The following is a 57671-nucleotide window of genomic DNA, read 5'->3' as shown; positions in this document are numbered from 1 at the left end:
TTTGTTTCTTTATGTTTGCCATCTTTTCGTTCGGGTAGAAGGTAGTTGTAACTTATAAAGGAGGATTCTAAATGAAAAAAGATGTCAATCAAAAACAACAACAGCTAGAAGCATTCCGAGTAAGTGATAAAGATCAACCTCTTACAACCAATCAAGGATTAAAAATATCGGAAGATGAACATTCACTAAAAGCAGGTGAGCGAGGACCCACTTTACTAGAGGATTTTCATTTCCGTGAAAAAATGACTCACTTTGACCATGAACGAATTCCTGAACGAGTAGTACACGCACGTGGCTCAGCCGCTCATGGAATTTTTGAAACATATGAATGCGCAAGTGATATTACAAAGGCTCAATTTTTAAATGGAAAAGGCACTAAAACCCCTGTTTTTGTCCGCTTCTCTACCGTTGCCGGGTCTAAAGGCTCTGCAGATACTGTTCGTGATGCACGCGGCTTTGCTACTAAGTTTTATACACAAGAGGGCAATTATGATTTAGTTGGAAATAACATACCAGTATTTTTTATTCAAGATGCTATTAAATTCCCCGATTTTGTACACGCTGTAAAGCCCGAACCAAATAACGAAATACCACAAGCACAAAGTGCCCATGATACTTTTTGGGATTTCATTGCAAATAATCAGGAGTCTGCTCATATGGTTATGTGGCATATGTCAGATAGATCGATTCCCCGAAGCTATCGAATGATGGAGGGCTTTGGTGTTAATACTTATCGCTTTATCAATGCCGAAGGAAAAGCCCACTTTGTTAAATTTCATTGGAAACCTGTACTTGGGGTAAAATCATTAGTATGGGATGAAGCACAAATCATTGCTGGAAAAGATCCCGATTTTCACCGCAGAGATTTATGGGAATCCATTGAACGTGGATATTTCCCAGAGTGGGAGCTTGGTGTGCAACTTATTCCCGTTGAAGATGAATTCAAATTTAGCTTCGATATTCTTGATGCCACGAAAATATGGCCTGAAGAAGAAATTCCAGTACGCATTCTTGGGAAAATGACCTTGAATAAAAATGTGGATAATTTTTTTGCAGAAACGGAACAAGCCGCATTCCATGTCGGGCATGTTGTGCCTGGCATTGATTTTTCAAATGATCCTTTATTACAAGGTCGTTTATTCTCCTACACCGATACACAGTTAATACGACTGGGAGGACCTAATTTCCATGAGCTTCCTATTAATAAACCAATTTGTCCATTTCATAATAACCAACGAGATGGCTATGGCCGACAAACCATTAACGTGGGACAAGTTAGCTACCATAAAAATTCCTTAGCCAATAATACACCACATCCTGTTTCTGAAGCAGATGGTGGATATAAGCATTATGAAGAAAAAGTTGAAGGGCATAAAGTACGTGCACGTAGTGAGAGCTTTAAAGACCATTTTTCTCAAGCAAGATTATTCTGGCTTAGTATGACAGATATTGAGAAAAAGCATATTATCGATGCCTTTAGCTTTGAACTTGGTAAAGTAAAAAATAAAGCGATTCGAAAACAAGTTGTAGACATGTATGCTCATGTCAGTTACTCACTTGCTTCCGCTATCGCTGAGCGTATTGGTATAGTTCCACCTGTAGAAGTGGAAGTACCACATATTCAACAAACTTCTCCTGCTGTTAGCCAAGTAATCAATGCAAAGGAAAGTGTCAAATCTAATAAAGTAGCTATAATTGTTACAGAAAATAGTGGTGAAAAATTAAATGAACTTATTGCTACATTTTTAAGTGAAGATATCGTAGTTGAACTAGTAAGTAATAAGCAAGGCATAGTAAGCGGCTATGAAATTCACGAAACATTTGCTACTACCTCCTCAGTTCTTTATGATGGGGTTTATGTTACAGGAGCCTTTCAGAATTCCTATGAACAAGCAAAAGCAGAACAGTTTATTGAACAAGCCTATCAGCACTGTAAAACAATAGGTTATACGGAAAATGTTTTATTTTTACAGCATATAGCCAATAAACATGGGGTTGCAACCGATCCAAAATCTTTTGTTCATGCCCTTGCTAAACATCGACATTGGGTACGAGAATGTAAATGAATGAAAAGCCAGCTAACTGATTAAATCAGCTAGCTGGCTTGTTTTTCTTATTTAATTCGTTTAAATTCCTTTTCATTGCCGTCTACAAATTCGACATCCACTTCAATGGATTGATAGTTATCATCAATATTGAATACTTTGATTACTTGATCAATCACTTCATCATTAGATGTTGTAGAATCAAAATTCAACTGCTTAAATAACGGCTCTAATTTAGTATAAGCTTCATCGCCCTGCAGTTTTTCTTTTTTTCGATCATCTTCTAATTTTGCTTCTATTCCGGTTTTTTTATCCTCATATTCTACCTCATAAGACTCCGTTGCAGAGTAATCAACATCTAATGAAAACTCTATAAAATTAAATGTCACTTGGTCAGTTGGCGTCTCACCAGTCTGTTGAGTAGCATTCTGATCTGCTGGAGCGTTTGCAGGCACATCTTTTACCTCATCCTTATTACAGCCGTAAAGAATAACAGTCATTAAAGAAATCACTAAAATAAATTTCAATTTCAATTTATTCACTCCTTTCTTTACTTATTATTTCCCCATTCTTCTACAAACTAACCTAAAAAGGGCATCTCCTACAATTAAGGAGATACCCTTTTCATGGAATGCGACTTAATAATAGAAGTTACGATCCACTTTATTTTCTTGAATAGCTTTTGCTAAACGAACTGTTGACACAGCCAAATCGGCATATGACACACTCTTGGTAGCATTAAAGTTATTTTGCTGTGTATCTATCAGACCCATCCCATTTGCTATTGCTATATAGCCTGTATACGCTGGATCAATGGATGCTGCATCCGCAAAGTTTAATTTGTAAATATCCTTATACTTTGCAACATTCTCCAATTGCATTGCTTTAACAGCCCATACCGCTAGCTCTTGACGAGTCAATGATTCATCTAAAGCGAATTGGTTTGCTGGCTGTAAAATTCCCATTCTTACAGCTTGTTCAACCACTCCATATAATGGATGGTTTTTATCGATATTGCTGAAGGTTTGCTTTTCACCATCGCCACTACCAAAATGGCCATATGTTAAAGATTTTAGTAGAATCTTTAATGCTTCTCCCTTTGTCACAGCAGCATCAGCATTAAAGTTTGCTATATTTTTTACCTCTAATACATTTTGATTTAAAAGATAATTTAATTCATTGGCTGCTGTTGGATGTGAAATAGATTGTTTTTCTTTTGAGCCATCTACCTCATACAACCATTCACCAGAAATTGCATCAATCTGATTAACTAAACTACCGTTGTAAGTTGGAGCATAGACTAGATCATAATGTTGTTTACCTTCAGTATCTTGTTTTATATATTGTAGTTGTAATGTAAGGGCCTTACTATATGCTTCTTTTGCTTTATCAGCAGAGATTACCTGATTAAGAGAAGGCCAGTTATTAATCTTTTGTTTATTAACATTCAGTGAACGTAATGACCCATCAGAGCCAATACCTACGTTTATTTCATCTCCAACAACCGCAATCCCGTTTACGATGCGTGGGAAGGAGAAGTAATAATCTTTACTATAATCATCATGGACAGGATCATCAATTGGCATCGAATACTCATGTAAATAGGATGGAGCCCATTGTTTTAAGTATTCAATCGCCTTTGCTAATGCCGCATCCTTAGAGAGGGTAGTTGTTTTGTCAGTGTTGATAAAATCTCTCATAATATCGTGATACTGCACGATATCGCCTGTTGCCTTATTCATTTCGAAAGAGGTACCAGACCCGCCATTATTGTACATATACATATAATTTACTGTATAAACTGTTTCACCATTGTCATTTTCTCTTTCATCAACCATATCAATCGTGAGCTTCGCCTTATCTTCATCAACCTTTAAGAAGTTTTTAGCAAATTCCTCCACTTCTGCTACTGTCATACCACTTTTTCTTGGTGGTAATTGCTGTGAGGATATTTTTTCAGCGCTTTTCGTCTTTGGAACTTGTGTAGAGAAGCCATTCGTTGTTTGCCATTGACTCGTTAATGCATGTACACCATTAAATCCTGTTGCTGGCATATAGACAAGCTTCACATTACGTTGATCGCTAAAATAGTCAACGTAATAACGAAGTTCAACTGCTAAGTTATCACGTACTTGTGCAACAATTTCTTCCTCATTTTTTTTCTGACTTGAGCTATCAAAGGTTGCTTTACCAATTAATTCTGTATTTTTATACATTCCTGTTATTTGACCATTAGCAAGAACATCTATAGTGATACTTTGATCGCCAATAAGCACTCCATTATAGGTTGGTGAATAAACAAATGAGTAGGTAATTGGTTGTGATAATGGACGATTGATGTCATTGTAATAACCGAAGCCATCTTCACGGAGTTTATAGTTTTCTATTTTCGCAAATTTTTTCAGGAAGTCTTCTGCAATTTTTTTGGCTTCATTCTCTGAATATTTTGCAGGATATACTGCTTCAGCGATATTAGCTGGCTGATAATAGAAATATTCTAACTCTAAATCTTCACCTTTAAATGTAAAACCACCATAGACATCTTTACCATTTATCGTTTTATGGAAGTTTAAATCATAGCGGACCGTTGTATCTTCTCTAAAGAAATGACCGCCACCAGAACTAAACTCATTATCAGCTACAAATTTGAACTCTTCAGGGAATAGTGCACGTAATTTGTTAATTAGCATACCTTTTGTCACTTTTGTCTCTGAGGCAGCCAACTGTATTGCAATACGCTCTGAAGGTTCTTTCACATTTGCAGAAGCTTGTGAAACGGGTGCTAGAATACCAACAGAAAATGCAGTAGTTGTTAAAATAATACCTAACTTTTTAAATTTACCCAAAATATACCTCCTAAAATACTATTTACCATAATTATAATATATTTACCCATAATTAGAAATGAATTTTACAGATAATTTCCTCTTCGAAGAAAATACATTGGGCAATCCGTCCTTTTTTCTTCATTTTCTCATTTCTTTACCACATTAAAATTGGCATCAATTAACACCCAGTTCTGAGGGAATGGTAGTCCTAATTTCCAATAACCAATACCACGAAGGTTATATTGTTTAATGAGATTGAATTTAGCTTGAATAGATCTAGCATCTTCAAACCACACCATATGCGCCCTACCTTGCTCATCATAGTATTCAAAAAATGGTGCTTGGGCTCTCCAATCATACTGAATTGCTGCATTATAACGTTTAGCAATTTCAATGGCTCGCTGTGGACTAAGCGCTTCTGCATACGGTCCCCCTTGAACAAAAGGTAACGTCCAATCGTAGCCATATAAATTTTGCCCTAACATAATTTTGCTTGCAGGTATTTCACTCACCGCATATTTTACAACTGCTTCTACCTCTGGGAGAGGTGAAACAGCCATTGGTGGGCCAGCTGAATATCCCCATTCATAAGTCATGAGTAAGACAAAGTCCACGATTTCCCCATGTGCTCTATAATCATGTGCCGCTGTCCATGGTCCTCGTTCACTATCACTTGTTTTAGGAGCTAATGCTGTAGACACTGTATATCCTTGAGCGTGAAATTTTTCTACAGCTCTTCTTAAAAAATTGTTATAGGCTTGTCGTTGATCTGCTGGCAAATTTTCGAAGTCAAAGTGGATATCTTTAACATCTCCAAGTCGCTTTGCTTCTACAAGAATATTATCAAATAGTAAATCTTGAACAGCTGTACTTTGAAAAATATCTCTCGCTAATTCACCACTAAAACTAAAATTCTCCAAATTAGAAATAACCATTGCCATTGATGCTCCCGTATCATTTGCAATTTGTGTCACACCTTGGCTTGGTGGCCTCTGTAAAGTACCATCACGCCTAGCCTCATAGCTAAATAAAGCTAAATATGTTAAATTAGGACCCGCTTCCCTCGCTTGATTCAAGAGTGCTTCACTAACTGATGTTCCTCTCGGCTCTAAATAGGCTAATGTTTCTGCCCTTGTTTTTGGTGGCTGTGGGATATATAACCTCGTTCCAACTGCTAATGGTTGATTTGGATTAATGCCATTTACTTGTGCAAGTGTTACATAATTAATACCGAAACGTTGGCCAATTGACCATAGGCTATCACCTGGCTGTACATAATAAAAGCTTCCGACAATCGGGATTACAAGAGCTTGCCCCACAACTAAACGATTTGGCTCTGGAATTTGATTGGCATCTATAATGCTCTGAACCGTAGCCCCATACGCCTGTGCAATTACCCATAAAGACTCGCCAGCCCGTACAACGTGTATTTGAATGATTTTGCCTCCTTCTAGCTTTATAAAATCATACCTATAAAGCTTATGAAATCAGAGATGAAAAGATGTCTTTCAACAACTACACAAAAATAGACTACTATTTATAGCGGATGAATATTGGACTGTATTATGTCACCTATTTAATACAAAGAAAATATTCTTCAATCATAGAAACCCAATCTAATTCAAAGCGAGTCTCTTTCATGAAAGAATTTACTTTTACGTATGTATGTCTATAAAGTTACCTGAGTAATATATTCTGCTTCTTCACCGTTATTAGAATAAAAAAGCGCAAAATGATACTTATCTTGATAACAATAATCGTACAAATGTTCTATTTCCCGCATAATCTTCAGTAAATTTTTACCCACTTTCTACCCTACAAATCAGTTGTAGCAGGCTACTTTTGATAACACTTTTCCCAAATTTTTTTACGTAACTAGCGTCATATGCCTTATTCTTTTCACTGTTCTCACTCTTGTATAATGAAATTATTGTAAGGAGGTGTTAGATTGCGTTTATTTTACCAGCAAAAAGTAATCGGTAATAAGTCTCGTAAACTTGAAAAAATTTCATTTTCAATTGAAGAGCCTGTCATAACGTTACAAGATTTACTTGTTCAACTTGTTACACAGCAGGTTCAACAATTTAATAAGAAAATGGTAGATACACCACTTCATCTTTATTTAACGGATCAGCAATTAGAAGAAGCTGCTCAATATGGCAAAGTACATTTTGGAGAAAAGAAAAAGGATACTGTACAGTCAGTGGATCAAGCCATTTCCACAATGCTTCAAGCCTTTCAGGACGAGCTGTTTTTAGTCCTTCATAATGAAGAATCTTTAGATTCTCTTTCTACACCATTAAACATACAGGAAGACGATGTCTTTACATTTATTAAACTCACTATGCTTGCAGGACGAATTTGGTAAGGAGGGATTTATATGACACTTTCACATGAACAAAAAATACATTTTCAAAGTATAGTAGATTCTGCACCTATAGCAATACAGCCTTTAGCAGCTGCATTGTTAAAATACATGGACAATAGAGATTATGACATTGAAACGCTTATAGCTGCTCAGCAATATTCATCACTGGAGGAGCTATTTAGTGGACCATTATTTGAAGTGCTTACCCTGTTTTCTTCACAAGAACGTGCACTTAAGATCAAGAAACTAGCATTGCGCTTTGATGCTACAATGTTCCAAAGAGGTGTTTTACGTCGATCTTTTCGTTCTTCTCAACAAGTGCAAGACCATCTGTTTCAAAGTTTACAGTTAATAGAAGAAATGCTGACATTTGAGGAAATTACTTTGCAGGAGTTGTTAACGAATCATCGTCAATATGAGCATGGAACCTATCCAAACTATAGCTCCTATGTCTTAAAGAATGAAAATATAAAAGTAATGGGTTTTAACGTCTTTGAGCAGTTGCTCGCTGAAGAACTATCATTAGAAAACCCGTCAATTGAAGAAGCAGTAGAGGGTATTTTATTTGAAGAACATCAAAGTAGCTTTTTCGGTCATCCATTCATTCGAGGTATTTTTAAATCAAATAATCATCGGATGCATGATGCACTTGGCAAACTCTTATTAGCAGCTGCTCGACAAGAAGGTTTACGACAGGCAATAGTAGAAAATATTGACCATGGCAATCTTGATGCACAATTCTACATGATGAAGCTGATTCAGGAACATCGCCTAACACGCTTCTCCTCTGTAATTCGAGCAGTCGATACTTGGATGGGACTTGGCTATAATAGCTTCGAAGATCAAAAAATAACAGAGGAAGTTCTTGCCTTAGCCATCCAAGCAATCGAAGAAGACAGCTTTGTTGAGCAACTGTTAACGAGTGAACGTACAATTGATATCTATGTGGCATTATGGGCAACTGCTACAAAGGACTATACGAAAATAAATGACCTTGTAACAATACTCTTAAAACGTGACAAACATATCCAACTTACAACGCTTGCCTTTTTGAAAAACTTATCGAAAATTTCCTTTACAGCGCCATTTGTAAAGGATTTAATCTTATCAACAAAAGATATCGAATTGTTCGCCTTTGCATGGGGCAATTTTCTTTATACTAATCACCATATTAATAGCGAGTATGCAAGGGACAATGAATGGGCGCAAATCCTTCAAACCTTCATGCAAGAAAACACACAGTTACAAGGGATTGAATACCTTTTATTTGAGCAGCTTGAGTGGGCAAAAAATGAAATTACGAAAGATGGACTTAACATTACAGGTAAACCGCTATCCTTCGTCCATGTCCATTTGTCATTAGAAGATTTAATTTCAACACAAATTATTTTAGCCCATCATGTACAAGACGAGGCATTATTCCAACGAATTATTGAGCATGCAGATTCTTACTCACCATCTAGCAGAATTGGCCTACTGAATATTTATTGTCTAGAACCTGTCACACAAGGTCAACGAGAATTTTTATTTAATTCATTACGAGATCGTAGTTCCATTAATCGTTCTCTTGCGTTAAAAAAAATACGTGCTTTAACACCAACAGAAGAAGAAATAGCAAAGATTGAAGATCTTTTAGCAAATAAATCAGGTGCACTTCGTAAAGAGGCTATTTTACTCTTAAAATTTCAGGCACAGAATAATCTGTTACAAAGTGCTGAAAGGCTGTTAAAAGATAGTAAGCAGTTAAAGAGACTTGGAGGGATTGAATTACTATTAGAAGCCTCTAAGCAACACAACTTAGCAAGCGAACAAATTACAGCTTTATGCTCCTTATTACCAAAAGTAACTAAAAACGAGCAAGTTTTGTTAGAGCAATTAATTACAAAGGATGTCCCTGAGTATAACGAGAGTAATGGCTTTGGCTTGTATACGCCACATCCCCTTATTCAATACGGCTGTATTTCGGATGGAGCCATTCAAATGAATGGTGTAGAGCCTTGGCAACAGCTTGCTCCACTTTATGTACAGGCACCTACACCTTTTGAAAAATTCTTTCAATATGATATTGATAAGTTATTATCTAAGCTTGAGCAGCTTATTCAGGTTTTAGATCAACATGCTGAACTAGAGTATGAAACATATCATTGGAATGACACACCCATTACCACTACATTAGGGCAAGAATATAGTGTAATGGCAACTAAATCAGATAATCAACGACATGCTAGTCTTGATGCTTATCCTATCCCTGAAGAAATTATTCAATGGATGAAGTCAACATTATTTAGTAATGAGGACTTAGCCTATTTTAATTTTTATCATAGTCTATCAGAATACCCTTCTGCTCATGATCTTTCCGAAGCAGCTCATACACTAATTAAACCGTTCTTCCAATACAAAGAATTAAAAGAACGTGTTACTCAATTGAATTCCTTGAAATATGACGATACAATTCAACAGATATTCACAGTATTAACCCAAGATATCGACAAAATCTCAGGTCACAAAATACTACATCAGGAAGCTCTTTCATTACTACAAAAGCATGCACCCGAATTTAATCGCTTTGAACAGGCAATAGGCATTATGCTACAGCTACTCGAACAAATTCCTGTGGATCAGTGGCAACTTGACGTTCGAGAGAAGAGCTATTATTACTATCGTTCCACTTCTACTATTATCGATTTAGATGTCGTTGAGTCATTTGTTGATCGATGCTGGTCTGATTACTCAACCTATGGTGAATATGTCAAAATGCTAGCTATCAATGAAGAGCTAACAAAGCGTATGAAAAATGCTAGCTATAGCCCAAACGTCTACAATTTGTCTTTATTCCAATATTTAGACGCCATGAAAGTTGGTTTATTTACGCAAGATCACTTATTTGAAGCCATATTTACCAACACGCTCGCTTCAGAAATATTTAATGAGCCAACTAAGTTACTAGAACGCTATCAACAGTCGTTTGAAGATTTAACAGATTTCTTTACTATTCGTGAACAAGCGATTGATCGTATTTTAGCCATAGAACTAAAACGTGGTGATACGCCTACTGCTGTAACAAAGCTTGCTAGTAGCATTTCTTATTTTGAGGGTATTGATTATTTCTTACAGATTCTACAGGCACTTGACGGAGAAAAGCTTGCGCGAGGCTATATTTGGCAGGCAGAAACGAAAAAGGATGTATTCTCCCGATTGCTAACTAACTGTTACCCCAAAAAAGAAGAAACAGCGCAGCAATTAAAAGAAGCATGGCAGAAAACAGACATTTCTAAAGAGCGTTTAATTGAAGCAATGATGTATAACCAACATTGGATAGACCTTGTCAGTGAAGTAATTGGTTGGGATGGACTAAAAGAATCAGCTTGGTATTTTATTGCTCACACAACAGATTCCTTGTCCGACTATGCCAAGGATCAAATTGCCCTTTTCTCTAGCATCAATGCTGAGGATTTCCGTGATGGGGCATTCGATTTAGCTTGGTTCCAAAGTGCTTACCAAACACTCGGTGCAAAAAATTTCAAAATTGTCTATGATGCAGCAAAATATGCTTCAGAAGGAGCTAATCATCGTAGGGCACAGCTTTATGCAGATACTGCCATTGGTAAGCTTAGTCCTAAACCATTAATGCAAGAAATCCAAGACAAGCGTAATAAAGATAAACTACGTGCATTAGGCCTTATCCCACTAAAAAAATCAGATGATAAAGATGCCTTAACACGCTACCAATTTATTCAACAGTTTTTAAAGGAAAGTAAGCAATTTGGTGCTCAACGCCGCGCAAGTGAGGCTCGAGCAGCAAGTATCGCTCTAGAAAATTTAGCGCGCAATGCAGGCGATGGAGAAGCCACTCGCTTCACATGGCGTATGGAATTATCTGCCTTTAACGATATGAAGCATTTATTTAAAGCACAACAAATCGAGCAAATTACAGCCCATCTACAAATAGAAGATGATGCCTCTGTAGCTATTATTGTTGAAAAGGATGGTAAACGTCTAAAGAACGTTCCTGCTGCCTTAAAAAAGCATGCTGATATTGTAACCTTGCAGGAAGCCCGAAAAGACTTACAAGAGCAATATAAACGAGCCCGCCCAGCGCTTGAGCAAGCAATGGAATTAGAAACAGTATTTTCGGTCGAGGAGCTTATTCATTTATTAGCCCATCCGATTCTAGCTCCGCTTTTACAAAAACTACTATTTATTAGCGATAATTACGTCGGAATGCTTACACCAGAAGGTTTACAGCTTCTATCGGCTGACATTGTGGACCTTGCTCCTACGTCCTCTATAAAGATTGCTCATCCTTACCACCTTCTAGAAAGTGGTCAATGGAGACAATGGCAATCCTATATGTTCGAGCACAAAATTAAACAGCCATTTAAGCAAGTGTTCCGTGAGTTATATCTCATCAATGCTGATGAAAAAGCACAGAAACAATCATTGCGCTATGCAGGGCATCAAGTAAATCCTTCACAAACAGTAGCCCTGTTGAAAACACGTGGCTGGCAAATCAGCTATGAAACAGGACCACGTAAAGTATATTATAAGGAAAATATTGTGGCATCCTTGTATGCACAGGCAGATTGGTTTACGCCAGCAGAAATTGAAGCACCTGCAATCGAAGGTGTTTACTTCTATGATCGACTAACAGGCAAAGATATCGTTTTAGATGATATTCCAGCTGCGATATTCTCTGAGGTTATGCGAGATATTGATCTCGTTGTCAGCGTAGCTCATGTCGGTGGTGTAGACCCTGAGGCAAGTCATTCTACTGTTGAAATGCGCAGTATTATCGTAGAAGAATTGGCTAAATTATTGAAGCTAAATAATGTGGAAGTGAAAAAGCAACATGCCCTCATAGAAGGTAAGCTAGCAAGTTACTCCTTACATTTAGGAAGTGGTGTGGTGCATCAAATAGGCGGTTCCATGATCCCAATTATTGCTGTCCCATCTCAGCATCGTGGACGAATTTTCTTACCGATGGTGGATGATGATCCACGGACGGCTGAGATCATGTCCAAACTCTTATTACTATGTGAAGATACAAAAATTAAAGATCCAGCTATTTTAACTCATATTCGAAGCTATGAGCAAATGCACTAACGTACTCTAGATAAAAACAGGTGACTCCATTCGTCACCTGTTTTTACTGTACATCTGTTTTAATCATTTCAAATAATAGCGGTACATTCGTGCCACGATGCAATGAATGACAGCCTTCCATTAAAAATGACCAACTTTTCTTTACTTTTTCCCTATATGACAACTCTGAACTGACTGGGAGATAGGTGCTTAAATATTCCTCAATCGTGCATGTCAGATTGTCCATAAATTCATCTGCTTTTTGTATTTTTTCTGTAGGGATTTCATTGCGCTCATTCCATAAGACATGCTCTAAATTCGTAGAAAAATAAAATAATTGATAAGGTACTTTCATACGGTTAATGCTAAAGTGGTCGTTGGCAATCAAAATTCTAGCATTCTTAGCCTTCATATCATTGCGTTGTTCTATTTGTTCTTTGCGTTTATCCGACTTCACTAAAATAGCATCGTCTGTATAAAATAAGTTTTGCTCGATACGCTCATCTACCTTGACGCACTCTGGTGCGATAAAGCATCCATCTGCATCTGTAATATGAACAACCGCTGTTAAATCATTGGCTAAAAATTTATATTTTTCAAGATAGCTTTGAATCACTCGTACAACACTGTTTTTAATATTCGGTATGCGTTTGTGCGCATCCCACTTTGTTAAGATATCTTCTCGTTGTACATCAAAGCGTATTGTGGAGTTCGCAAAATGAGCATCTAAATAATCCTCTAAAATAATTTGCTCCGTCTGCCCTTCCACAATAATTAAAAGTACTTTTTTAGTCATGTTGAACACCCGCTTTACGAAAAGCCCGCTTTATTTTAAAAGTTTTAGTTTCCTTATATATCTCTTCCTCTTGCCCGCCAAGCTGGATAGCACGTAAATAGACATCTCTAGCGTTATCTACTTCTTTCATACCTTTTAGCTGCATATAACGGTGATGTTCATTTGTTGTCGTAAACCATAAATTTTTAATAGCTAGCACCTCTAACACACGTAGATTATGGGAAGTAAAAATAAGTTGCCCTTTTCCGTCCTCATCTATCACTGTTAACAACTCACCTAACAAATATTCAAATACACCTGAATCTAATTCATCAATAACCACGCATGCATTCGGATTATTATATACAGCAATCAATACACTAAGAATAGAAATGATCTTTAAAATTCCCTCTGACTCTGTTCGTAGCGGTAATTCCTGCTCCCCACGCTGAGACAAAAATTCGAAACGGATTCCTTGCTCGCCACTGTCCATCATTTGCTTTGTAATGATATTAATTTTAATCGTCAGACCAGGAATAATGGCTGAGAGCACTTGATTACTTTGTTCAATAACCTCACATAAAGCATAGAATCCATCCTCTGGTAATAAAGCTGGGCCATTTAAATCATAAGGAATAAGACCTCTTGTTTTCTCTAAATGAATACTGAATGGCATCATCCGTTCTTCAAATAGTGGGGCAATATTTTGAGTATTAACAACATGTAAGTCTCGACTAAAATCAACAGCAATATTTTGAAGCAACTGCATTTCTAGCTCAGAAAGTCGTTCCTGTAATAATGCCTTTATATCCTTATGGAATAGAAATGACATATATTGTTTTCTTGCTAACTGTTGAATAACCAGTAATTGAATTCGTGCTTGTTCACTCAAATCATCCAGTTTCGATTGACGGATTTGTACATCCCTCTCCGACACAGCCACTAAAATCTTTGATCGCTTCCCTTTCGTGTTTTCTCGATAGGTAAGGCGCTCCAACGTAGTATATAGTCGATGCTGATCCTCCTGTAGCTCCACATAGTAATTTACAAAAAATGTACCGAATTGATTCTGAACTAGAAATTCTACATCCAAGCTAGCTGTTTGCTCTCCTGCCAATATAAGTCTTTTCTTTTGAGAGGGCAACTTCACTTCAGCAAGCCATCCTGATAGAAGTGTCTTCAATAAACTAAATGCATCTACAATGGTTGTCTTTCCAGAGCCATTTTGTCCATATAGACCAACAACATTCGCTTGTAGAAATGTCTCAAAATTTACTGCGAGTACAATTTCACCCTGTCGTACATTTCGTAAATTTTGTAAGTTTATTTTTTTTATCTTAATAATTGCCATATGCTAAACATCCTTTTAGCTTTTTCCCTTATTATAATGAAATTCGTTTTATTTTATAACAAAATCGAACTTAAGCATCCATAGCCTATAGCCTATGACAAAAATCGCAATAGGCATATGTTAGAAAAAATGAAGAAAGGTGTGTTTCATTGGTTTATCCTAGATTAGCCCCTGATGATTTTAACAGTCAATTTCGCCCAGGTATGAAAATATGGGTAACACTCCCTACTGGTACTTATTCAGGTACATTAATTCGAACATTCGGAACTGGAGGAAGAACTGCTGAAATTCAGTTAGATAATGGTCAAATAGTGACTGTGGATGTTAGTCAAATCACTGCTGCAGGTACAGGAACACCTCCTGGTAGTTCCTATCCACCGCCATACCCACCATATCCGCCTCAACCTTATCCACCTCAACCTTATCCGCCACGTCCATATCCACCTCAACCTTATCCGCCACGTCCATATCCACCACAGCCTTATCCGCCTCAACCTTATCCGCCACGTCCAGGGGGGCAATATCCTGGTTTCCCACCACCATTAATACCAGGACTCCCTAATATTCTACCGGGTATATTTGGAAATCCACGACCATAGCAACAACTAGAAAAGGTTATTTCTTTATTTAAGAATAAAGAAATAACCTTTTTTTCATTTTACTCCCATAACAAAAATCATCAAATTCCTTTACATATAAGACATGACAAAATAAGTAAAAAGCCCTAACAAGGAATTGGAAATTGATATTTCAGCCAATTTTTTAATCAACCAAAAATAAGTAAGATTTGAGCATACTTCTTTTTTATATCAGGAAATATGTCGCTTTTTGTAAAAATTTAACCTAACCTAAAAATTATATAGACTAAAAAACTATATATTATCGTTTATTTATAGAAATCATGCCTTGAAATAGTAAGTTTTCTGGGTTGTGAATCAATTTTTTTGGCAGTATAGTAGTTAAATGATAGGGGATAAATAGATTATTTTGCATCTATAAATAGTTTACACGCATCTGGACTTCTACGAATAACATCACCATCTTCAATGTGTATTACATTGACTAAATTATCCATTTATAGTCCTTAGCTTGAAATATTTGCTATATCATATTAGGAGGAAAAGCATGAAAACACGCAAGAAGCAGCAAATGTCTATTAGTAAGAAATTAACTGCAATAGTAGTGAGTATTTTATTATTATTCGGATTAGTTACTTTAGGTCTTTCTTATTATATAGTAAGAAATAGTAATTTAACAGACATGAATCAATCTCTTTCTGACAAAGGCATGATCCTATCCAAAACCATTGATATTACTACACTAAAATCGATATTAGAGAATCCTACAAATAGTAACCCCGATGCTCTACGATTAACTAGTGAAATGGATGCAATCAATGATAATTCTGATAGCATTACCAATCTATTTTTAATTACCGTTAACGGTGAAAATATTAATGCACCTGTTCTATCATCTAGTATACTTGAACTAGGGGCAGAGTATAACCAAGATATGATTGCAATGGGTTTATCTCCGGATTTCCTAGCAAGAATTAAAGAAGTTTTTGATACAAAAAAAGCAACAGCAACAGATATTTATAGCGATGAATATGGTAGCTATAAAACAGGCCTTACACCAATCTTGGATGAGAATGGGGACATGCTGGCTGCTTATGCCATTGACTATGACGTATCAATGGTAACAGGAAAAGCGATGTCTGAAGCCCTATGGACGTTATTAGTAACGGTTATTTTCTTAATTGGTTCATCCATTGCTGTTTACACTCTTTTAAGAAAAAAATTAACACCAATTCAACAACTTTCCTTACAATCTAAAAAAGTCGCAGAAGGTAATTTAGAGCTTGAACCATTACCAGTTACTTCAACAGACGAAGTAGGAATGCTCACACAAAATTTTAATTCAATGATTGATAACTTAAAAAAAGTTATTAAGAGTACAACAAATGTTTCTGAGCGTGTTTCAAACACAGCCAATGTTTTATCTGTAAATATGCAAGAAGCTTCCGATTCATATAATAATGTAGCATCTTCTATGCAGGAGATTGCAAGTGGCGCTGATCTTCAAGTACAGAAGGCAAAAGAAAGTACAATTACCATTGAAGAAATGAATATTGGTATTCAACGTATTGCCATGACATCCAATCAAATTTCAGAATCCTCGATTTTAGCATCAGAGGAAGCTGAAAGAGGAAATGAATCGACAAATAAATCTGTTGCACAAATGAATGCTATTAGCAAAGCAGTTAATCAATCTGCAGCTTCTGTTAAATTACTTGGCGAACATTCCAATAAAATCGAAGAAATCGTAGGAATCATTACAGGGATTGCTTCACAAACCAATTTACTTGCATTGAATGCGGCGATCGAAGCTGCACGTGCTGGGGAGGCTGGTAGTGGCTTTGCAGTGGTAGCTGATGAGGTACGTAAACTTGCAGAGCAATCTGAGGCATCTGCAAGAGAAATTTCTACACTTATTTCTCATATCCAGCATGATACAAACGAATCTGTAAATATCATGGTTCACGCTGTAGAAGAAGTAGATCATGGTATTGTCATGATCAATGATTCGGAAAAATCATTTAGCCAGATTTTAACTTCCATTCACCATGTGACAGGGCAAATTCAAGAGCTTTCTGCAACAATTGAAGAAATGGCAGCTGGTATGGAAGAAGTAACATCTGCTGTAAAAGATATGGAAGATTTTTCAGTCAATTCAAAGGACAATACAAGAGCAGTAGCAGCAACTTCTGCCTCTCAATTGAATACAGTACAACGAGTTTCTGAAGAAGCTCAAGTATTATCCGAGCTATCTGATGAATTAATGAATGTTGTTAATACCTTTGTAGTGAAATAAAAAATGAAAGGGCTGCCCTTATAAAGGAGATTTATGTCCGTTAGTTTCTCACAGATCGATTCACTACTGTGGACCTAATGACGCTAATCACTCCTTCATAGGTGTCGGCCCTTTTCTAAAATAGGAGTTGTCATAATTGAAGAATAAACAAGAATTTGATGTACACCCATCACAGAATAATACGCATTCTTTTGACCAACAAACGCTACCATCCAATTGTACACAATTATTAAACGGAGAAGACTTACTCGCATATCAAACGTTAAACCGTACAATAGCTGACTATAATCAAAACACCACAATACCTGACGTATTTTATCAGGCAGCACAAAAATATGCGGAACGAATCGCATTATCCTATGAAGGTGGAAAACTTACCTACCGTCAGCTAAATGAACAATCCAACCAAGTTGCTCATATGTTAGTTGCCAACGGTCTACAAAAAGGAAACTATGTAGCGATAGTTATGGAACGTAGTAAAGAAACCGTCATTAGTTTGTTAGGTATCCTGAAAGCTGGTGGAGTTTATGTTCCCATTGATCCGAGCTATCCAAAAGAACGCTGTCAGTACCTATTAAACGATACAGGTGCTCCATTTATCATAACGAAAAACGAACATACAGTTCTACTAAATGATTTTATACATAATGATTCTCAAACACGTACAGTGTTCACAATCAACCAAATGGAGCAAGGGTATTCACAGGAAAATATCCAATGTGAACTTCTTCCATCCGATTTGGCCTATATTATTTATACATCTGGTTCAACAGGTAAGCCAAAAGGCGTCATGCTTAAGCATGAAGCTGTCATTAATTTAATCACAGATAATCAACGAATCTACCATTCAACTAAAGAAGATGTTTACTCCCAGTTTATTTCTTTTAGTTTTGACCCTTCTATAACAGAAACTTTTACTGCTTTATTTTCAGGGGCAAGACTTCATATGCTTACAAGTATAGAACGTTTATCCATTGAGGCATTTGCTGATATGATCGACCGTGAGCAAGTAACGACCGCTACTGTTCCAAATGCTTTCTTTACACAGCTAGCTACACATTTACCAGTTAGCTATAGAAAAAAGCTTTCGACATTAAATTATTTATCTGTAGGTGGTGAAGCCCTATTGCCTGCCATTGTTCAAAAATGGCAAGACAAATTTGGACTTTCTACAGAAATTATTAACGTGTATGGACCAACTGAGTGTACAGTATTGTCCTCCTATTTTAAGGTGAAAAGTCAGATAACAGACATGCAATCTAGTATCCCCATTGGTAGACCAATCGCCAATTATGAAATGTATGTTATTAATACGGACGATCAGCTATGTCCCGTTAATGAAATCGGAGAATTATGTATTGCTGGTGCTGGTTTAGCAGCCGGTTATTTACATCAGCCTGAAAAAACGGCTGAAGTATTTGTCCCTCATCTCTTAAAGCCAGATCAAAAAATGTATCGAACAGGTGATTTAGTTCGACTATTGCCAACTGGTGTCATTGAATTTGTTGGACGTAAAGACTCTCAAATTAAAGTAAGAGGCTTCCGTATTGAACTTGGAGAGATCGAAACAGTATTGAGCAATCATACGAGCATTCAGGAAGCTGTGATCATTGCGAAGAAAATGGCTGATGGGCATAATCATTTATTTGCCTATTATACGGCGGCAAGTGGAATGCAGCTTGAGGAGAGTCTTTTAAGGGATTACTTAGCAAATCTTTTACCAGATTATATGGTACCAGAGCAATTTATCGAATTGCAAGAAATGCCGTTATCCCCTACAGGAAAAATTGATCGTAAACACTTAGCTTCATTGGAATTAACTTTATCACGTAGCACTACATATATTGTCCCAGAAAATGATACACAGCGTATGCTTGCTACTGCTTGGGAATTTGTACTCGGTATTGAGCCAATTGGCATTCACGATAACTTCTTTCATATCGGTGGGCATTCGCTAAAAGTGCTCGAGATTCTTGTACAAGTGAAAAAACATATACCATTCTTAAAGATTCAGGATTTCTTCCAATATCAAACGATTGCTGAACTGGATCATTATATTCGTCATTATCAACCAGAAGCTATTGAAGATCAAGACGAGCCAACTAAAAACATGGTATTCAAGGACTTAATGGAGCCTAGTCCTCTACAAGTCTCCCAAAACGTGAAGCCCTTGCCAATGACTTCGGTATTACTAACAGGTGCTACAGGTTATTTAGGTAGTCATGTATTATATGAGCTATTAGCAACAACAACTGCGCACATATATTGCCTTATTCGACCAAGTACCCAAACTACAATTGAAGAAAAACTAAGAGAGAGTATGCAATTTTATTTTGGCAATACCATTGCTCAGCAGATGAAAGATCGTATTACTGTTATCCAGGGTGACTTAGGGAAGCATCGACTTCATTTATCTGATAAAGATGAAAAAATCATTATGAAAGAAATTAATGCCATCATTCATTGTGGTGCAGATGTACGTCATTTCGGTGCAGCTGATCATTTTAATAATGTCAATGTGAATGGAACTCGCTACTTGCTTGAAATAGCCAAACAGAAACCAGGTGTGCATTTCCATTATGTATCGACAATTGGCATTCCAGAGGAGCTAGCTGCCATACAATGGGGACCAAATGAAGCAAAAGGTAACTTCAATTACAATGTAAAGCTTGATAATGTTTATACTCAAAGTAAGCTAGAAGCAGAAAACCTTGTTCGCAACGCTGTACAGGATGGAATCCCTGTCTCCATTTATCGTGTAGGAAATTTAAGCTGTCATTCTGAAACAGGTAAATTCCAACGTAATATCGATGACAATGCCTTTTACCGTATGATTAAATCAATGCTTAATTTAGGTAAAACACCTACTGCACAGTGGCATGTTGACTTCACACCAATTAATTATGCTAGTCAGGCACTTGTTTCTTTGGCAAGCCAGCCAGCAACCAACGGCCATGTCTTCCATTTATGTAACCCTGTATCGCTTACTTATTTAGAATTAATCGATATGCTTAAGGAAATTGGTTATGACTTAACAATTGTTTCAACACAAGAGTATACTGATTGGCTATTAAATGGCGATCATCCAAAAGGTGTACAGGAATATTTATCGTTAGCCATTGCGCAGCTTGAAGGTGATGGAGCAAGTGACTCCCCATTTATCTTCAATTGCAAAAAAACGATAGAATTTTTAGCTCATACCAAGATTGAATGTGCGGCACCAAATAAAGCCTTTATTCACAGAATGATTCAATATGGCATTGATACAGGCTACTTTCCAGAACCAAAACAAGTCAATATAACATGATAAAACAAACTATACAGTTATTTGCACTTCCTCTAGGAGTAAAGTTAGCACCATCAGAACGGGATACTTTCCTTAAAGTACTCCCTTTTGAGGTTCAAAGAAAAGTTCAGCAATACAAGCACTGGCAGGATCAGCAAAGAGCGTTGCTAGGTAGCACTCTTATTAGATGGGCACTCCTTCCCTATATAGATGACGTTCTGTTATATCTAGCTCACAATGAATGTGGGCGCCCATATATTGCAGGACACCCCCATTGGCAGGGAGATTTTAATCTCTCTCATTCTGGGAATTGGATCGTGTTAGCAGTCACCACTATCGGACGAGTGGGCATTGATGTTGAAGAAATAAAGCCAGTAAGTGAAGATGTGATGGTATATGCGCTTTCTGAGACAGAGCGTCAATTGGTCTCTCATCAGCCTTTACATGTTTTTTATGAGTTTTGGACTTTAAAAGAGGCTCTTTTTAAAACAGGTTTATTGCCAAACTTATCGCCATATTTGCTTGATACCACCAACATAAAAAAAACAAGGAAAGACCTTTTTACTCAAATATTCTATCTCGATCCGCAACATCCTGTATGCGTCTGCTGGAACAATGAAAGTTCTAAGTTAATAACCACAATAGTAAATAAAGAGCAGCTTCTACAGTCATAACAATAATTATCCTCCGTAATAAGAAAACGCTGCCCTAACGTGTCATTTATTCGACCCGCTAGGACAGCGCTTTTTGTTTTATTTAAATAAGTCTGGATACATTTCTTTTGCTAATGCTTCCATTCCATCAATCGTGTTATAGCCATAGCCAAACATGTAATTGTAATCTACAATATACATTTGTTTATTTTTAATAGCCTTCATGCTGGAAAGTTTAGGATTCGCATAAATTTCTTCACGTACTTTTGTCAAATCAGAACCATCCCAGTTTGGTAGAATTAATACATCTGGATCTGCTGCAATTAATGTTTCAACACTTACATCGCCTGTTTCATCTTTGAAAATATTATCTAATTTTACCATTTTGAATGCATCATTAAAGAATGTTTCATCGTGTGCTGGATAAACAAAAAGCTCTTTTGGATCATTTGTATGCAGATAGGCAAATGTTTTTTCTTCTTTTATACTTTCTAATTTTGAGGAAATATCTTGTTGTCGACCTTTTAATTCTTTAATAAAGCTATCTGCTTTGTCTTGAACATTAAAAATTTCACCAATATTTTTTATATCTTTATAAATAGAATCATACGTGCCACCTGTTACGGATGACTCTAAAACATATGTTTTTATACCCATTTCATTAAGAGAGTCTACTGTCCCTACTCCCCATTCAGCATTATCAAATAAGCCACCACGACCAAATACTAAATCAGGATCAGTACCTAATGTAACCTCTTTCCCAACATATTCATCACTTAAAATATTTAGCTTAGCATACTCTTCTTCAACAGCTTTATCAACTGCACCAAAGTTTGCACCAACACCAACGATTTTATCGCCTAATCCTAAATGTAATAATAATTCTGCAGCTGGGCGTGTATTTGCCATAATTCTTTCAGGTGCTTTATCAAATACTTGATCTTTCTTTTCCCATGTTGATCCACCTTCAGCCTTTGTAAAGTTCTCAATTGTCAGTGGATAATGCTCTTTTGTTTGAGTTTCCTTAGATGTATCTTTTGATGTGTTACCGCAGGCTGTTAATGTTAATAAAGCCGCTAAACCAATCCCTAATAATAATTTTTTCTTCATGTTTTTCCTCCTACAGTCCATATGCAAAGCCTAATCCATTCGTCACTGGATTAGTAAACGTTTGACATTTGATATGATATAAAGCTTCTATTGTTTCTGGTGTTAAAACTTCTTGGGGTGTACCATGTGCATAGATTTCACCATCTTTTACTGCATAAAGATAATCACAGTAATGTGCTGCCATTTCTAGATCATGAAGAGCTGCTAAAACACCGATGTTTAAACTTCTTACACAGGATAGTATTTCAATTTGATAACGAATATCTAAATGATTTGTTGGTTCATCCAAAATCATAAATTTAGGCTGCTGGGCAATCGTTCTTGCTAAAATAACCCTTTGCTTTTCACCACCAGATAGTGAAAGAAAACTGCGCTCTCTATAAGATTGTAAGTTTGTTCTTGTCAATGCCTCTTCTACGATGTCAAAATCCTTTTGGTTATCTGACTCTAGCATTTTTTTATGAGGTGTTCTACCTAACATCACCATTTGTTGTACCGTTAAATCAAAGTGCATTTCATTGAATTGTCCAACTACACCTAAGTGTTGAGAAATCTTTTTTTCGGCGCTTTTTAAAACATCTAAATCATCTAAGAAAACCATCCCTTTTTGAGGTACTAGGCTTTTATAAATGCTTTTCAATAAAGTTGATTTTCCGCATCCGTTTGGTCCGATTAAGCCCACAAATTGTTGCTTATTCACATGAATGGATACGTTTTTTACGATTTCCTTTTTGCCGATTTTTACTTCTATATCCTTTGCTACTAATTCCATTGTTCTACCCTCCGAAGTTGTAACCTTTTTTTACAATCATATAGATAAATAATGGTGACCCAATGACAGAAGTAATAATACCAATCGGTAATTCCACATTTTGGATTAACGTTCTAGACAGAATATCCGCCCAAATCATGAAAAGGCCTCCTAAGAGCAATGTTCCTAACATTAATCGTTTGTGATCTGCCCCGAAAATACCTCTTGTGATATGTGGGATAATTAAACCAACAAAACCGATCATACCTGCATAAGCGACCATCGTTCCTGTAATAAGCGAGGTAAGAATCATATATAATTTACGATAAGCACTTAAATTGATCCCTAAGGTGATAGCTGATTCATCCCCAAGTAGCATTGTGTTTAGCACACGATGTTGGAAAAGGAATAATGCAGCTCCTAGTACAATCACGATTGTTAAAATTGGTGTTTTGTCCCAGCTGGCAGATGCTAAACTCCCCATAGACCAGAACGTAACAGTTTTAATGCCCTCTGCATTATTGGCAAAAAAGATGATAAGGCTTGAAAACGAACTACATAATGCACCGATAACAACCCCTGATAAAACCAATTTTACTGAGGTTGCTTTACCTCCAATGCTGGATAAGATAAGCACTGCCATCGAGGTAATCATCGCCCCTGCAAATGCACCAAAGGCTACTCCAAATTGTGCTAACAATGCACTACTCCCAAAACCAACTAGAATAGCAAAGGTTGCACCTAATGACGCTCCTGAAGAAATACCAAGTATGTATGGATCAGCAAGCGGGTTTTGGACAACTGCCTGCATGACAGCCCCACACAATGCAAGTCCGACACCAATCAATAAGGCAAAAACCACACGCGGCATTCTGACCTGTAGAATAATATTCAAATAGGATTCACTTTCCACGCTATCAAGTGTTCCAAGTTTTCCATTGGATATAGTATGTAGCAAAATATCCATCGATTGCTTGAAAGGAATGCTGACTTGTCCTATTGATACAGAAAAAACGGCAGATATTAAAATAGAGACTATTAAAAGCAAGATAATAACATAATAAATATTGCCCATTCCTATTCTGTTAGCTTCCTGTCTATCCAAAATTTCACCTCTATCTATTAAACTTTTAGTTAATGATAACGATTATCATTTTCATTTTGTATTGTAAGTGATAATCCATTGAAAAACAACAGGAAAATTTTTAATTATAGATTATGCATACATTTAGTAGATGAACATTCCACTACTGGCGGGTTTTGATTCGCTAAAATTATTGTTCCGATAGAAATTAAAACAGCTCATTGTAAATTCCGGATATTATATAGCGAAGAAAATTTAAGGATTTTTATTTAAACTCTGTTCTAATAAAAAATCAAAATAAAAAACCACTTTCCATAAAACTATGGAAAGTGGTCATATTACTTAAAAGATTGTGCTTATAGGCTAACTAAATCTTACATCATTCCTGGCATACCGCCCATGCCGCTCATATCTGGCATTGCTGGTGCTGCTTCAGGGATATCTGCTACAACCGCTTCTGTTGTTAAGAATAGGGCTGCAACTGATGCTGCATTTTGTAAAGCTGAGCGAGTTACTTTTGCCGGGTCTACTACGCCTGCTTCCATCATATTTACCCATTCGCCAGTTGCTGCATTGAAACCAATGCCAACTTCTTCACGTTTTAGACGATCTACGATAATTGAGCCTTCAAGACCCGCATTATTAGCAATTTGACGAACTGGTTCTTCTAAAGCACGTAGAACGATTTTCACACCTGTAGATACGTCGCCTTCTACTGCTTCAGCCGCTTTTTCTACTGCTGCATAGACGTTTAGGAGAGCAGTACCACCACCTGATACGATACCTTCTTCAACAGCTGCACGAGTCGAGTTTAAAGCATCCTCAATACGAAGTTTACGCTCTTTTAGCTCTGTTTCTGTTGCAGCACCAACTTTGATAACTGCTACACCACCTGCTAATTTTGCAAGACGTTCTTGTAATTTTTCTTTATCAAACTCTGATGTAGTTTCTGCAAGTTGTGCACGGATTTGACCAATGCGCGATTCAATTGCGTCTGCTCCGCCTACACCTTCAACAATTGTTGTGTTGTCTTTAGTTACAACAACTTTTGCTGCACGACCAAGTGCAGAAATATCAGCTGATTTTAGGTCTAAACCTAATTCTTCTGTAATCACTTGTCCACCTGTCAGGATAGCAATATCTTCAAGCATTGCTTTACGTCGATCACCGAAACCTGGGGCTTTTACTGCTACAGCATTGAATGTACCACGAAGTTTGTTCACAACAAGTGTTGCAAGAGCTTCACCTTCTACATCTTCAGCAATCATTAAAAGTGGACGACCTTGTTGTACCACTTGCTCTAATAATGGTAATACTTCTTGAATGTTTGTAATTTTTTTATCAGTAATTAAAATGTACGGGTTATCAAGAACCGCTTCCATTTTATCTGTGTCCGTTACCATGTAGTGAGAAGCATAACCACGATCAAACTGCATACCCTCAACTACATCTAGCTCTGTTGTGAAGCCTTTTGATTCTTCAATTGTAATAACTCCATCGTTACCAACGCGTTCCATTGCTTCAGCGATTAGTTGTCCAACTTCATCATCTGCAGCAGAAATGGCAGCAACTTGTGCAATTTCTTCCTTATTGCTTACAGGGCGAGAAATAGCATGTAATTCAGTAAGTGCTGCAGCAACTGCTTTATCGATACCTTTACGGATACCTACAGGATTTGCGCCAGCTGTAACGTTTTTCAAGCCTTCACGAATAATTGCTTGGGCTAATACTGTTGCTGTAGTTGTACCATCACCAGCGATTTCGTTTGTCTTAGAAGCAACTTCTGCTACTAATTTTGCTCCCATGTTTTCGTATGGGTTTTCTAGTTCGATTTCTTTAGCGATTGTCACACCATCATTTGTAATAAGTGGTGAACCGAATTTTTTTTCTAAAACAACATTACGTCCTTTTGGTCCTAATGTTACTTTTACTGCATTTGCTAATTTATCTACACCTTGTAACATTAATGAACGAGCGTCTTCTGAGAATTTAATATCTTTTGCCATGAGAATTTACCCTCCTGAAATGGAATATTCGTTAAGCTTCTTCAATATATTTATATCAATTTCACCTTATTGTCACATTTGTTATGCAAACAATAAGTATTCACCTTACGTAAGGTGCCTTTAAAGTTCTTATTCAATAATTGCAAGAATATCGCTTTCGCGTAAAATTAGGTATTCATTACCTTCAAATTTAACTTCTGTGCCAGCGTATTTAGAGAAAATAATGCGGTCGTCAACTTTAACGTCAAGCTCTACACGTTGCCCGTTCTCTAATACACGACCTGTCCCAACTGCTACTACTTTACCTTCTTGTGGTTTTTCTTTTGCAGAGTCAGGTAGTACAATACCGAATGCAGATTTTTCTTCTACCTCGATTAGTTCAATTACAATACGATCTCCTAGTGGTCTTAACAAGTGAAACAACCTCCTAATAATTAAATAATTGTTGATATTTATTAGCACTCTATATCAATGAGTGCTAACACAATTATTATGATAATCAATCACTCTTTTTTTTGCAAGTCAGAACTTCAAAAAATTTTGTTTTCTTTCCATATTCCTCTACAATAGAAAGGAAGCATATGAATGGAAAGGATTTTGATTGTGACTAATTCTCAAAAAGTAACGAAACATAAAAAAACAGCCCTGTATGTTTTGCTGATTTATATCTTGATGCAAATCTCTAGCAGATGGTTGCTCTTACCGTTCCATAGGCTCGTCATGAAGGTAACTGGTTTAGCTTCTGAACAAGCGGCTCCTATTACTCAAGGTTGGTATATTGCCCTAAGTTTTGCGGTTGCGCTCATTTTAAGCTTAATCCTTACATCTCGAGATAAAGCATTTTGGAACATTTATCAAGGAAAAAAAGAAACGATACCTCTAACAATTGTGTGGGGAATCATCGGCTTCTTCCTAGTGTTCTTTGGACAAATGATTGGTGCAGCTATTGAGATGGCTGTTTTCGGTATTGAAGGAGGCTCACAAAATACTGCTGATATTGTCGCAATAGCTAAAGGTGCTCCCATTGCCATATTAGCAATTGTTGTATTCGGGCCAATTTTAGAAGAATTCGTCTTCCGTAGAGTAATCTTTGGCTCGCTTGTCCAAACAACAAATTTCTGGGTGGCAGCAATTGTGAGTGCCATTTTCTTTGCGATTATCCACTTCGACTTCTCTCATATCTTGCTTTATACCATTTGTGGCTTAATCTTCGCCTTTTTATATCACAAAACAAAGCGCATTTGGACGTCTATTATTGCACACGTCATGCTTAATGGATTTGTGACACTTGTACAATTCTATGCTGAACCATTGCAAAAGTTTCTTCAAGAACTAGAAAAAATGCAATAAATTTTTGTAAAGCTATGTAAATTTATAGAAAGAAGGAAATTTAACAAAAAAGCTCGATGCCTTTATTTTGGCATCGAGCTTTATCTTTACTGTTGATTGAATCCTTCTATTTGTCGTCTTTGTTGTTCAAGTGCCTCTTCAATCTGACGCTTTTGTTCTGCTTCTTGCTCTTCTTTTAAACGAATCTCTTCAGATTTTAAATATTTGCGATAGCCTATTTTCGCTACCCAAACACTAAACTCATAGAGTAAAAACATTGGTACTGTTACGATTAAATGACTCATTAAATCTGGTGGTGTAATCATAGCCGCAATGACAAAAAGTCCGAAATAAGCATATTTTCTGTTCTTTGTCATAACTTGTGGATTTAGAATACCCAAACGTGCAAAGAATAGGAGTATAATCGGTAATTGGAAAACAAATCCAAAAGGTAAGGTGATTTGAAATAAAAACGAGAAATACTCATTAATTCCAATTGTTAGTTGTACACCTAGACGACTAGATAAATCAATCATAAAGTTCAATACATACGGAAATAAAATAAAGTATGAAAAAACAATTCCAGCTACAAATAAGATAAATGTAAAGGGTATATAGCTTAATGTTACCCGACGTTCCTTTTCATATAGTCCGGGTGAAATAAAGGCCCATAGCTGATATAGAATAATAGGAGACGTCAACAATAAGGCTATATAAAAAATCATTTGAAAATAAATTTTTATAGAGTCTGTTATTCTGAACGCGTTTAAAGAGAAACTCTGTGCGGTTTCACTGCTTTGTAAAAAATGAATAAGCGGCTCCGCCAAAAAAAACGCTCCAGCCACCGCAATAACAAAGAAAACGACTGCAAAGTAAAGTCGTTTCCTTAATTCTTCTATATGCTCAATGACAGTTTGGTTGTTTGCATTCATATTAGAAAGACATCCTTCAGTTACTTATCATCGTTTTTTACTTCGATGACTTTCTTTTTATCATTATCATCATCATCTGCTAACCCTTTAGTAGCATTTTTAAATTCACGCAGTGTAGAACCCATAGCTTTCCCTAACTCTGGTAACTTTTTAGGGCCAAATATTAAAATTGCTACAATTCCAATAATGATAAGGCTCATAGGACCGATACCCATTACAGCCACCTCCTCTTATATATTTTACATTTTAACTCACTTTCGATAATTTGGCTAACTAATATTATGTGAAAGTTTTACGTCTTGCTATTCACCACAACAGCCTAAACACGCTATGTAAAGAATCACTCTTCCTGATTACGAATTAAATAAATAAGCGCTTGCAACTCTACCGATAAATCGATGGTTAAAAGCTGCATTCTATCAGGTACTGTTAATCGCTCTGGCGTAAAGTTTAAAATTCCCTTTGCATTCATGGCTGCTAAGCGATCCGCCATTTTTTGAGCGGAGCGTGGTGAAACGGTTAAAATAGCAAGCTCTGCACCGTATTCTGCATATTTTTCCTCCAATAAATCTGGATGAAAAACAGGAATGTTACTGATCATTTTGCCATCCTTCGGTGCTTTTGAATCGAATGCTACAACAATATGTGTATTATGGTTTTTTTGAAAATTATATTTTAATAATGCACTACCTAAATTCCCCACACCTATTAACGCTACTTTTGTCGTTTCATGTTGATCAAGCGTCTGGCTAAAAAATTGTAATAGATGCTGCACATCGTAGCCATAACCTTTTTTCCCAAGTGCACCAAAATAAGAAAAATCACGGCGAATAGTTGCAGAATCTATTTTCATCGCTTCACTCAATTCCTTCGACGAAATACGTTCCATACCTTCTTGTGCAAAGTTTTGAATAAATCGATAGTAAAGAGGAAGTCTTTTTGTAGTGGCTTGTGGAATTTTTAATTCTTGTTTCAAACTTTTTCCTCCTTATGATGTACCTCCATCAATTTTACTGTCTTTAACTACTAATTTTAATACATTCATCCTTAACAATATACAACATTTTTGCAATCCCCTGCTGTATTTCTCTTTAGTTAATGGCGCCTTATACGCAGCTAACTAAAAAGAAATCGTTTCAATCTTACATGACTGCTAGGAATAAGTAAAGCACGGACATTGCATGCAAATCGTTCATCCATTACACTAAGGTAGAATTGAGGTGTCAAGAATGATTGTTTTACAGGTCAATCAACTAACTAAATCCTTTCTTGCAGATGAAATTTTAAGTGGTGTTAAATTAGAAGTTCAACACCGTGACCGTGTTGCCTTAGTAGGACGAAACGGTGCAGGTAAATCTACTTTATTAAAAATAATTGCTGGTCAAATGTCTTATGATTCAGGTGATATCATTATCCCAAAGGATATTCAAATAGGCTATTTAGAGCAACATGCAGGATTAAACTCTACGCTAACAATTTGGAATGAAATGATGACTATATTTGAATCTCTTTTAGCCCAAGAACAGCTACTACGCTCACTTGAACAACAAATGGCTGATCCTACTGTCTATGATAACCCTACTATGTATGCGAAAGTTATGTCGGAATATGATCAATTACAGCATACGTTTAAAGATGCAGGTGGCTATCAATATGAATCAGACATACGGTCAGTCCTTCATGGTATGCAATTTTATTCCGAAGACTATGACAAACCCATCAGTTCCTTATCTGGTGGACAGCGCACACGTTTAGCACTTGCTAAGCTCTTACTTAGTAAACCAGATCTTTTAATTCTCGATGAGCCAACGAACCATTTAGATATCGAAACACTATCTTGGTTGGAATCCTATTTAAAGGGCTATGAAGGCGCTATTTTAATTGTTTCCCATGACCGCTACTTCTTAGACCAAGTCGTTTCTATTGTCTACGAAGTATCTCGTCATCGCGTTACCAAATATCCGGGTAATTATAGTGCATATCTAGATGAAAAAGCTAAAAATTATGAGCGTGATGTCAAACTCTTTGAACGTCAGCAAGATGAAAAGGCCAAGCTTGAGGATTTTATCCAAAAAAATATTGCACGTGCTTCTACAACAAAAATGGCCCAAAGTCGACGTAAAATGCTTGAACGTACAGAGTGGATGGAATCGCCGGATGGTGATGAGAAATCCGCTAGTTTCGGTTTCACGATTGAACGTCAAAGTGGAAATGATGTTTTATCTGCTGATGAATTAACGATTGGTTATAACGATCGTACCATTTCTAGTGGGATAAACCTCCGCACTTTTCGTGAGGATCGTATTGCCCTTGTTGGTCCAAACGGAGTTGGTAAATCGACATTATTAAAAACAATTGTAAAAGATTTATCTCCTCTTGCAGGTAGTATTCGTTATGGTACAAATGTACAAATAGGCTACTATGATCAAGAGCAAGCAAAGCTATCGAGCAATAAGAGTGTCCTAAAAGAATTATGGGATGAATGGCCACTCATGAACGAAAAAGATATTCGTACTGTATTAGGGCGTTTTCTTTTTAGTGGTGAAGATGTGGATAAAGCTGTATCCTCTTTATCGGGCGGTGAAAAAGCACGCCTTGCACTCGCAAAGCTAATGATGCAAAAGGCTAATTTCTTAATTCTTGATGAGCCTACCAATCATTTAGACTTAGATAGCAAAGAGGTATTAGAAAATGCCTTGATTGATTATCCTGGTACGCTTCTATTTGTCTCACATGACCGCTACTTCATTAATCGTATCGCAACGAAAGTGGTGGAGTTATCTGGAACCGGTTCATTTGAATATTTAGGTGACTACGATTATTACGTTGAGAAAAAGCAGGAACTATTGGAGCTAGCACAAATGAAGGTTGCCTCCCAACCACAAGTACAGCAAGACCTGCCTGATAAAACGTCTACATCAAAAATTGATAAAGAAGTAAAAAAACGTGAGCGTCAAATTAGACGTACGATCGAAGATTTAGAAAGCAAGATGCAAGAAACATCTGCTATTGTTGCAAGACTAGAAGAGGCTCTTTGTGACTCTGCCATTTTCACAGACCATGAAAAAATTTCAATGCTTCAAGCAGAATTAGCAACTGCTAAAGAACAGCATGAGCTATTAGAATTAGAATGGCTTGAGTTAAATGAAGAACTTGAAAATATTAGTATGTAAAGGATGTAAGCCATGTGAAAGGTCACATGGCTTTTTCTTTACTTGTCTTCACTTTTCATATATATTGGTCAAGTGCTATTTTTCGACAAAAAATGCCCACAGTTTTATTCACACTATAAATCTAGTAATACCAACATATCAACAGAGTTTTCCACATTGTCCACAATATAAATTTATTTTATCCACATTCTATCGTATAAAACCAGCTACTATATATTGAATAATCACAAGTTATACACAAGTTATCAACAATTTGTGCATAAGTACGCGTGTTCGCCATTTAATTCGCTCCTTTACTTGTGGATAATTTTCTGAAAAATTTGTCAATTTTGATGCTTCTATTGACTATTCCCTTAGCACGGTTCTTTTTTATCAACAATTATTCGACAATAAAAAAAGAGATATCTAAAAATATAGATACCTCTTTCTTATACTATACCCAGGATTTTAACTCCATTCCTGGACGTCCATTCATCATTAGATTACCTCGAATACCAGCCTCAAACATCGGCATAGCTGCTGCGCCAATCATTGCCGCATTATCAGTACACAATTTAAGCGGGGGTACAAAAAACGGGATACCTTCCTCTTCAAATACAGTCTCCAAAGAAACTCGCAAACCTTTATTTGCTGCTACACCTCCAGCTGCAATAACCTGCTTCACCTGATATTCGCGAGCCGCACGTAATGTTTTAGCAGACAGTACTTCAACAACACTTTCTTGAAAGCCCTTAGCAACAGCTGCTGGTGAAATAGCTTCACCTCGTTGGTCCATATTATGTTTATAATTGATGACAGCTGATTTTAAACCGCTAAAGCTAAAATCATACGAATCCTCTTCCAACCATACTCTTGGAAAAGGAACAGCCTCTCCTTCCTCATGAGCAAGACGATCAATATGTGGCCCTCCAGGATAAGGTAAATTTAAAACACGCGCCACTTTATCATAAGCTTCACCAGCTGCATCATCTCGTGTTTCACCAATGACCTCAAAAGAGCCATGTTCCTTCATATAGACAAGCTCTGTATGACCACCTGAAACGACTAGTGCTAATAAAGGGAACTCCATTGGCTGAACAAGCGCATTGGCATAAATGTGCCCTGCAATATGATGTACACCTACAATTGGTAAGTTGTTTGCAAAGGCAAAAGCCTTCGCCGCATTAATGCCAATCAACAATGCACCTACAAGACCCGGACCCTCTGTAACAGCAACCGCATCTAAATCTGTCGGCTTTAATTTTGCTTGGGCTAATGCTTCTTCAATTACCATCGTAATTTGTTCAACGTGATGGCGTGATGCAATTTCAGGGACAACGCCACCAAATCGCTTATGACTCTCTATTTGAGAAGCAACAACATTCGACACGATTTCATGACCATTTCGAATAATCGCTGCAGCTGTTTCATCACAGCTTGATTCTATTGCTAATATCAATCCATTATTCATTATAAATTCACCCACATGACAAGGGCATCCTCCCCGTTATCAGTATAATAGCCTTTCCGTATACCACCATCTTGGAATTGAAGCTTACGATAAAGATTTTGTGCAACCGTGTTCGTTACTCGTACCTCCAATGTCATAACCTCCATTCCATGTAAACGAGCTATTTGCAGCGCCTCACGCATTAATCCCTCTCCTATACCTCGTCCACGCGCTGCCTCAATAACAGCTACATTCGTAATTTGGGCTGCATCTATAACCATCCACATCCCGCAAAAACCAATAATACTTCCACTTGCATCAACAGCCAGCACATAATGGGCATACTGATTTTCATGCACTTCATAGTAAAAGGAATCCAACGTCCAAGGTACAGGAAATGAAGCGACTTCAATTTCATAAACTGCTGGTACATCATCAGAAACCATTTTACGATAAGTTACATCACTACTCATGTTCTTTCTCCTTCTGTTCTTTCAGCCAATTTGCTTCAGCCTCTGCAATTCGTTTATATTGTGGGACAAAGTGATGAGTAGCTTCAACACTTGGTAACTCCACTTTAGTTCCTACACGAATAACTTCCGTTGCACGAGGCAAGTCAAGACTAAAAGGTGCACGTAAAGCGTTATCGCCAAGCTTCTCTACAATGTTATCCCAAAATATGCCCACATCTGTTCCTACAAATAAAATAGGTGCATCTAATGCCCTTAAACGCTCTAACAAATCAGCGATATGTGTATGATGATCCTCCACAAGAGCCTCTAGTGTCACTCCTTGATAAACAGCTGTATAAACATTGTCTCTTCTTGCATCAAAAATTGGACAAATTAATCCATTATAAAGGGTAGCATTTGCAGCTAATGCTTTTAAGCTAGAGACACCAACTAAAGGTATCTGTAATGTCCATGCTAGGGTTTTCGCTAATGTTACACCTATACGGACCCCTGTATACGATCCTGGCCCTTCAGACACTGCAATGACATCCAAGTCACCTGCCTTCAAACCTGCTCTTGCTAATACCTCTTCAATAGCGGGCATTGCGCCTGCTGAATGTGTTAATTTTATATTTTGTACCAGCTCAGCTACCACTTTTCCATCCATCACCACAGCAACGGAAAGTGGTGTATTCGCTGTTTCTATTCCTAACCAAATCATTTCATTAGCTCCTCACATAGTGCCTCATAACGTTCCCCACTAGGTATGAACACGAATCGTCGTTCAGTGTCTCCGATTCGATAAATCTCTATCGCTAATCGATTCTGTGGCAAATCCTGTTCAATTAAATGCGCCCACTCTACCACTGATACTGCATCTCCATAAAATAATTCATCCCAACCTAGGTCCTCGTCACTTTCAGCCAAACGATAAACATCTAAATGATTGAAGGGTAAACGTCCTTCATACTGTTTAATGATTGTAAATGTTGGACTGTTGACCGTTCTTTTCACACCAAGCCCTTTTGCTAAGGCCTTCGTAAACGTTGTCTTGCCTGCACCCAAATCTCCTTCTAATGTAATCGTATCTTGAGCTTCTAGTAAATTGGCAAGTGCCAGGGCAAACCGCTCTGTATCATCAACTGAATTCATGATTATTTCATACATTCTCATTTTTCCTCTCATCACTACATTATCTCTAGTTTACCTAAACTAGCGAAAATGTTCAAAGCATCCAATATCATTATATCCTACTTAGATTATCTTCGTTAAAAAGCCTAATTTAGGAAGCTCATTTAAATAAAAAAACACGCCTTCTTTTACAAAGACGTGACAACTATTTATCTGTTTGAATGACCTTTCACTGCTATGATTTCTTTGCCAATTAGTTTATCATCCTTAAATTTCACTATATAGGCCTGTGTCATCAAAATTTCATCATTCCAACGATATTCATTATTTTTGATTTTTTTACCTGCGCCGCCTGCTGCTTCTACTACCTCAATATATGACATATCATTTTTTAATTTCTCAAATTCTACTTCGCTCATATTTTTTTGCCAGTGATACGCATTTGATTCTTCAATCTCCATAATAGGATCTCCACAGCCTACCATCATTATCATGGAACCAATAAGCAAAGGTAAATAAATACTTTTAAAAGAATAATCTTTGCTCATCTAAACACCTCCGTAGCCAATCCGATTACTTCTACATTTTTACCCCTAATCTTTATATTAGAAACACCTCTAATTTTACCTTATAGAAACGCTATCATTTATCGGTAATTTTTACTATTTTTAGATAATGTTAAATATATGAAATCCATTATGTTTAAGGCAATATTATCGATCATTTCACAGCGATTTAAGCCGTTTTTTAGACAGCATTGATATGTTTTAGGGAAATAGATGTTGTTTATTGAATAATAAAGGGAAGTTGGTCTCAAATACTTCACAGAATGTTATGCTTTAAGCCTCTGTGTTTCTACTAGGCAGTGATGATCCTTTCGACGTTATTCATTTGTCATGTAATTTCTAATTAATTTTACTGATAAGCTCCTGAAAGATGAATTGGATCCATACGCCAATCACATACAAAAAAGTCCTTATGATATAAAATCATAAGGACTGGAATATCAATTTAAATGGCGGTCCCGACCGGGATCGAACCGGCGATCTCCTGCGTGACAGGCAGGCATGTTAACCGCTACACCACGGGACCTCTTTAAGACATTTATAAATGTATCATAAGAAATACTACAATGCAATACTTTTTTAATAGAATTCGAACAATTGTACAATAATATTTTATTTTTTTGTTTATATGCTATTATTACCTACAAAATAAATATCAGGAGGTAATATATGTCTACTATTTACGAAACTCGTAGAGCAATTTTCAAATCAAAGCTTGAGGAGGATATAGCTTTCATTACATCGCCAGCTAATATTTTTTATTACACTGGTTTTTTATCTAATCCTCATGAGCGCTTTATGGCACTTATTTTCAATAGCAAAACAAATGAAGAAATATTATATGTTCCTGCCTTAGATTTAGAAGCAGCAGTACAAGTTACTGATATTCAACACATTGTACCAATAAGTGATGAGCAAATGCCATTTGAGGTTGTCAAAAGCACCATAGGAAACCTTGGTCAAACAGCTGGTGTGGAAGCAAAGGCACTTAATCTTTCACGCTATTTGGAGCTTACAAGTACCTTAGATGTACAAGTCAAAGATATTCAACAACTAGTCAATAGGCAACGCTTGCATAAAACGCGAGATGAACTCAATCAACTGAAAGTGGCCATTGATATTATTGAACAGGTGATGACAGAGGGCATCAAAAAAATTCATATTGGCATGACCGAATTAGACCTTGTTGCCGAGCTAGAATATTTAATGCGTAAATTTGGAGCGGATGGCCAGTCCTTTGCCTCGATTATTTTGTCTGGTGGAAATGCTGCCTTGCCGCATGGTCAACCTAGTATGCGAAAAATCGAGCATGGAGATTTTGTGCTGATTGACATGGGTGTGATTAAAGATGGCTACTGCTCTGATATTACAAGAACATTTGTCATTGGCGAAGCGACAGAAAAACAACGAGAAATATATGAGACCGTACTAGCTTCGACACTAGCTGGTATTAAAGCAGCAAAAGCTAACATTCCATTAAAACAAGTAGATTTGGCTGCAAGAGCAGTTATTGAAAAGAAGGGCTATGGCGACTATTTCAACAACCGCGTTGGTCACGGACTTGGCATTGAAGTTCATGAAGAACCTTCTGTCCATGCAGGAAACAATGATTTAATTACAACTGGTATGGTATTTACAATTGAACCAGGTATTTATATACCCCATTACGGAGGCGTTCGTATCGAGGACAATGTTTACATCAATGAACTTGGCAAAGCAGAAGTGTTGACTACTTTTCCACGCGAATTACAAATTTTATAACCTGCCTAGCACAAAGGAAGTAAATTCGAATTTTTCGAGTTTACTCTTTTTTTGGCACTAATCTTGCAAATAAAATAATAGATTCAACAAACTAAATTAGTAGGAGGTCATTTCCATGATTCGCTACATTTTCACCCGAATCGGCTTCATGATGATTACGTTATTTATCATCATCTTGCTTTCATTTTTACTTATGAAAGCTCTACCTGGTTCTCCATTCAACGATGAACGGTTACCTGAAGCGCAAAAAGAATTACTGTACAAAAAATACGGTCTAGATAAACCAGTACCTGTACAGTTTGGGATTTACCTGTCGAATCTTGTTCAAGGGGATTTAGGTGTTTCTTTTGTTTTTGATAATCGCCCGGTTACGAAAATTATTCAAGAACGCATTGGCGCATCGGCTATTCTCGGATTCCAAGCCGTTTTTGTCGGTACTATTATCGGCTTACTGTTAGGTATCGTAGCAGCATTAAAACATAACACCATGATCGATTACGGTGCAACCGTCTTAGCAGTACTCGGTATTTCTATTCCTTCATTTGTATTTGCAGGCTTTTTACAATATTGGGTTGGTGTTAAACTCGGCTGGCTGCCAATTGCTTTTTGGAATGGTTTTGAATACTCGATTTTACCAACCATCGCTTTAGCAGTTGGCGTTGTGGCAACTATTGCCCGCTTTACTCGCATTGAAATGTTAGAGGTACTCAACCAAGAATATATTTTAACCGCTCAATCAAAAGGATTATCGAATGCTTATATTATTACAAAACACGGGATTCGCAATGCGCTCATTCCAATCATTACAATTATCGGACCGTTAACTGTGAATACGATTACTGGTTCACTTGTTATTGAGAAAATTTTCAGTATCCCTGGTTTAGGGGAGCAATTTGTTAATTCGATTATTACAAATGATTATCAACTAATTATGGGCACAACGATTTTTTACGCTTTTTTATTTGTCAGTGTCATTTTAATTATTGATATTTTATACGGGTTCATTGATCCTCGTATTCGTGTAGCGGGAGGCGAATAATTTATGACAACCAAAATCACTGAAGGCACAAAGCATTATCCAGCCGATTTATTTGAACCTGCCTCTCAAGCAGATAACGTCTCTGATATTGTGCATCGACCTGAACAATCATTTTGGCAAGATGCATGGCGTGGTTTACGTAAAAATAAAGCAGCTATTGTCGGCTTATGTATTATTATTTTCGTTATTTTATTAGCTGTTTTCGGCCCATTTATGAATAGCCATGGCTACGATGAACAAAACATTGCGCGCACCAATTTACCACCAAAAGTTCCCGTTCTGGAACATTTGCCTTTCTTAGGTTTGAATGGTGTCGATGGGCGTGGCGTGGACCAATACGAAAAAAAGGGTATAACCGAATATTTTTGGTTCGGTACAGATGAATTAGGACGAGATTTATGGACACGAATTTGGCAAGGCACGCGTATTTCACTTTATATCGCCTTTCTCGCAGCCACGATTGATTTAATTATCGGTGTTGCTTATGGTGCTATCTCAGCCTTTTATGGGGGACGTACTGATAATGTCATGCAACGTATTATTGAAGTATTAGTTGGTATTCCAGGGTTAATAGTCAATATTCTTCTTATTCTGATTTTGAAGCCCGGCATCATTTCTATTACTCTCGCAATGGTTATCGTTGGCTGGATTAGTATGGCCCGTATCGTTCGCGCACAAATATTAAAGCTCAAATCATATGAATATGTACTGGCCTCCCGAACACTCGGAGCGAGTAACCAACGATTAATTTGGAAGCATTTAATTCCTAATACACTTGGCCCAATTATTGTCGCTACTACTTTTACTATACCTGGCGCGATTTTCACAGAAGCCTTACTTAGTTTTATCGGATTAGGGCTACAACCACCTACCGCTTCCTTAGGAACAATTGTGAATGACTCATATAAACTATTGCGCATTTACCCACATGGCATGATTGTTTCTTCTATTATTATTAGCTTAATTATGATTAGCTTCAATTTACTTGGAGATGGACTGCGCGATGCATTTGATCCAAAAGTACGTAAATAAGGAGGTGTTCACAATGAAAACCATTTTAGAAGTCAAAAATCTTAGCGTTTCCTTCAACACGTATAGTGGCGAAGTACAGGCTGTACGCAATGTTTCGTTTGACTTATATGAAGGCGAAACATTAGCAATCGTTGGCGAATCAGGGTCAGGGAAGTCCGTTACTTCGAAAAGCCTATTACGCTTAAATCCTCGTGAAACAACAATGATTAAAAATGGCCAAATCTTATATCATAACAAAAACATTTTAGATTACAGTGAACAGCAAATGCGTGGGCTTCGCGGGGCTGAAATCTCAATGATTTTCCAAGATCCTATGACTGCATTAAACCCTACGATGACGATTGGCAGTCAAATTGCAGAAAGCATTAAAAAACATACGTCTTTACGTGGTAAGCAAATAATAGAGCGGGTCATTGAATTATTACAACTCGTTGGCATTAAAGAAGCAGATAAACGCTATAAGCAATACCCACATCAATTTTCAGGTGGCATGCGTCAACGAATTGTCATTGCAATGGCACTTGCTTGTGAGCCGCGCATTATTATTGCAGATGAACCGACTACAGCATTGGATGTTTCGATTCAAGCCCAAATATTAGAATTGCTTAAAAACATCCAAAAAAAGATGAATCTCTCGATAATATTTATTACCCATGATTTAGGGGTTGTCGCAAAAATGGCTGACCGTGTTGCCGTGATGTATGCAGGTAAAATTATAGAAATTGGCTTAGTCGATGAAATTTTTTACCACTGTCAACATCCTTATACACAAGGGCTACTCGCTGCGATGCCGAATCCAGATATCGATGCGGAATCATTATATGCCATTCCAGGGACACCGCCTAACCTATTGCAGCCACCTGTGGGAGATGCCTTTGCGGCTCGCAATAAGCAGGCACTTAAAATTGACTTTCTAGAAGAACCACCTATGTTTAAAGTAAGCGATACGCATTATGCTGCAACTTGGCTATTGCACAAGCAGGCACCTACAATGATACCTGTTCATCAACAGCTAGCGCAGGAAAAGCAAAAAGAACGTGAGGAGACACCTCTATTTGATACAAACCATCCGTTTTTATCCTTAAAGGAAGTGAAGCAATATTTTAAATTAGGGAAAAATACAATTAACAAAGCGATAGATGGTATTACTTTTGATATTTATAAAGGGGAAATTTTCGGTTTAGTTGGCGAATCCGGCTGCGGCAAATCTACTACGGGACGCTCTATTATCGGACTCAATACGATAACAGATGGCACCATCCAAATTGATGGACAATCCATTTATGATGCACAGACAAAACAAGAGAAGCTTGCCATTCATCGCAAAGTACAAATGATTTTCCAAGACCCCTATTCTTCTCTGAATCCACGGATGAAAATAGCAGACATTATTGCGGAAGGTCTTGCAATTCATGGCGTACCGAAAAGTGAATGGAAAACAAACATTTATGAGCTTTTAGACGTTGTAGGCTTAACCAAGGAATATGCGAATCGTTATCCACATGAACTAAGTGGTGGACAACGTCAGCGCATTGGTATTGCACGTGCGCTTGCTGTAGAGCCGGAATTAATTATTGCCGATGAACCAATTTCTGCATTGGACGTGTCGATTCAAGCGCAAATCGTTAATTTGCTAAAAAAGCTCCAGAAGGAACGAGGGTTAACGTATTTATTTATTGCACACGATTTGTCGATGGTAAAATATATAAGCAATCGTATCGGGGTCATGCATCGAGGTAAAATTGTTGAGTTAGCGGAAAGTCAGGAACTTTATGACCACCCTATCCATCCTTATACAAAATCATTATTATCGGCTATTCCTCTGCCTGATCCTAAACTAGAGCATGAACGACAAAGGATTATTTTTGATGAAACCAAATACAACGCCAATGATCGAGCAAATGAAAAGTTTATAGAAGTCCGTCCAGGTCATTTTGTCATGCTTACGGAGGATGAATTAATGCAATATCACCAAACAAATGCTAAAGGTATATTGCAATGAAGTTATCTAAGGTGATGCTGGTGACTGTTTGCATTTTTTTATGTTCCTTGTGTTATTCGTTATTATCAAGCCACACTGTCGCACTACTAACAATGATTAACTACATGTTTATGTTATCGCTTGCTTGTACAATTGTTGGAGGCTCGTTATTTGTTGTGCAAGGTGGTTTTTTCAATGGTATTGGTTATAGCTTTAAACGTTTTTTTGCTCGCGTTTCAAAAAATGGAGCGTACGCTTATGAATTAGATGGTAATCTGGAATTTATCCAAGCACCTATATATTCCTTTACTTATCCTCTTCTACTAGCTGGAACGCTCGGTTGTCTTATCACAACGATTTTATCTGTTGTGTTGTATTGAAAAACCAAAATGATTTCCCATTATACGGAAAAACATGAGACTGTAGAGATAAAGGATAGATCTTCACTACAACAAGTCCTACCACTACTTTCGTGGTGGGGCTTACCTCGTCATATTCATTATTTGCGCTTTAGGATGCTGTGTAGAAATCTCCATAATGGACATTCATGTGATAGAAAAAGTGTTAGATTGACTGCCATCAATCTAACACTTTTTTTGCTGCGCCGTTGTTGTCCGCTGCGGCGGTGCTTTCCGCAGGCATACACGTAAGCCGCAACCCTCGCTTACGCGCAGGTTTGTTGCGTCTTACGCTGTGTGCGTTCCCGCAGGAGTCACCGCCTCCGCTACCAACAACTAGTTTTTTCTTCTAATTTATTATTCATGGCAAAAGAAAGATCAGTTCATATTTTATGCATGTTCCTTAGTGAAAATTTATCAATACCAATGTACGCTATTTAAGATTTTAAGCTTATGTCCCAGCCACTTTCCCTTTTATCCCTAATTCATTTTTTTTACTTATCGATTTCAACCCATTTGTAGCTAATATCCGCTGAGAATGGATGTTCATATAAATTTTTCACATAAGGCTTCTTTAAACGACTTACACCTTTTTGGAATGTTGGAGCAAATGCCACATCTTCCATCATCAGCTTTTCAGCTTGTTGCATTAATTGCCAACGCTCCTTAATATCAGCAGTCGTTTTTGCTTGCTTAATTAACGCGTCCACTTCTGCATTTTTATAATGGGATTGGTTATAGTAAGCAGTTGATTCAAATAAATCAATATATGTCATCGGATCTTGAAAGTCCGGACCCCAGCCACCATAGTCTAAATCGTAGTCAACTGCGCCTTCTAATGCTAGTTTTTGTTTATTCGGCTGCATATTAATCGTTAGCTCTAAGCCAGCAAGATTGGTTTCTAATTGGTTTTTAATAAATTCAGCTGCTTTTTTTGATTCTGCTCGGTCATATGTTAAAAATTCTAGAGTTACTTTATCAACTCCTAGTTCTTGTAAACCAGTAGCCCACGCTTTTTTCGCCGCTTCAATATCTGTTTTATTCATATCACCATTCGCTTCGCGGAAATCAACGCCATTCTCATCCGTTGATAACCCTTTAGGGACTAAGTAGTAAGCAGGAATAGAACCGTCCTGTAAAATGACATCCGCAAATCCTTGTTTATCCCAAGCCATATCAATCGCTTTACGAATGTTTTTATTCCCTAAAAACTTGTTTTCATGATTCATACGAATAAAATACGTATTTGGTTTTAAAAATGTTGAATATTCTGGGCTATCTTTGTATTGCGCTACATACTCACTTGATAACTCAGTCGTATCAATTTCCCCTGCCTCATATAAGTTAACTGCTGTAGCAGTGTCTTTTACAATTTTTTGCGTAATTTTCGTTAGCTTAACAGCATCTTTGTCCCAATAGTTTTCATTTTTTGCAAAAGTCCATCCTTGTCCGTGCTGCCAAGACTCCATAATAAATGGACCATTATAAATCATGTTTGCTGCTTCTAACGCATATTGATCACCTTGCGCCTCTGTAAATTCTTCATTTAACGGGAAAAATGGCGCATAAGTTGTTAAGCTTAAAAAATATGGAATTGGTGCATTTAGTTGCACTTCAAGCGTAAAATCATTTAGCGCTTTTATGCCGATTTTATCTACCTTGCCAAACAGTGGATCTCCTTCTGTTTGCACATTTGCAGCATTTTTAATATCGAGCATTAAATAAGAATAAATTGCTTGTGTTTCAGGATTAATTGCTCTTTTCCACGCGTAGACAAAGTCATGCGCCGTAACCGGAGTGCCATTGCTCCACAGTGCGTCTTCACGTAACTTGAACGTATACACCGTACCATCTTCTGATACTTCATATGACGCTGCCATACCTGGCACAGGCGTATTCTCTGGTCCAATGCGATATAACCCCTCAAATACTGAATTCATCGCCGTTACAGCGAGTGCATCTACACTTCCTAAAGAACTCATCGTCGTTAAATCTCCGCCTGCAACTAAATGAAGTTCTTGTGTAACAGCAGACTCTCCCCCATCAGTAGCTTCTTTGTCCGTGCTATTTCCCCCAGTTGAGCTACCGGCTGAATTGTCTTCTTTACCATAGCAGCCCACTAATACAACGAGCATAAGACCTAACAATACAACGAGCCATTTCGTCTTTTTAGCCATACTCAAAACCCCTTTGATTTTATTGCACGATGGATACCGTACTGATTAACTAATATGCAATAATCATGCCGATACTTTTCTAGACTTATAAAACTGGCATAGAATTTGCAATATATTCTAGAAAGGGGGAATTACAACATGTCACAACTACAAAAAGTACGAGGAGCATTACAAAAACAACAAACAGAGGCACTTATCATCACAAACGATCAAAACCGTCGTTATTTAACTGGATTTACAGGGAGTGCTGGTACAGTAGTGATTACACCAACAAAGTCAATGTTACTTGTGGATTTTCGTTATACCGAACAGGCAACGAAACAAAGCCGTGCTTTTGAGGTACGTCAAATAGAGCGCGCACATTTATATGAAACGATTCAAGAGATTTTCGATGCCGAATCTATCCAAACAGTTGGATTTGAACAACAGCATGTGAGTTACTATACGTATCAATTAATGGCTAGTAAACTAACAGCTACATTAAAACCGCTATCAAATATTGTGGAAGATTTGCGAATGATTAAAACACCTAAGGAAATAGAACTAATAAAAAAAGCAGCGTGGATTTCAGACGAAGCGTTCCAACATATTTTAACATTTATTAAACCTGGTGTTTCAGAGATTGACATTGCCAATGAATTAGAAGCGCATATGCGTAAAAATGGTGCTACTGGGGCTGCATTCGATATGATTATCGCTTCTGGTAAGCGCTCCGCCCTACCACATGGTGTTGCAACTGACAAAATCGTAGAACAAGGCGATATGCTAACACTCGACTTTGGTGCTTATTATCAAGGTTATCGTTCAGATATGACGCGAACAATCGCTGTAGGTGAGCCACCAGAAAAATTAAAAGAAATCTATCAAATCGTATACGACTCATTGCAGCATGCGCTCATGCATATGAAAGCTGGTATAACAGGGAAAGAAGCAGATAGTTATAGCCGCGACTTTATTACAAGCAAAGGTTATGGGGAACATTATGGACACGGTTCTGGGCATGGGATTGGCTTAGATATTCACGAAAATATTTTTATGTCTACTGTTTGCGAAGATCTGCTAGAAGAGAATATGGTACTTACAGTGGAACCTGGTATTTATATAGCCGATTTAGGTGGTGTCCGAATAGAAGATGATGTCATTATCACAAAAGATGGCATTGAAATCATTACGCACTCACCAAAGGAGCTTATTATTTTATAAGCGCTTCATACTGTGAGAAGAATATTTCTATATTTTATACACTTAGTGTCGGCATGTTTAGATTTTAGACACATTCGTCGCATCTTTTGCTAACAGCAATTTTTAAGTAATTACATGTACATTACATTAGATATGTCAAAGTTTCTAGTCACCGGCTGATAAGAAATACTACCGACACGCTATTTTAATTATGAACATCATTTTCTATCGTTTTCTGGTAATTAAATAGAGAATCGAGGTTTTATTATGCATCTATCAATGAAACAAACACAAGATTTGAATTTAGTGATGACCGTGCAACTTCGCCAAGCCATTGAATTGCTACAGTATTCTACTCAAGAACTAGAGCAGTTTATCCGTGAACAAGAATTGATGAATCCATTAATAGCATTGATTGAGCCAACAGTCCCAGAACGTATGCCTACTTCAAAAGCTATAACTGGTCAAACAAACATGGTAGATACTTTATCTACATATGAACAAAATATTCGCGATGAGTTATTTGAACAAGTGAAGTTAACATTCTCTAAAGACACAGATATAAAATTACTTAAACATATTATTTATCATTTAGATGACAACGGTTACTATGAACCACCTATTGTGCCTATTTATAAGGAGCATGAAATTTATAAAGGTATTCACTTATTACAAACAATTGGACCTCTTGGTGTTGGGGCACGCAGTTTACAAGAGTGTTTACTGTTACAAACAATTTATCGTCATGATAGTCCAAAACATACTGATGAAGTGATTGCCAATCATTTAGAAGCATTTGCAAATAAAAAATGGCAACAAATCGCGAATGAGTTACATATCTCGCTTTGCGATATGCAAGCCATCTATCAATTTATTCTAACTTTACAGCCAAAACTAAGTTCACTGTTCCATCAAGAAGCCATTCAACACAATACGCCGGACATTATTGTACAAGTTAAGGATAATGTTATTACATTTTCTTTAAATGACTTTTATTTGCCTAAACTTAAACTTCACCCTGACTACGTTCCATATATTACGAGCAATTCTTCTGACAAGGGTTATTTTAAAAAGCATTTATCAGATTATCAATGGCTCGTTAACAGTATTGAACAACGGCGCCTTACCATTATCAAAATTATGACGGCTCTTATTGACAAGCAAAAAGCCTTTTTTACACATGGCTTTGCTGCTTTACAGCCTCTCACATTGCGTGAAGTTGCTGAGCAAATTGGTGTACATGAATCAACCGTTAGTCGTGTTACAACAAATAAATATGTTCAAACACCATATGGTACGTATGAGCTTCGGGATTTATTTACTTCAAAATTACAAACAACTACAGGAGACAGCGTGTCCCAAGTAAAGGTGAAATCACTGCTGACTGACTATATTAAGAACGAAAATAAAAATAAACCGTTGTCAGATCAAAAAATTGCTAACTATTTCAAAACGAGTCATGGTATCGAAATTTCACGTCGTACGATTACAAAATATCGTGAGGAGATGAATATCCCATCATCTTCACGACGCAAGGAAATTCAATTTAGTTAAGCATTTGAAAGGAGCTATCGCATTGTCGATAGCTCCTTTCCTGTCTATTTTAAGGGGGGGTTACACATTCAATTTTGTTTCATATTAACAAAGACGCTTTTTATTTCTGTATAGTTGGACAGGCCGTATTCGCCACCCATTTCGCGACCTATACCTGATTGCTTATAGCCACCAAACGGCATTGTTTCCCATTCTAAACCAAAATCATTGATCCATACGGTTCCTGCTTGTAGTTTACTAGAGATATAGTGAGCTTTTTTCACATTTTCCGTCCAGATACTTGCAGCTAATCCATACTTACTATCATTTGCACGTGCAATGACTTGTTCTATTGTTTCAAACGAAAAGATGGACATGACTGGCCCAAAAATTTCTTCTCGGGCAATTGTCATATGATCTTGTACATCTGCAAATACAGTAGGTTGCACAAAGTAACCTTTGTTAAATGCACGCCCACCACCTGCTACAAGCCGTGCACCTTCTGCTTTTCCTTTTTCGATAAAACCAAGTACTGTATTCAATTGTTTTTGCGACACGAGTGGACCCATTTCTGTCTGTGGATCTAATCCAGGTCCTAGTTTTACTTCTTGTGCTTTCTCAGCAAGCTTTTCCACGAATTGATTGTACAAACTACTGTGCACAAATACACGAGTACAAGCGCTACAGTTTTGACCATGATTATACATTGTTCCTGCAAATGTACCTTCGATTGCAGTTTCAATATCTGCATCTGCCAACACAATTGCTGGCGATTTACCACCGAGTTCTAACGTCACACTTTTCACATCATCTGCTGCTTTTTTCATAACATGAATACCTGTTTTTGTTGAGCCAGTAAATGCAACCTTTGCGACACCTTCATGTGTGACAATGGCCTCTCCTGCCTCACCTGTTCCAGGAACAATGTTCACAACACCATCCGGCAAACCGGCTTGTTTCATTAATTTCCCTACATATAATAATGACAACGGTGTTTCCGCTGCTGGTTTAATCACAACGGTACAACCAACTGCTAATGCAGCGCCTAATTTCCATGCAGCCATGGCAAGCGGGAAATTCCACGGAATAATTTGTCCAACAACACCTACCGGCTCATGAACCGTATAGTTTAAATAATTTTTAGATACTTGTACTGTTTGCCCTGTTATTTTTGTTGCCCAACCTGCATAATAACGGAAATGTTGCACAGTACCATCTACATCATCAGCTAATGCTGTTTCGTAAGGCTTCCCATTATCTAATGATTCTAACTGTGCTAATTCCTCACGGTGTTCCTCTAATAAATCCGCAAATTTATAAATAATACGTGAACGTTCAGCTGCCTCCATGAAAGACCACTCACCGTCAAATGCTTTTTGTGCTGCTAACACTGCGACGTTGATATCTTCAGCTTGTGCCTCACTTACAGTTGCAATGACTTCTTCATTCGCTGGATTTAAAACGTCAAAGCTTTTACCTGATTGAGATGCCACGTATTCACCGTTAATGTATAACCCAATCGGTGATTGTAAAAATTCTAGTACTTTTGGTTTCAGCGTTAATAAAGCCTCCATATTTGACACCCCTTTTGTTAATGAAGTTCAGTAACCAACACATCTAAGTCAGCCAAAATAGCTTTTAATTGCGCATCTTCTTCTGCCGTCAGTGGCAAACGTGGTAAACGGCATGGTCCACCTGCCCAACCTTTTAGTTCCATTGCACGTTTAGCAATTTGTACATATTTACCTGAGCCTTCTAAAAACGCACATAATGGTAAAAGTCGATCGTAAATGGACCACGCCTTTTCTAGATTACCCTCTTGTACATTGTTGTATAGTTCAGTTACAAGTTCAGGCACGATGTTCCCTGATACAGAAATCCAACCGACCGCACCGACAAGGAATGATTCAATTGCTAAATCTTCTGATCCACAAAATACTTTAATATCGTCTTGTCCTTGGCGTACAATATCACGTGCTTTGCCGATACTACCACTCGATTCTTTGATATGTGTGATGTTTGGTACTTCTCTGCCTACTTTTAATATCGTGTCCAAACCAATATCCACACCTGATGTGAACGGATTGTTATAAATCATAATTGGAAAGCTAACCGATTCTGCTACTGTTTTAAAGTGTAAATATATTTCCTCGTCTTTCGGATGTGCATAATAGGAGTTAATAAGTAATGCAGCGTCTGCTCCAGCCTGTTCAGCTTGTTGTGTATAGGCAACAGCATCCGCTGTAGTCTCTGCAGCTGTCCCTACGATTAACGTAATACGACCTTTAATTTGATCGACTGCTACTTCTACCGCTTTCATACGTTCTTCTTTTGACAAACTTACAAATTCCCCTGTACTACCGTTAATTGCAATGCCTGTTACACCTGCTTCAATAAAATGTTCAATATTTTGACGGAAACCATCCCAATCTATGTCTGTTTGATTTAACATCGGCGTTACTAATACTGGAAATACACCTTCTAATTTTTTCATCATTCTTTCCTCCTCAGTTTTAGTTATTACACAATGATGAATCCTTGTTGTAATGGATCTTCGCTATCTACTACAAATTGATGGATTCCTGTGATATATCCTTTTAATGCAATTTCGTAGCCAACTTCATATTTTCGTGTCAACTCGATACTGCTGCCGAAAATACTATTATTTATTTGAACTGCTTGATCGCCTAATATAGCAGTTAAAGCTAATGTACTATCAACACTTGGCGAACGTAAAATATAGCCATCTCGTTCAAATGTTACTGAACGTACCATACTGTCTAATTTTTCATACACAATTACACCATCAGCATCATGATATTTGGCACTTTCAGTTATTCCCCAAGTGCTAATATAAGCTAATTCATCTAGCACGAGTGCCTTTATATGATGCGGTTTTTCCATCACAATATAGTGTCGTTCATCGTCCACTACAACTCGCTCACCGGCTATCCTTGCTGGCTTCACTGTCAAATGAACTGACAGTACTTCGTCTTTTGATTCCGAAAGTTTTACATATACTTGGTGGATACCTTTTACCGTTTCAATCGAATAGATGTTGTCGTCTGATAATTCAACTGTGCCGCATTCTAGTAATGCCGTTGTCGTTGCTACAAGTGCCTCATATTTAAAATCTGTCGATGCCCCATGTTGGAAAAATAATAACCGAAATGAAGCAACGGCAGATGGCAATATTACGCAGCCATGCATACCACGATGTCCTCGTGGCTCATTTAATAAAAGGTTTTTCGTATTTTCAAATTGTGTATTTAATGCAGTAGCCGCTTCTGCTATTTGTTCTTGATAAATGGCAATAGGTGATTGCACCACTATACGAAAGGCTTCCCCCACTACTTGTGTATCAATTGTTTGAAAAGATTTGTTATAGTTCATCTATATCCTCCTTTAGTGATCCATAGGTGGAATCATTAAATAGCCTTCTTTTAATGGATCTTGCTCATTGTAAAAGAATTTATGCATGCCCATTACCCATGCAGACCCTGTTACTTCAGGAATAACGGCCACCCCATCACCTACTGTTACTTCCTCTAGTACACGTGCTGTAAATAATGTTCCTACGATACTTTCATAAACAAATGGTTCATTGACTGCCAGCTCATTTTTCGTATAAAGCGTAGCAATTTTAGCTGACGTTCCTGTACCACATGGTGACCGGTCTATCCCACCTGGTGGTACAACGACTGTATTTTTTAAATGTGCTAATTCATTGGTAGCATCCGTATAAAACTCCATATGTGTGAGTCCCTCAATAAATGAAAACTCAGGATGGACAATCTTTTCTTTGGCATTGACAGCATTTCGGAGACGAATACCTGTATTAATGATTGCTGTCGCATTTTCTACTGATAAATCAAGACCTATTTTACGAGCATCGACAATACCATAAAAATTGCCCCCATAGGCTATTTCACATTCAACTGTCCCTAGCTCTGGATCCTCAATATCCACTTTTTTTAATAGAAATGAAGGTACATTTTTAAATGTCACTTCTTTCGCAATTCCTTCTTCTACTTTAATTTGTACATCGATTAAACCTGCTGGCGTGTCTAATGTAATATTTGTATACGGTGTTTGAATGTCTATTAATTTTGCTTCGACAAGTGCTGTACATACACCAATCGTATCGTGTCCACACATTGGTAAGTAGCCACCCGTTTCGATATAAATAACACCAAGATCAGCATCTGGATGGCAAGGGTCAGTAATAATCGCACCTGACATAACACTATGGCCGCGGGGTTCGTTCATCAAAAACTTGCGTATCCAGTCGTAATGTTTTTGCATATATAACATTTTGTCTGACATCGTTTCCCCTTTTAGTTTCGGCATACCACTAATAAGTGACCTTGTTGGATTGCCCCCTGTATGGGTATCAATTGTGGTAAATAGCTTTTGGAATTTCATGTGTGAAGTACTCCCTTCTGAAATCGATTCATATTAACTGGCTCCGTCGGAATACACGTATTTTTATGTTGCAGCAATTCTTGCACGAGTTTTCCTGTAACGGCAGCTAAGCTTATACCGTCCCCTTCATGACCTGCCGCTATATAGAAGCCAGGTACTTGCTCTACTTCACAAATAATTGGTAAATGATCCTCCGTCCATGGTCTTAACCCACAATATGTACGAATAATCGACATATCGGCGATTTTCGGATAAAAGCGCATAGCACGCCTTGCAATCATTTTGACAACATCATGATTGACTTTTGTATCAAACCCAACAAATTGACGACTACTCCCGATTAAAAAATTTTGTGCTTCGGTTGGTTCAAAAACTAATGCCACACCGTATTTTTCAATATCCGCATCCACCATCCGCTCTCCACCAAATTTAGAAATTAAATAGCCAAATTCCATCACTTTGCGAAGACCTACTGGCTCTTGACGAGACGCCACAATAAGGTGTCCTTTACGCGGCTGTATTGGAATATCGATGCCTAACATCTGGCCAATGCTTGGAGCCCAAATACCACAAGCATTAATTACTTTGTTAGCCGTCATCGTCTCCACATTTGTATCGATTAAAAATGTGCCATCTGACTGCTTCTTAATCATTCTGACTTCGGTATGTTTTCTTATGTTTGCGCCTAATTTTTCTGCTGAATGGAACATGGAAAACGTCAGCATATACGGATTCACTGTTGAGTCGGTTTTACACTCAAGCCCACCATATAAATCGTCTGCAAAAAACTTTGATTCATTTCTTAAATCTGCGCGGTCTAACATTTTAAAATCTAAACCCGCTTGTTTTTGCCGTGTCACCCATTGCTGTGCAGCTTCTATTTCTACTTCACTTTCACAAACAAGAATACTTCCTGGGTTACGGTATTCAAATTTAATTTCCAAGTCTTTATCTAAGTCATGTACTAATTGTTGGCTTACTAATGACATTTGGCTATCAAAGCCCGGGTCCTTATCAATGGCTAAAATATTGCCATCACAACGAGAAGATGTACCACTTGCTAATTCATTTTTTTCGAGTACCGTTATTTCAAGTCCCGCCTTTGCACAATAATAAGCAATTGCCGCTCCAATAATGCCTCCGCCAATAATAACGATATCATGATGAGATGTCCCCAAGGTTCTCCCCCCTTTTTTTAACTAGCACTTAACATTGTGCAAAAACTATGCCAATCTAAACATCTGAAATTTGTTTGATTAAGAAGCCACTATATGTCAAAATAAATTTTAATATTCTAAAAAATTTGACACACGGTTACGAAGGGGGACTTACATTGCATCCATACCATTTAATTATGAATAAAATGCTAAAACGAAATTTCGCTTTTATCCCTATAGAAGAAGTCATTACTAAAATGAATAATGATAAAATACAGTATTTTGTTATTGAAAATGACAAACCTTATGCCGTTAAAAGAGGCAAACGAAAAAGTGATATTAACTATATCGCCTGTCAAATTGTTCGTATGGATTGTCCGCTCAAAACAGCGCTTGATTATTTAGAGGAATATGAGTATTTACTTGTGCGTGACGAAGAAAAAAAATATATAGGTTATTTATGGAAAGAATCCTTAATGCATGATCTTGCCTATGAATTAGAGTGTACTAACGCTTACTTAAACACTATTTTAGAAACCATTAATGAATCATGTACTGTCATTGATGGTAATCAAAACGTCATTTATTGGACAAAAGGTGCCGAAAGTATTTTTTCTGTATCTGGCAATCATATTATTGGACAACCTATCACGAATTTCTTTAAAGAAGACCAACTTGAAATATTACATACATTACAGCATGGGAAATCCGTTTATCAGCAACAACATTTTCCTCGTGAAGATCTTGTCGTGATGATTAATTCAAACCCTGTTATGTTAAATGATAAAACGATTGGCGCAGTGGTGGCAGAGACAGATATTACGCATGTAAAAAAATTAAACGAGGAGCTCCATATTACATCGGAAAAATTACTGAATTTAGAGAAACAGATGAATACGAATGGCTTAACGTATGATCCTTTTACATTAATCCGTGGCAATAGCCCACAGCTTAAAAATGTGCTTGAAAAAGTAAAAAAAGTCGCTGAAACAGAAGCCAATATTTTAATATATGGTGAAAGTGGGGTCGGCAAAGAGCTTTTCGCTCGAGCCGTCCATGCCATTCGAGAAAAACCTGAAGCGCCCTTTGTAGCAATCAACTGTGGGGCCATTCCAAGTGGCTTATTTGAAAGTGAGATTTTCGGTTATGAAAAAGGGGCCTTTTCTGGTGCCCATCAAAAAGGAAAAAAGGGGAAGGTTGAGTTAGCACGTGGCGGCACCTTGTTTCTAGATGAAATTGGGGAAATGCCTTTAGACATGCAAGTGAAAATTTTGCGATTGCTACAAGAAAAAACATTTTATGCTGTCGGTGGCACAAAAGAAATGGATGTTGATTTTAATTTAGTTGCTGCTACGAATAGGGACTTAAAACAATTAGTAGCAGAAGGAAAATTTAGAGAAGATTTATATTATCGTTTAAATGTTGTAAATTTCACTGTTCCCCCATTACGAGAGCGTGCATCAGATATTTTAGAAATTAGTAACTATTTTTTATATGAAAAATCGATTAAATACAACCGCCCTATTCAAGGAATTCCTCCTGAGATTGTCAATATTCTATTACACTATCAGTGGCCAGGAAATGTACGTGAACTTGGTAATGTTATAGAACGGCTCGTTGTTTTTTCAAATGAGGGAGCCATTCATGTAGAAGATTTACCAGCCGATATTTTGGCAGCTGTTCCTAAAGCAGAACTACTAGAGGTACCAAAAGACTTGCCCCAAAGCAATGGCACCCAATTAAGTGAACAGCTTGAACATTATGAGCGAGAAATTATTTTGCAACAACTGACTTCTGTGAATGGCAATAAAAAGATGTGTGCAAAAAAATTAGGCATTACACGCGCCACTTTATACAACCGATTAAAAAGGCTAAATATAGATGTCTAATTTTTTTAAACTGTCCATTTTTTATACACGTATTGTTTGATACTTTATACATTCGTTGGATGCTGATTAAAATAATAAAAGAAATTATCTGGCATAGTTTTTGCAGTAACTATATATGTAAATAAAAATTGCGTATTAGGGGTGTAGGCTATGCAAAATAAAACTATGATGGTATGTCGTTGTGAAGAAGTTAGCTTCGATGAACTAGTCAAAACAGCATCTGAATATAATTGTTCTGCACGAGAACTAAAATTACGTACGCGTGCGGGAATGGGCTACTGTGGAGGTCGTACTTGTCGTACAATGGTAGACCAAATCGCACATATCTATCAGCCAAGAAGCAATAATGACATATCATTAAAATACCAAGCGCCCATTCGTCCGGTGCGTTTTGCGGATTTAGGGGAGGTTAAATCATGACAGAACGTATTATGAGTCATCCTATTTTGGGAGATCTGCCACACAAGGAAAAAGTATCTTTTACTTTTGATGATCAATTATACGAAGCATATAAAGGCGAATCATTAGCAGCTGCATTACTTGCCCAAGATATCCGCACATTACGCGTGCATGAGGAAACCGGTCATCCACGTGGTATTTATTGTAATATTGGTCATTGCTTTGAATGCCGTGTAAATATCAACGGCTTAGATGGAGAACGTGCATGTATTACGCCAGTCACTGAAGGTATGGTTGTAAAGAGTGGCAAAGTACTTCCAACGACGGTACGTGATTGGAGGAAACATCATGGGAAATAAAGTAATTATTATCGGTGCTGGTCCTGCTGGTCTTTCTGCAGCTATTACTTTGGCTGAAAAAAATATTGGCGTTGTCGTTATAGATGAGTACCTTTATGCAGGCGGACGTTTACTTGGACAACTTTACGAAGAAAGCCCAAATAAATGGTGGAATGGCATAGTAGAATCCGAACGATTATTAGCTCGTGCCAAAGAATTGAATGTCGAGTTTTCTTTACAAACGTCCGTTTCAGATTTAGAAAAAATAGATCAAGATTGGGTACTCCATACGAATAAAGGTGTTTTCCATACAAAGCAGTTGCTCTTAGCTACAGGTGCCGCTGAATCACCGTTCCCTATTCCAGGATGGACGTTGCCTGGTGTGATGTCTGTAGGGGCTGCGCAAGTCATGACAAATGTGCATCGGGTAAAGCCCGGCAAGCGCGGCGTTATTATTGGTGTTAATGTGCTTTCTTCTGCAATTGCTATGGAGTTGCAAATCGCTGACGTGCAAGTGGCAGCTATCACATTACCTGCAGCCAATTTATTAACAATTAATAGTAGTAATCCATTAGAGGTAATGAATTCTTTATTGCATGTTTCTCATATGGCCCCTTCTCCACTTATAAAAATTGGTAGTAAGTTTATGAAAAATGAATTCCTAAAGAAACTTGGGATTACGTTCTATCCTAAAGATGGGGTTAGAATGTGGGGGATTCCAATTATGTTGCGAAAAGCTGTTATTGAAATTGTGGGTAAAGACCAAGTTGAAGGTGTTGTTCTTGCAACAGTCAATATAGATGGTTCTATTGTTCCAGGCAGTGAGAAACGCATTGATGTAGATTTTGTTTGTATCGCAGGAGGATTATATCCGTTAGCAGAATTGGCCTCTTTAGCAGGTTGCCCCTTCCATTATATTGAACAATTAGGCGGATTCGTCCCTCTACATAATGAACAAATGGAGACGAACTTAACAGGCTTACATGTTGCGGGCAATATTACAGGAATTGAAGGCGCAAAAGTAGCATTAGCACAAGGAAAAGTTGCTGCCCTCACTATTGCATCCAAGTTAGGTGCTAGCGTTACGCAACTAGACATTCAACAAGCAATTGAAGATGTAGAAACAACAAGGGCTAATGCCCATATCCAATTCCATCCGGAAGTTTTAGTAGGTCGTCAAAAAATGAAGGAAATATGGTCACAAACTTTGTCACATACGCTAAGTTAATTATGTCCATTTTTTTAGACAAAAGTAAAAAAGTGTATACAGTTTTTAAATCAACTGTTCCTATAAAAAATCTTTCTCTAGCTTTTTAAGAGAAAGATTTTTTATTTTTTTATAGCCTTAATCCATTCATTTCGTTGTCGAAAAAACATGAAGCTCAATTATTGGCATAAAAAATGCATTATCCATTAGTAAGAAATTAAAGTTGAAAGGAGGGTTTCTATAGAACGATAGAGGAAGAAACAAGGATGTGGGCTGTGAAATGATTCTTTAAGGGGGAGAATAAATGGAAGCAATCGTAAATACTTTAGTTGATTACATTTGGGGAAATGCACTCGTTTACTTAGCATTAGGTGTAGGCTTATATTTCACTGTTATTACAAAAGCTGTTCAATTTCGTTATATTCCTGAGATGATACGGTTATTGCGTCAACGAGGGGAAACGAACGAAGGCATCTCTTCTTTTCAAGCTTTCTGTATGGCGTTGTCTGGACGTGTCGGGGTTGGTAATATTGCTGGGGTGGCAACTGCTATTGCTGCTGGGGGACCCGGTGCAGTATTTTGGATGGGAGTTATGGCCTTCCTCGGTGGAGCAAGTGCATTCATCGAATCAACTTTAGCACAAGTATACAAAGAAAAGGCGGATAATCAATATCGTGGTGGATCTCCCTATTATATTGAAAAAGGGTTAAAATTAAAAGGATTTGCCATCTTTGTAGCAATCGTAATTTGTATTTCGTATGGAATTTTAGTGCCAGGGATTCAAGCAAACACAATAGCTGCTTCATTCGATACAGCATTTCATTTTCCACCATTTGTAACAGGTATAATTATTGTTGTACTTTTAGCATTAATCATTTTTGGTGGCATTAAGCGGATTGCACGAGTAGCAGATAAAGTTGTCCCAATTATGGCGCTTGCTTATGTTCTATTAACAATCATTATTTTAGGAGCTAATTTAAGTGCAATTCCTGGAATGCTTAAATTAATCGTTACAAGCGCATTTGGTACAAATGAAATATTCGGAGGTATCGTTGGAGCGGCTATTGCCTGGGGTGTAAGACGTTCAGTATTTTCAAATGTGGCTGGTGCAGGTGAAGCAACATTCAGTTCAGCTGCCGCTGAAGTAACACACCCAGCTAAACAAGGTTTAGTCCAAGGTTTCTCGATTTATATTGATACGATAATCGTTTGCACAGCAACGGCTTTAATGATTTTAATAACAGGTATGTATAATGTAACACCTCCTGGCGCTACATCACCGCTTGTAGAGAACGTTCCAGGCCTTGTTGCAGGTACTGCTTATACGCAAGCCGCTGTATCTACTGTATTTCATAATCTTGGAAGTAGTTTTGTAGCCATTGCCATTTTCCTTTTTGCCTTTACAACTTTAATGGCATACTATTATATAGCAGAAACGACAATTGTATATCTAGATAAGAAATTACAATATCCAATATTAAAATTCGTTTTAAAAATAATTTTTTTAATAGTCGTTTACATCGGAAGCATTCAATCTGTGAGCCTTATGTGGGGATTGGGGGATATTGGATTCGGAAGTATGAGCTATTTAAACTTTATTGTAATCGTTTTATTATCAAAACCTGCTATCAAAGTTTTGCGCGATTATGATCGTCAAAAGAAGGCAGGCCTGGATCCTATTTTCGATCCACGTGAGGTTGGCATTGAAAACGCCGATTTTTGGATTGCATACAGTGATAGATTTAAAAAGAAGAAATAAGTATGAAATAAAAAACAGTCAGCACTCAGCTGACTGTTTTTGTTGCCTAGCGACGTCCTACTCTCACAGGGGGAAGCCCCCAACTACCATCGGCGCTAAAGAGCTTAACTTCCGTGTTCGGTATGGGAACGGGTGTGACCTCTTTGCCATCATCACTAGACTTTTATTC

Annotated in this window: 45 protein-coding genes, 1 tRNA gene and 1 rRNA gene; 21 read left to right on the top strand and 26 right to left on the bottom strand. The window is 37.4% G+C overall.

The window, feature by feature from the left end:
• The first annotated feature begins 71 nt into the window (after nucleotides 1-71).
• Nucleotides 72-2066, top strand: coding sequence for a catalase (locus JIN86_RS22075; RefSeq protein ID WP_202342892.1), 1995 nt, complete (start codon nucleotides 72-74; stop codon nucleotides 2064-2066).
• 47 nt (nucleotides 2067-2113) lie between these two features.
• Here JIN86_RS22075 and JIN86_RS22070 read toward each other — a convergent pair whose 3' ends face one another.
• From JIN86_RS22070 to JIN86_RS22060, 3 genes are all read right to left on the bottom strand, one after another.
• Nucleotides 2114-2587, bottom strand: a complete 474-nt coding sequence (locus tag JIN86_RS22070) for a YusW family protein (RefSeq protein WP_244264667.1) — start codon at nucleotides 2585-2587, stop codon at nucleotides 2114-2116.
• A 96-nt stretch (nucleotides 2588-2683) separates the two neighbouring features.
• A complete protein-coding gene (locus JIN86_RS22065) occupies nucleotides 2684-4891 on the bottom strand; it encodes a YcdB/YcdC domain-containing protein (RefSeq protein ID WP_202342891.1) in 2208 nt (735 codons plus the stop codon).
• Nucleotides 4892-5019: 128 nt separating this feature from the next.
• Nucleotides 5020-6192, bottom strand: a complete 1173-nt coding sequence (locus JIN86_RS22060; protein ID WP_412759236.1) for a glycosyl hydrolase family 18 protein — start codon at nucleotides 6190-6192, stop codon at nucleotides 5020-5022.
• Nucleotides 6193-6821: 629 nt separating this feature from the next.
• Here JIN86_RS22060 and JIN86_RS22055 point away from each other — a divergent pair.
• Together JIN86_RS22055 and JIN86_RS22050 are read left to right on the top strand one after the other, a co-directional pair.
• A complete protein-coding gene (locus tag JIN86_RS22055) occupies nucleotides 6822-7241 on the top strand; it encodes a hypothetical protein (protein WP_202342890.1) in 420 nt (139 codons plus the stop codon).
• Nucleotides 7242-7253: 12 nt separating this feature from the next.
• Nucleotides 7254-12344, top strand: coding sequence for a DUF4132 domain-containing protein (locus JIN86_RS22050; RefSeq protein WP_202342889.1), 5091 nt, complete (start codon nucleotides 7254-7256; stop codon nucleotides 12342-12344).
• 43 nt (nucleotides 12345-12387) lie between these two features.
• On the opposite strand, the gene JIN86_RS22045 is transcribed toward JIN86_RS22050, so the two are convergent.
• Both JIN86_RS22045 and JIN86_RS22040 read right to left on the bottom strand, forming a co-directional pair.
• Nucleotides 12388-13119 carry a hypothetical protein gene (locus tag JIN86_RS22045; protein ID WP_202342888.1) on the bottom strand — a complete coding sequence of 244 codons (732 nt, stop codon included), beginning with the start codon at nucleotides 13117-13119 and terminating at the stop codon, nucleotides 12388-12390.
• Nucleotides 13112-14449 carry an AAA family ATPase gene (locus JIN86_RS22040; protein ID WP_202342887.1) on the bottom strand — a complete coding sequence of 446 codons (1338 nt, stop codon included), beginning with the start codon at nucleotides 14447-14449 and terminating at the stop codon, nucleotides 13112-13114. The genes JIN86_RS22045 and JIN86_RS22040 overlap by 8 nt, the downstream gene beginning before the upstream one ends.
• A 149-nt stretch (nucleotides 14450-14598) precedes the next feature.
• On the opposite strand from JIN86_RS22040, the gene JIN86_RS22035 reads away from it, so the two are divergent.
• The 4 genes from JIN86_RS22035 (at nucleotide 14599) to JIN86_RS22020 (ending at nucleotide 21283) form a co-directional block, all read left to right on the top strand.
• Nucleotides 14599-15048, top strand: coding sequence for a hypothetical protein (locus JIN86_RS22035; RefSeq protein WP_202342886.1), 450 nt, complete (start codon nucleotides 14599-14601; stop codon nucleotides 15046-15048).
• Nucleotides 15049-15574: 526 nt separating this feature from the next.
• A complete protein-coding gene (locus JIN86_RS22030) occupies nucleotides 15575-17323 on the top strand; it encodes a methyl-accepting chemotaxis protein (RefSeq protein WP_202342885.1) in 1749 nt (582 codons plus the stop codon).
• A gap of 136 nt (nucleotides 17324-17459) precedes the next feature.
• Nucleotides 17460-20630 (top strand): non-ribosomal peptide synthetase family protein, encoded by a 3171-nt coding sequence (locus tag JIN86_RS22025; protein WP_004224369.1) that lies wholly within the window; start codon nucleotides 17460-17462, stop codon nucleotides 20628-20630.
• Nucleotides 20627-21283, top strand: a complete 657-nt coding sequence (locus JIN86_RS22020; protein WP_202342884.1) for a 4'-phosphopantetheinyl transferase family protein — start codon at nucleotides 20627-20629, stop codon at nucleotides 21281-21283. Before JIN86_RS22025 ends, JIN86_RS22020 begins: the two co-directional genes overlap by 4 nt.
• A 78-nt stretch (nucleotides 21284-21361) precedes the next feature.
• On the opposite strand, the gene JIN86_RS22015 is transcribed toward JIN86_RS22020, so the two are convergent.
• The 5 genes from JIN86_RS22015 to groES form a co-directional block, all read right to left on the bottom strand.
• Nucleotides 21362-22372 (bottom strand): ABC transporter substrate-binding protein, encoded by a 1011-nt coding sequence (locus JIN86_RS22015; protein WP_202342883.1) that lies wholly within the window; start codon nucleotides 22370-22372, stop codon nucleotides 21362-21364.
• Between the two features lie 10 nt (nucleotides 22373-22382).
• The gene (locus JIN86_RS22010; RefSeq protein ID WP_004224363.1) at nucleotides 22383-23144 is read right to left on the bottom strand and encodes an ABC transporter ATP-binding protein; all 762 of its coding nucleotides are present in this window, start codon (nucleotides 23142-23144) and stop codon (nucleotides 22383-22385) included.
• A gap of 4 nt (nucleotides 23145-23148) precedes the next feature.
• On the bottom strand, nucleotides 23149-24228 hold the full coding sequence (locus tag JIN86_RS22005) for a FecCD family ABC transporter permease (protein ID WP_009374126.1): 1080 nt from the start codon (nucleotides 24226-24228) through the stop codon (nucleotides 23149-23151).
• A gap of 353 nt (nucleotides 24229-24581) precedes the next feature.
• Nucleotides 24582-26213: a chaperonin GroEL gene (gene groL, locus JIN86_RS22000; RefSeq protein WP_004224361.1), complete on the bottom strand. Its 1632-nt coding sequence runs from the start codon at nucleotides 26211-26213 to the stop codon at nucleotides 24582-24584.
• Nucleotides 26214-26342: 129 nt separating this feature from the next.
• Nucleotides 26343-26627 carry a co-chaperone GroES gene (gene groES, locus JIN86_RS21995; RefSeq protein ID WP_004224358.1) on the bottom strand — a complete coding sequence of 95 codons (285 nt, stop codon included), beginning with the start codon at nucleotides 26625-26627 and terminating at the stop codon, nucleotides 26343-26345.
• Nucleotides 26628-26798: 171 nt separating this feature from the next.
• On the opposite strand from groES, the gene JIN86_RS21990 reads away from it, so the two are divergent.
• Nucleotides 26799-27563: a CPBP family intramembrane glutamic endopeptidase gene (locus tag JIN86_RS21990; RefSeq protein WP_004224356.1), complete on the top strand. Its 765-nt coding sequence runs from the start codon at nucleotides 26799-26801 to the stop codon at nucleotides 27561-27563.
• An 86-nt stretch (nucleotides 27564-27649) separates the two neighbouring features.
• Here the strand turns inward: JIN86_RS21990 and tatC are convergent, their stop codons facing one another.
• The 3 genes from tatC to JIN86_RS21975 form a co-directional block, all read right to left on the bottom strand.
• Nucleotides 27650-28474, bottom strand: coding sequence for a twin-arginine translocase subunit TatC (tatC, locus tag JIN86_RS21985; RefSeq protein WP_004224353.1), 825 nt, complete (start codon nucleotides 28472-28474; stop codon nucleotides 27650-27652).
• Nucleotides 28475-28494: 20 nt separating this feature from the next.
• Nucleotides 28495-28689, bottom strand: a complete 195-nt coding sequence (gene tatA, locus JIN86_RS21980; protein WP_004224351.1) for a twin-arginine translocase TatA/TatE family subunit — start codon at nucleotides 28687-28689, stop codon at nucleotides 28495-28497.
• A gap of 125 nt (nucleotides 28690-28814) precedes the next feature.
• Nucleotides 28815-29450, bottom strand: a complete 636-nt coding sequence (locus JIN86_RS21975; RefSeq protein ID WP_004224350.1) for a redox-sensing transcriptional repressor Rex — start codon at nucleotides 29448-29450, stop codon at nucleotides 28815-28817.
• Between the two features lie 253 nt (nucleotides 29451-29703).
• On the opposite strand from JIN86_RS21975, the gene JIN86_RS21970 reads away from it, so the two are divergent.
• On the top strand, nucleotides 29704-31647 hold the full coding sequence (locus JIN86_RS21970; protein WP_004224348.1) for an ABC-F family ATP-binding cassette domain-containing protein: 1944 nt from the start codon (nucleotides 29704-29706) through the stop codon (nucleotides 31645-31647).
• Nucleotides 31648-32080: 433 nt separating this feature from the next.
• Here JIN86_RS21970 and tsaD read toward each other — a convergent pair whose 3' ends face one another.
• The 6 genes from tsaD to JIN86_RS21940 all read right to left on the bottom strand — a co-directional run bounded on the left by tsaD (nucleotide 32081) and on the right by JIN86_RS21940 (nucleotide 35751).
• Entirely contained in the window at nucleotides 32081-33097 is a 1017-nt protein-coding gene (gene tsaD / locus JIN86_RS21965; protein ID WP_202342882.1) for a tRNA (adenosine(37)-N6)-threonylcarbamoyltransferase complex transferase subunit TsaD, read from the bottom strand.
• The gene (gene rimI, locus JIN86_RS21960) at nucleotides 33097-33549 is read right to left on the bottom strand and encodes a ribosomal protein S18-alanine N-acetyltransferase (RefSeq protein ID WP_202342881.1); all 453 of its coding nucleotides are present in this window, start codon (nucleotides 33547-33549) and stop codon (nucleotides 33097-33099) included. The genes tsaD and rimI overlap by 1 nt, the downstream gene beginning before the upstream one ends.
• Nucleotides 33542-34249, bottom strand: coding sequence for a tRNA (adenosine(37)-N6)-threonylcarbamoyltransferase complex dimerization subunit type 1 TsaB (gene tsaB, locus JIN86_RS21955; protein ID WP_202342880.1), 708 nt, complete (start codon nucleotides 34247-34249; stop codon nucleotides 33542-33544). The genes rimI and tsaB overlap by 8 nt, the downstream gene beginning before the upstream one ends.
• Nucleotides 34246-34695 (bottom strand): tRNA (adenosine(37)-N6)-threonylcarbamoyltransferase complex ATPase subunit type 1 TsaE, encoded by a 450-nt coding sequence (tsaE, locus tag JIN86_RS21950; protein WP_004224337.1) that lies wholly within the window; start codon nucleotides 34693-34695, stop codon nucleotides 34246-34248. Before tsaE ends, tsaB begins: the two co-directional genes overlap by 4 nt.
• Nucleotides 34696-34868: 173 nt before the next feature.
• Nucleotides 34869-35207 (bottom strand): hypothetical protein, encoded by a 339-nt coding sequence (locus tag JIN86_RS21945; protein ID WP_004224334.1) that lies wholly within the window; start codon nucleotides 35205-35207, stop codon nucleotides 34869-34871.
• A gap of 468 nt (nucleotides 35208-35675) precedes the next feature.
• Nucleotides 35676-35751 (bottom strand) — tRNA-Asp (locus JIN86_RS21940).
• A gap of 143 nt (nucleotides 35752-35894) precedes the next feature.
• On the opposite strand from JIN86_RS21940, the gene JIN86_RS21935 reads away from it, so the two are divergent.
• From JIN86_RS21935 to JIN86_RS21915, 5 genes are all read left to right on the top strand, one after another.
• Nucleotides 35895-36986 carry an aminopeptidase P family protein gene (locus JIN86_RS21935; protein ID WP_004224330.1) on the top strand — a complete coding sequence of 364 codons (1092 nt, stop codon included), beginning with the start codon at nucleotides 35895-35897 and terminating at the stop codon, nucleotides 36984-36986.
• 115 nt (nucleotides 36987-37101) lie between these two features.
• Nucleotides 37102-38025, top strand: coding sequence for an oligopeptide ABC transporter permease (gene opp3b / locus JIN86_RS21930; protein ID WP_004224327.1), 924 nt, complete (start codon nucleotides 37102-37104; stop codon nucleotides 38023-38025).
• Between the two features lie 3 nt (nucleotides 38026-38028).
• The gene (opp3C, locus tag JIN86_RS21925) at nucleotides 38029-39057 is read left to right on the top strand and encodes an oligopeptide ABC transporter permease (protein ID WP_004224325.1); all 1029 of its coding nucleotides are present in this window, start codon (nucleotides 38029-38031) and stop codon (nucleotides 39055-39057) included.
• Nucleotides 39058-39070: 13 nt separating this feature from the next.
• Nucleotides 39071-41059: an ABC transporter ATP-binding protein gene (locus tag JIN86_RS21920; protein WP_009374128.1), complete on the top strand. Its 1989-nt coding sequence runs from the start codon at nucleotides 39071-39073 to the stop codon at nucleotides 41057-41059.
• Nucleotides 41060-41163: 104 nt separating this feature from the next.
• Nucleotides 41164-41418 (top strand): DUF3899 domain-containing protein, encoded by a 255-nt coding sequence (locus tag JIN86_RS21915; RefSeq protein ID WP_237497395.1) that lies wholly within the window; start codon nucleotides 41164-41166, stop codon nucleotides 41416-41418.
• Nucleotides 41419-41930: 512 nt separating this feature from the next.
• Here the strand turns inward: JIN86_RS21915 and JIN86_RS21910 are convergent.
• A complete protein-coding gene (locus JIN86_RS21910) occupies nucleotides 41931-43613 on the bottom strand; it encodes a peptide ABC transporter substrate-binding protein (RefSeq protein WP_202342879.1) in 1683 nt (560 codons plus the stop codon).
• Nucleotides 43614-43751: 138 nt separating this feature from the next.
• On the opposite strand from JIN86_RS21910, the gene JIN86_RS21905 reads away from it, so the two are divergent.
• Nucleotides 43752-44816: a M24 family metallopeptidase gene (locus JIN86_RS21905; protein ID WP_004224314.1), complete on the top strand. Its 1065-nt coding sequence runs from the start codon at nucleotides 43752-43754 to the stop codon at nucleotides 44814-44816.
• A gap of 246 nt (nucleotides 44817-45062) precedes the next feature.
• A complete protein-coding gene (rpoN, locus tag JIN86_RS21900) occupies nucleotides 45063-46349 on the top strand; it encodes an RNA polymerase factor sigma-54 (protein ID WP_202342878.1) in 1287 nt (428 codons plus the stop codon).
• A 68-nt stretch (nucleotides 46350-46417) separates the two neighbouring features.
• On the opposite strand, the gene JIN86_RS21895 is transcribed toward rpoN, so the two are convergent.
• Genes JIN86_RS21895 through JIN86_RS21875 form a run of 5 tightly spaced genes read right to left on the bottom strand, consistent with a single transcriptional unit; the run spans nucleotide 46418 to nucleotide 51931 of the window.
• Nucleotides 46418-47902, bottom strand: a complete 1485-nt coding sequence (locus tag JIN86_RS21895) for an aldehyde dehydrogenase family protein (protein WP_202342877.1) — start codon at nucleotides 47900-47902, stop codon at nucleotides 46418-46420.
• A 17-nt stretch (nucleotides 47903-47919) separates the two neighbouring features.
• On the bottom strand, nucleotides 47920-48822 hold the full coding sequence (dapA, locus tag JIN86_RS21890) for a 4-hydroxy-tetrahydrodipicolinate synthase (RefSeq protein ID WP_202342876.1): 903 nt from the start codon (nucleotides 48820-48822) through the stop codon (nucleotides 47920-47922).
• A gap of 26 nt (nucleotides 48823-48848) precedes the next feature.
• A complete protein-coding gene (locus JIN86_RS21885; protein ID WP_202342875.1) occupies nucleotides 48849-49721 on the bottom strand; it encodes a proline racemase family protein in 873 nt (290 codons plus the stop codon).
• Nucleotides 49722-49733: 12 nt separating this feature from the next.
• Nucleotides 49734-50753 (bottom strand): proline racemase family protein, encoded by a 1020-nt coding sequence (locus JIN86_RS21880; RefSeq protein ID WP_004224302.1) that lies wholly within the window; start codon nucleotides 50751-50753, stop codon nucleotides 49734-49736.
• Nucleotides 50750-51931 carry an NAD(P)/FAD-dependent oxidoreductase gene (locus JIN86_RS21875; protein WP_202342874.1) on the bottom strand — a complete coding sequence of 394 codons (1182 nt, stop codon included), beginning with the start codon at nucleotides 51929-51931 and terminating at the stop codon, nucleotides 50750-50752. The genes JIN86_RS21880 and JIN86_RS21875 overlap by 4 nt, the downstream gene beginning before the upstream one ends.
• A gap of 176 nt (nucleotides 51932-52107) precedes the next feature.
• Between JIN86_RS21875 and JIN86_RS21870 the strand changes: the two genes are divergently transcribed.
• The 5 genes from JIN86_RS21870 to JIN86_RS21850 all read left to right on the top strand — a co-directional run bounded on the left by JIN86_RS21870 (nucleotide 52108) and on the right by JIN86_RS21850 (nucleotide 57502).
• On the top strand, nucleotides 52108-53799 hold the full coding sequence (locus JIN86_RS21870) for a sigma 54-interacting transcriptional regulator (RefSeq protein WP_202342915.1): 1692 nt from the start codon (nucleotides 52108-52110) through the stop codon (nucleotides 53797-53799).
• A gap of 150 nt (nucleotides 53800-53949) precedes the next feature.
• Complete coding sequence (locus tag JIN86_RS21865; protein ID WP_004224294.1) at nucleotides 53950-54219, top strand: (2Fe-2S)-binding protein; 270 nt, start codon at nucleotides 53950-53952, stop codon at nucleotides 54217-54219.
• Entirely contained in the window at nucleotides 54216-54557 is a 342-nt protein-coding gene (locus tag JIN86_RS21860; protein ID WP_004224292.1) for a (2Fe-2S)-binding protein, read from the top strand. Before JIN86_RS21865 ends, JIN86_RS21860 begins: the two co-directional genes overlap by 4 nt.
• Nucleotides 54547-55764 carry an NAD(P)/FAD-dependent oxidoreductase gene (locus tag JIN86_RS21855; RefSeq protein WP_004224291.1) on the top strand — a complete coding sequence of 406 codons (1218 nt, stop codon included), beginning with the start codon at nucleotides 54547-54549 and terminating at the stop codon, nucleotides 55762-55764. The genes JIN86_RS21860 and JIN86_RS21855 overlap by 11 nt, the downstream gene beginning before the upstream one ends.
• A gap of 283 nt (nucleotides 55765-56047) precedes the next feature.
• Entirely contained in the window at nucleotides 56048-57502 is a 1455-nt protein-coding gene (locus tag JIN86_RS21850; RefSeq protein WP_004232871.1) for an alanine/glycine:cation symporter family protein, read from the top strand.
• Nucleotides 57503-57546: 44 nt separating this feature from the next.
• Here JIN86_RS21850 and rrf read toward each other — a convergent pair.
• Nucleotides 57547-57662: ribosomal RNA gene (gene rrf / locus JIN86_RS21845) — 5S ribosomal RNA — on the bottom strand.
• Between the last annotated feature and the right edge of the window lie 9 nt (nucleotides 57663-57671).

The sequence above is a fragment of the Lysinibacillus sp. HST-98 genome (assembly GCF_016757845.1).
Lineage (GTDB): Bacteria > Bacillota > Bacilli > Bacillales_A > Planococcaceae > Lysinibacillus > Lysinibacillus capsici.
Note: the sequence above shows the minus strand (reverse complement) of the source record. Positions and strands in the feature narration are given on the sequence as shown.

Coding starts and splice junctions, on each gene's coding strand:
- JIN86_RS22075 (WP_202342892.1), top strand. CDS start 72: ATGAAAAAAGATGTCAATCAAAAACAACAACAGCTAGAAGCATTCCGA.
- JIN86_RS22050 (WP_202342889.1), top strand. CDS start 7,254: ATGACACTTTCACATGAACAAAAAATACATTTTCAAAGTATAGTAGAT.
- JIN86_RS22045 (WP_202342888.1), bottom strand. CDS start 13,119: ATGACTAAAAAAGTACTTTTAATTATTGTGGAAGGGCAGACGGAGCAA.
- JIN86_RS22040 (WP_202342887.1), bottom strand. CDS start 14,449: ATGGCAATTATTAAGATAAAAAAAATAAACTTACAAAATTTACGAAAT.
- JIN86_RS22030 (WP_202342885.1), top strand. CDS start 15,575: ATGAAAACACGCAAGAAGCAGCAAATGTCTATTAGTAAGAAATTAACT.
- JIN86_RS22020 (WP_202342884.1), top strand. CDS start 20,627: ATGATAAAACAAACTATACAGTTATTTGCACTTCCTCTAGGAGTAAAG.
- JIN86_RS22015 (WP_202342883.1), bottom strand. CDS start 22,372: ATGAAGAAAAAATTATTATTAGGGATTGGTTTAGCGGCTTTATTAACA.
- JIN86_RS22010 (WP_004224363.1), bottom strand. CDS start 23,144: ATGGAATTAGTAGCAAAGGATATAGAAGTAAAAATCGGCAAAAAGGAA.
- groL (WP_004224361.1), bottom strand. CDS start 26,213: ATGGCAAAAGATATTAAATTCTCAGAAGACGCTCGTTCATTAATGTTA.
- JIN86_RS21990 (WP_004224356.1), top strand. CDS start 26,799: ATGGAAAGGATTTTGATTGTGACTAATTCTCAAAAAGTAACGAAACAT.
- tatC (WP_004224353.1), bottom strand. CDS start 28,474: ATGAATGCAAACAACCAAACTGTCATTGAGCATATAGAAGAATTAAGG.
- tatA (WP_004224351.1), bottom strand. CDS start 28,689: ATGGGTATCGGTCCTATGAGCCTTATCATTATTGGAATTGTAGCAATT.
- JIN86_RS21970 (WP_004224348.1), top strand. CDS start 29,704: ATGATTGTTTTACAGGTCAATCAACTAACTAAATCCTTTCTTGCAGAT.
- tsaD (WP_202342882.1), bottom strand. CDS start 33,097: ATGAATAATGGATTGATATTAGCAATAGAATCAAGCTGTGATGAAACA.
- rimI (WP_202342881.1), bottom strand. CDS start 33,549: ATGAGTAGTGATGTAACTTATCGTAAAATGGTTTCTGATGATGTACCA.
- tsaB (WP_202342880.1), bottom strand. CDS start 34,249: ATGATTTGGTTAGGAATAGAAACAGCGAATACACCACTTTCCGTTGCT.
- tsaE (WP_004224337.1), bottom strand. CDS start 34,695: ATGTATGAAATAATCATGAATTCAGTTGATGATACAGAGCGGTTTGCC.
- JIN86_RS21945 (WP_004224334.1), bottom strand. CDS start 35,207: ATGAGCAAAGATTATTCTTTTAAAAGTATTTATTTACCTTTGCTTATT.
- JIN86_RS21935 (WP_004224330.1), top strand. CDS start 35,895: ATGTCTACTATTTACGAAACTCGTAGAGCAATTTTCAAATCAAAGCTT.
- opp3b (WP_004224327.1), top strand. CDS start 37,102: ATGATTCGCTACATTTTCACCCGAATCGGCTTCATGATGATTACGTTA.
- opp3C (WP_004224325.1), top strand. CDS start 38,029: ATGACAACCAAAATCACTGAAGGCACAAAGCATTATCCAGCCGATTTA.
- JIN86_RS21920 (WP_009374128.1), top strand. CDS start 39,071: ATGAAAACCATTTTAGAAGTCAAAAATCTTAGCGTTTCCTTCAACACG.
- JIN86_RS21915 (WP_237497395.1), top strand. CDS start 41,164: ATGTTTATGTTATCGCTTGCTTGTACAATTGTTGGAGGCTCGTTATTT.
- JIN86_RS21910 (WP_202342879.1), bottom strand. CDS start 43,613: ATGGCTAAAAAGACGAAATGGCTCGTTGTATTGTTAGGTCTTATGCTC.
- JIN86_RS21905 (WP_004224314.1), top strand. CDS start 43,752: ATGTCACAACTACAAAAAGTACGAGGAGCATTACAAAAACAACAAACA.
- rpoN (WP_202342878.1), top strand. CDS start 45,063: ATGCATCTATCAATGAAACAAACACAAGATTTGAATTTAGTGATGACC.
- JIN86_RS21895 (WP_202342877.1), bottom strand. CDS start 47,902: ATGGAGGCTTTATTAACGCTGAAACCAAAAGTACTAGAATTTTTACAA.
- dapA (WP_202342876.1), bottom strand. CDS start 48,822: ATGAAAAAATTAGAAGGTGTATTTCCAGTATTAGTAACGCCGATGTTA.
- JIN86_RS21885 (WP_202342875.1), bottom strand. CDS start 49,721: ATGAACTATAACAAATCTTTTCAAACAATTGATACACAAGTAGTGGGG.
- JIN86_RS21880 (WP_004224302.1), bottom strand. CDS start 50,753: ATGAAATTCCAAAAGCTATTTACCACAATTGATACCCATACAGGGGGC.
- JIN86_RS21870 (WP_202342915.1), top strand. CDS start 52,108: ATGAATAAAATGCTAAAACGAAATTTCGCTTTTATCCCTATAGAAGAA.
- JIN86_RS21865 (WP_004224294.1), top strand. CDS start 53,950: ATGCAAAATAAAACTATGATGGTATGTCGTTGTGAAGAAGTTAGCTTC.
- JIN86_RS21860 (WP_004224292.1), top strand. CDS start 54,216: ATGACAGAACGTATTATGAGTCATCCTATTTTGGGAGATCTGCCACAC.
- JIN86_RS21855 (WP_004224291.1), top strand. CDS start 54,547: ATGGGAAATAAAGTAATTATTATCGGTGCTGGTCCTGCTGGTCTTTCT.
- JIN86_RS21850 (WP_004232871.1), top strand. CDS start 56,048: ATGGAAGCAATCGTAAATACTTTAGTTGATTACATTTGGGGAAATGCA.